General features: G+C 40.6%; 50 protein-coding genes, 2 tRNA genes, 1 other RNA gene and 4 pseudogenes (1 of these 57 running past the window's edge). 27 read left to right on the forward strand and 30 right to left on the reverse strand.

Annotation, left to right across the window (positions count from 1 at the left end; translation table 11 throughout):
• The coding region (locus J7R10_RS00920; RefSeq protein WP_208436367.1) for a hypothetical protein at positions 1–266 on the reverse strand (266 nt) is incomplete at its 3' end.
• Positions 267–270: 4 nt separating this feature from the next.
• Between J7R10_RS00920 and J7R10_RS00925 the strand changes: the two genes are divergently transcribed.
• From J7R10_RS00925 to J7R10_RS00950, 6 genes are all read left to right on the forward strand, one after another.
• Complete coding sequence (locus J7R10_RS00925) at positions 271–1,386, forward strand: 5-(carboxyamino)imidazole ribonucleotide synthase (RefSeq protein ID WP_010705652.1); 1,116 nt, start codon at positions 271–273, stop codon at positions 1,384–1,386.
• Positions 1,387–3,062: 1,676 nt separating this feature from the next.
• A complete protein-coding gene (ykgO, locus tag J7R10_RS00930; RefSeq protein ID WP_004863016.1) occupies positions 3,063–3,188 on the forward strand; it encodes a type B 50S ribosomal protein L36 in 126 nt (41 codons plus the stop codon).
• Between the two features lie 103 nt (positions 3,189–3,291).
• The gene (locus J7R10_RS00935; RefSeq protein WP_010705653.1) at positions 3,292–4,107 is read left to right on the forward strand and encodes a tetratricopeptide repeat protein; all 816 of its coding nucleotides are present in this window, start codon (positions 3,292–3,294) and stop codon (positions 4,105–4,107) included.
• Between the two features lie 366 nt (positions 4,108–4,473).
• A non-coding RNA gene (ssrS, locus tag J7R10_RS00940) (6S RNA) lies at positions 4,474–4,634 on the forward strand.
• A gap of 342 nt (positions 4,635–4,976) precedes the next feature.
• Entirely contained in the window at positions 4,977–5,573 is a 597-nt protein-coding gene (locus tag J7R10_RS00945; protein ID WP_010705654.1) for a 5-formyltetrahydrofolate cyclo-ligase, read from the forward strand.
• Positions 5,574–5,576: 3 nt separating this feature from the next.
• Positions 5,577–6,413 carry a TIGR00282 family metallophosphoesterase gene (locus J7R10_RS00950; RefSeq protein WP_015399361.1) on the forward strand — a complete coding sequence of 279 codons (837 nt, stop codon included), beginning with the start codon at positions 5,577–5,579 and terminating at the stop codon, positions 6,411–6,413.
• Between the two features lie 404 nt (positions 6,414–6,817).
• On the opposite strand, the gene J7R10_RS00955 is transcribed toward J7R10_RS00950, so the two are convergent.
• From J7R10_RS00955 to J7R10_RS00965, 3 genes are all read right to left on the reverse strand, one after another.
• Complete coding sequence (locus J7R10_RS00955) at positions 6,818–7,135, reverse strand: helix-turn-helix domain-containing protein (protein ID WP_015399362.1); 318 nt, start codon at positions 7,133–7,135, stop codon at positions 6,818–6,820.
• Between the two features lie 705 nt (positions 7,136–7,840).
• The gene (gene murA, locus J7R10_RS00960; RefSeq protein ID WP_010705738.1) at positions 7,841–9,136 is read right to left on the reverse strand and encodes a UDP-N-acetylglucosamine 1-carboxyvinyltransferase; all 1,296 of its coding nucleotides are present in this window, start codon (positions 9,134–9,136) and stop codon (positions 7,841–7,843) included.
• Between the two features lie 159 nt (positions 9,137–9,295).
• Positions 9,296–9,442: a hypothetical protein gene (locus J7R10_RS00965; RefSeq protein ID WP_169728257.1), complete on the reverse strand. Its 147-nt coding sequence runs from the start codon at positions 9,440–9,442 to the stop codon at positions 9,296–9,298.
• A 165-nt stretch (positions 9,443–9,607) separates the two neighbouring features.
• Here J7R10_RS00965 and J7R10_RS00970 point away from each other — a divergent pair.
• Positions 9,608–9,682, forward strand: a tRNA-Thr gene (locus tag J7R10_RS00970).
• A 285-nt stretch (positions 9,683–9,967) separates the two neighbouring features.
• On the opposite strand, the gene J7R10_RS00975 is transcribed toward J7R10_RS00970, so the two are convergent.
• The 4 genes and pseudogenes from J7R10_RS00975 to J7R10_RS00985 all read right to left on the reverse strand — a co-directional run bounded on the left by J7R10_RS00975 (position 9,968) and on the right by J7R10_RS00985 (position 12,558).
• Positions 9,968–10,693: a lambda exonuclease family protein gene (locus J7R10_RS00975; RefSeq protein WP_010705739.1), complete on the reverse strand. Its 726-nt coding sequence runs from the start codon at positions 10,691–10,693 to the stop codon at positions 9,968–9,970.
• A 654-nt stretch (positions 10,694–11,347) separates the two neighbouring features.
• Positions 11,348–11,530, reverse strand: a pseudogene (locus J7R10_RS09740) (hypothetical protein); the annotation flags it as partial.
• A gap of 5 nt (positions 11,531–11,535) precedes the next feature.
• Entirely contained in the window at positions 11,536–11,928 is a 393-nt protein-coding gene (locus J7R10_RS00980; RefSeq protein ID WP_010705741.1) for a hypothetical protein, read from the reverse strand.
• A 312-nt stretch (positions 11,929–12,240) separates the two neighbouring features.
• Positions 12,241–12,558, reverse strand: coding sequence for a helix-turn-helix domain-containing protein (locus J7R10_RS00985; RefSeq protein WP_010705742.1), 318 nt, complete (start codon positions 12,556–12,558; stop codon positions 12,241–12,243).
• Between the two features lie 479 nt (positions 12,559–13,037).
• Here J7R10_RS00985 and J7R10_RS00990 point away from each other — a divergent pair, with 479 nt between their 5' ends.
• Positions 13,038–14,195 carry a YdaU family protein gene (locus J7R10_RS00990; protein WP_026501466.1) on the forward strand — a complete coding sequence of 386 codons (1,158 nt, stop codon included), beginning with the start codon at positions 13,038–13,040 and terminating at the stop codon, positions 14,193–14,195.
• Positions 14,196–14,289: 94 nt separating this feature from the next.
• Positions 14,290–16,203: a toprim domain-containing protein gene (locus J7R10_RS00995; protein ID WP_010705744.1), complete on the forward strand. Its 1,914-nt coding sequence runs from the start codon at positions 14,290–14,292 to the stop codon at positions 16,201–16,203.
• Between the two features lie 538 nt (positions 16,204–16,741).
• On the opposite strand, the gene J7R10_RS09745 is transcribed toward J7R10_RS00995, so the two are convergent.
• Together J7R10_RS09745 and J7R10_RS01005 are read right to left on the reverse strand one after the other, a co-directional pair.
• On the reverse strand, positions 16,742–16,900 hold the full coding sequence (locus tag J7R10_RS09745) for a hypothetical protein (RefSeq protein ID WP_244427520.1): 159 nt from the start codon (positions 16,898–16,900) through the stop codon (positions 16,742–16,744).
• A gap of 90 nt (positions 16,901–16,990) precedes the next feature.
• Entirely contained in the window at positions 16,991–17,236 is a 246-nt protein-coding gene (locus tag J7R10_RS01005; RefSeq protein ID WP_144050572.1) for a hypothetical protein, read from the reverse strand.
• 368 nt (positions 17,237–17,604) lie between these two features.
• Between J7R10_RS01005 and J7R10_RS01010 the strand changes: the two genes are divergently transcribed.
• A complete protein-coding gene (locus J7R10_RS01010) occupies positions 17,605–18,282 on the forward strand; it encodes a hypothetical protein (RefSeq protein ID WP_010705746.1) in 678 nt (225 codons plus the stop codon).
• Between the two features lie 1,289 nt (positions 18,283–19,571).
• Complete coding sequence (locus tag J7R10_RS01015; protein ID WP_010705748.1) at positions 19,572–19,904, forward strand: hypothetical protein; 333 nt, start codon at positions 19,572–19,574, stop codon at positions 19,902–19,904.
• A 1,633-nt stretch (positions 19,905–21,537) separates the two neighbouring features.
• On the opposite strand, the gene J7R10_RS01020 is transcribed toward J7R10_RS01015, so the two are convergent.
• The 10 genes from J7R10_RS01020 to J7R10_RS01060 form a co-directional block, all read right to left on the reverse strand.
• Entirely contained in the window at positions 21,538–22,092 is a 555-nt protein-coding gene (locus J7R10_RS01020; RefSeq protein WP_010705749.1) for a hypothetical protein, read from the reverse strand.
• A gap of 1,017 nt (positions 22,093–23,109) precedes the next feature.
• On the reverse strand, positions 23,110–23,364 hold the full coding sequence (locus J7R10_RS01025) for a hypothetical protein (RefSeq protein WP_244427521.1): 255 nt from the start codon (positions 23,362–23,364) through the stop codon (positions 23,110–23,112).
• A gap of 508 nt (positions 23,365–23,872) precedes the next feature.
• Positions 23,873–24,127: a hypothetical protein gene (locus J7R10_RS01030; protein WP_026501462.1), complete on the reverse strand. Its 255-nt coding sequence runs from the start codon at positions 24,125–24,127 to the stop codon at positions 23,873–23,875.
• 154 nt (positions 24,128–24,281) lie between these two features.
• Positions 24,282–24,470, reverse strand: coding sequence for a hypothetical protein (locus J7R10_RS01035; RefSeq protein WP_244427522.1), 189 nt, complete (start codon positions 24,468–24,470; stop codon positions 24,282–24,284).
• Entirely contained in the window at positions 24,467–24,751 is a 285-nt protein-coding gene (locus J7R10_RS01040) for a hypothetical protein (protein WP_026501461.1), read from the reverse strand. The genes J7R10_RS01035 and J7R10_RS01040 overlap by 4 nt, the downstream gene beginning before the upstream one ends.
• 9 nt (positions 24,752–24,760) lie before the next feature.
• Positions 24,761–25,105 (reverse strand): hypothetical protein, encoded by a 345-nt coding sequence (locus J7R10_RS01045; RefSeq protein ID WP_010705752.1) that lies wholly within the window; start codon positions 25,103–25,105, stop codon positions 24,761–24,763.
• Between the two features lie 1,240 nt (positions 25,106–26,345).
• Positions 26,346–26,570: a hypothetical protein gene (locus J7R10_RS01050; RefSeq protein WP_208436368.1), complete on the reverse strand. Its 225-nt coding sequence runs from the start codon at positions 26,568–26,570 to the stop codon at positions 26,346–26,348.
• 894 nt (positions 26,571–27,464) lie between these two features.
• A complete protein-coding gene (locus J7R10_RS09750; protein WP_244427524.1) occupies positions 27,465–27,644 on the reverse strand; it encodes a hypothetical protein in 180 nt (59 codons plus the stop codon).
• Positions 27,645–27,695: 51 nt separating this feature from the next.
• Positions 27,696–27,935, reverse strand: a complete 240-nt coding sequence (locus J7R10_RS09755) for a hypothetical protein (RefSeq protein ID WP_244427525.1) — start codon at positions 27,933–27,935, stop codon at positions 27,696–27,698.
• 1,318 nt (positions 27,936–29,253) lie between these two features.
• On the reverse strand, positions 29,254–29,604 hold the full coding sequence (locus J7R10_RS01060) for a hypothetical protein (protein ID WP_015399369.1): 351 nt from the start codon (positions 29,602–29,604) through the stop codon (positions 29,254–29,256).
• A 1,267-nt stretch (positions 29,605–30,871) separates the two neighbouring features.
• On the opposite strand from J7R10_RS01060, the gene J7R10_RS01065 reads away from it, so the two are divergent.
• From J7R10_RS01065 to J7R10_RS01095, 8 genes and pseudogenes are all read left to right on the forward strand, one after another.
• Positions 30,872–31,417, forward strand: coding sequence for a hypothetical protein (locus J7R10_RS01065; RefSeq protein ID WP_010705754.1), 546 nt, complete (start codon positions 30,872–30,874; stop codon positions 31,415–31,417).
• 1,211 nt (positions 31,418–32,628) lie between these two features.
• Positions 32,629–33,114, forward strand: a pseudogene (locus J7R10_RS01070) (YopJ family acetyltransferase); the annotation flags it as partial.
• Positions 33,115–33,619: 505 nt separating this feature from the next.
• A pseudogene (locus J7R10_RS01075) lies at positions 33,620–34,317 on the forward strand (YopJ/AvrA family T3SS effector serine/threonine acetyltransferase).
• Between the two features lie 596 nt (positions 34,318–34,913).
• Positions 34,914–35,576, forward strand: coding sequence for a lysozyme (locus J7R10_RS01080; RefSeq protein ID WP_010705755.1), 663 nt, complete (start codon positions 34,914–34,916; stop codon positions 35,574–35,576).
• Between the two features lie 387 nt (positions 35,577–35,963).
• Entirely contained in the window at positions 35,964–36,191 is a 228-nt protein-coding gene (locus J7R10_RS01085) for a hypothetical protein (protein ID WP_010705756.1), read from the forward strand.
• Positions 36,124–36,330, forward strand: coding sequence for a hypothetical protein (locus J7R10_RS09765; RefSeq protein WP_026501459.1), 207 nt, complete (start codon positions 36,124–36,126; stop codon positions 36,328–36,330). Before J7R10_RS01085 ends, J7R10_RS09765 begins: the two co-directional genes overlap by 68 nt.
• A complete protein-coding gene (locus J7R10_RS01090) occupies positions 36,323–36,541 on the forward strand; it encodes a hypothetical protein (RefSeq protein ID WP_010705757.1) in 219 nt (72 codons plus the stop codon). The genes J7R10_RS09765 and J7R10_RS01090 overlap by 8 nt, the downstream gene beginning before the upstream one ends.
• 220 nt (positions 36,542–36,761) lie before the next feature.
• A complete protein-coding gene (locus J7R10_RS01095) occupies positions 36,762–37,634 on the forward strand; it encodes an outer membrane protein (RefSeq protein WP_010705758.1) in 873 nt (290 codons plus the stop codon).
• A gap of 77 nt (positions 37,635–37,711) precedes the next feature.
• On the opposite strand, the gene J7R10_RS01100 is transcribed toward J7R10_RS01095, so the two are convergent.
• Together J7R10_RS01100 and J7R10_RS01105 are read right to left on the reverse strand one after the other, a co-directional pair.
• Positions 37,712–37,897, reverse strand: a complete 186-nt coding sequence (locus J7R10_RS01100) for a hypothetical protein (protein WP_155806784.1) — start codon at positions 37,895–37,897, stop codon at positions 37,712–37,714.
• Positions 37,898–38,670: 773 nt separating this feature from the next.
• A tRNA-Leu gene (locus tag J7R10_RS01105) sits at positions 38,671–38,755 on the reverse strand.
• A gap of 208 nt (positions 38,756–38,963) precedes the next feature.
• Here J7R10_RS01105 and J7R10_RS01110 point away from each other — a divergent pair.
• The 6 genes and pseudogenes from J7R10_RS01110 to dut all read left to right on the forward strand — a co-directional run bounded on the left by J7R10_RS01110 (position 38,964) and on the right by dut (position 45,017).
• Positions 38,964–39,572, forward strand: coding sequence for a YqaA family protein (locus J7R10_RS01110; RefSeq protein ID WP_010705759.1), 609 nt, complete (start codon positions 38,964–38,966; stop codon positions 39,570–39,572).
• 12 nt (positions 39,573–39,584) lie between these two features.
• Complete coding sequence (locus tag J7R10_RS01115; RefSeq protein WP_010705760.1) at positions 39,585–40,157, forward strand: disulfide bond formation protein B; 573 nt, start codon at positions 39,585–39,587, stop codon at positions 40,155–40,157.
• A gap of 248 nt (positions 40,158–40,405) precedes the next feature.
• Positions 40,406–40,932: pseudogene (locus J7R10_RS01120) on the forward strand (type II toxin-antitoxin system PemK/MazF family toxin).
• A 1,239-nt stretch (positions 40,933–42,171) separates the two neighbouring features.
• The gene (locus tag J7R10_RS01125; RefSeq protein ID WP_010705761.1) at positions 42,172–42,462 is read left to right on the forward strand and encodes a hypothetical protein; all 291 of its coding nucleotides are present in this window, start codon (positions 42,172–42,174) and stop codon (positions 42,460–42,462) included.
• Positions 42,463–43,454: 992 nt separating this feature from the next.
• Positions 43,455–44,312 carry a VIT1/CCC1 transporter family protein gene (locus J7R10_RS01130; RefSeq protein WP_010705762.1) on the forward strand — a complete coding sequence of 286 codons (858 nt, stop codon included), beginning with the start codon at positions 43,455–43,457 and terminating at the stop codon, positions 44,310–44,312.
• A 144-nt stretch (positions 44,313–44,456) separates the two neighbouring features.
• On the forward strand, positions 44,457–45,017 hold the full coding sequence (gene dut, locus J7R10_RS01135) for a dUTP diphosphatase (RefSeq protein WP_010705763.1): 561 nt from the start codon (positions 44,457–44,459) through the stop codon (positions 45,015–45,017).
• Between the two features lie 460 nt (positions 45,018–45,477).
• Here the strand turns inward: dut and J7R10_RS01140 are convergent, their stop codons facing one another.
• Complete coding sequence (locus J7R10_RS01140) at positions 45,478–46,059, reverse strand: biopolymer transporter ExbD (RefSeq protein WP_010705764.1); 582 nt, start codon at positions 46,057–46,059, stop codon at positions 45,478–45,480.
• Positions 46,056–46,916 carry a MotA/TolQ/ExbB proton channel family protein gene (locus tag J7R10_RS01145; protein WP_010705765.1) on the reverse strand — a complete coding sequence of 287 codons (861 nt, stop codon included), beginning with the start codon at positions 46,914–46,916 and terminating at the stop codon, positions 46,056–46,058. The genes J7R10_RS01140 and J7R10_RS01145 overlap by 4 nt, the downstream gene beginning before the upstream one ends.
• 611 nt (positions 46,917–47,527) lie before the next feature.
• Here J7R10_RS01145 and J7R10_RS01150 point away from each other — a divergent pair.
• Together J7R10_RS01150 and J7R10_RS01155 are read left to right on the forward strand one after the other, a co-directional pair.
• Positions 47,528–47,854, forward strand: a complete 327-nt coding sequence (locus J7R10_RS01150; protein WP_010705766.1) for an ElaB/YgaM/YqjD family protein — start codon at positions 47,528–47,530, stop codon at positions 47,852–47,854.
• Positions 47,855–47,857: 3 nt separating this feature from the next.
• Entirely contained in the window at positions 47,858–48,301 is a 444-nt protein-coding gene (locus J7R10_RS01155; protein WP_010705767.1) for a phage holin family protein, read from the forward strand.
• Between the two features lie 702 nt (positions 48,302–49,003).
• Here the strand turns inward: J7R10_RS01155 and glmM are convergent.
• The 6 genes from glmM to J7R10_RS01185 all read right to left on the reverse strand — a co-directional run.
• Positions 49,004–50,383, reverse strand: coding sequence for a phosphoglucosamine mutase (gene glmM, locus J7R10_RS01160; protein ID WP_010705768.1), 1,380 nt, complete (start codon positions 50,381–50,383; stop codon positions 49,004–49,006).
• A gap of 434 nt (positions 50,384–50,817) precedes the next feature.
• Positions 50,818–52,992, reverse strand: coding sequence for an ATP-dependent zinc metalloprotease FtsH (gene ftsH / locus J7R10_RS01165; RefSeq protein WP_010705769.1), 2,175 nt, complete (start codon positions 52,990–52,992; stop codon positions 50,818–50,820).
• Between the two features lie 118 nt (positions 52,993–53,110).
• Entirely contained in the window at positions 53,111–54,622 is a 1,512-nt protein-coding gene (tilS, locus tag J7R10_RS01170) for a tRNA lysidine(34) synthetase TilS (protein WP_010705770.1), read from the reverse strand.
• Positions 54,612–56,210 carry a tetratricopeptide repeat protein gene (locus tag J7R10_RS01175; RefSeq protein WP_244428963.1) on the reverse strand — a complete coding sequence of 533 codons (1,599 nt, stop codon included), beginning with the start codon at positions 56,208–56,210 and terminating at the stop codon, positions 54,612–54,614. Before J7R10_RS01175 ends, tilS begins: the two co-directional genes overlap by 11 nt.
• Positions 56,211–56,302: 92 nt before the next feature.
• Positions 56,303–56,821, reverse strand: a complete 519-nt coding sequence (gene pal, locus J7R10_RS01180) for a peptidoglycan-associated lipoprotein Pal (RefSeq protein ID WP_010705772.1) — start codon at positions 56,819–56,821, stop codon at positions 56,303–56,305.
• A 201-nt stretch (positions 56,822–57,022) separates the two neighbouring features.
• Positions 57,023–57,671, reverse strand: partial view of a DUF1013 domain-containing protein gene (locus J7R10_RS01185; RefSeq protein ID WP_010705773.1) — the 3' portion only. Its footprint extends 65 nt past the window's final position; the window shows 649 of its 714 coding nt (coding positions 66–714); its start codon lies beyond the right edge, outside the window — the gene reads right to left on this strand; its stop codon occupies positions 57,023–57,025.

Consider the following 57,671-nt stretch of genomic DNA (forward strand, 5'->3'; position numbering starts at 1 on the left):
CCCAACACATCCGCCACCCCCAACACATCCGCCACACCCAACACATCCGCCACACCCAACGCATCCGCCACACCCAGCACATCCGCCACACCCAGCACATCCACCGCACCCAGCACATCCGCCACCCCCAACACATCCGCCACACCCAACGCATCCGCCACACCCAACGCATCCGCCACACCCAGCACATCCGCCACACCCAGCACATCCACCGCACCCAGCACATCCGCCACCCCCAACACATCCGACGCATCCTCTTCATCCACTCCATTGTCTCCGAAAAGCGTCATTGGCATCATAGGTGGAGGACAATTAGCCCGTATGTTAGCTATAGCAGCAGCAGAATTAGGATTTCGAACGGTTGTTTTTTGTCCTGAAGCGAATTGCCCAGCAGCACAAACAGCGAATGAGCATATTGTTGCACCCTATGATGATACTTCGGCATTAGATCATTTTATTTCTCTGTGTGATGTTGTGACCTATGAGTTTGAAAATCTTTCACTGCAAACGGTTCAGTACGTAGAGAACGCCAAAAATGTTTATCCCTCTTCCAAGGCGTTGGAGATTACGCAAGATCGGCTTTTTGAGAAGCAATTTTTGCATGAAAAAAACATCCGCACAGCATCGTGGTATGCTGTAGACGACTCTGCTTCTCTGCAATCAGGACTTTCCGCATTAAAGGGGCGTGGTCTTTTAAAGACGCGCCATTTTGGCTACGATGGAAAAAACCAGATAATGCTGGACCATCCAGATGAAAAAATCCTTGATAAGAGCTTAAAGGCTTTTAAAGAACACCCCTCGATTTTAGAAGAAATTGTCCCTTTTTTATCGGAAATTTCGGTTATTTCAGCACGCACGAAACAAGGAGAACATATTTTTTATGATTGTCCTGAAAATCAGCACAAAAACGGCATTCTTCATAAATCCTTTGTTCCATCGCGGATTCCGCTTAACGTACAAAATACTGCGCAAGAAATAAGCGTCACAGTAATGGATACGTTGGATTATGTAGGCGTTCTTTGTATTGAGTTTTTTGTCCTGATAGATGGGGAACTTTTAGTGAATGAATTGGCGCCTCGTGTTCATAACTCTGGTCATTGGACACAAAAGGCGTGTGTAACATCACAGTTTGAACAGCATATCCGTGCTATTTGTGGACTTCCGCTAGGCAGCACCTACCGCCATAGTGATTGTCAAATGACGAATCTTCTTGGCAACAATCTGCATGAGATCAAATATTTTCTTAAGCAAGAACGCACATCGCTCCATTTATATGGCAAAAGCTCTGTTCAACCGCTTCGGAAAATGGGGCATGTTATCCAACTCACGGGACCAGCCAGCAAAACTTGTGAAATCAATAGCCAAATCGTGATACATGATACATGATACATGATACATGATACATGATACATGATACATGATACATGATACATGATACATGATACATGATAGGAATATCGCACTAAAAGACTTCTGTATAGAAGTCTTTTCTCCTTAAAGGACCGGAGCTATATCGCTTTCTTAAGCTTAAGCAATGAAAATGCACAAATACCTTTTCTGCACAACGACTCTTTGTCTCGTACAGGAAAACCAGCTCTTCCCTCTTTTTTATTCCTTTAGGGTATCTCCCATGCCAATGGGTAAATGCCCCCTATATTGCCTCTAGCACCACTTTCTCATGATCTAGCCTTATTCCTAGAGCATAATCTGTTTATCATTTCATGCAAAGAGAGGCACTCCACTTCCCACACACTTTGTCTTCTTCCCCAAAAATAAGATTCATGCCACACTTTCCACAGTTTTAACAAAGCTTTTTCCAGAACCAAGACCGCCCCAAATCCTCTTAGATTTGAACATCATGTTGAACATTACAGGGCTTGAAACATCACGGGTTTCATGTCCTTCCCACATAGTTTCAAAAACATAACATGAGAACCAATATCATTGCCTTCACGACCATCATTTAATGAAAAAGCACCCAAGAAAGCAACAACACATCAAGTTTGACACTCTAATTCTCGTGTTTATCATGGACTTGAAATCTTCTACAAGGCGGTGAGGAAAAGGAACTCAAAGCAGCCATATTGAAAAGCGAAGAGGCATTCTTGAAAGCTTTGCAAAATCCGCATCAACAGATAATTGACATCCCCTCCCAATGATTTTCCAAATCACCCACAACCACTCCAAAAGATATTTTCAAAAACCATCCCCCCCCCCCCACGAAGGAAAACCAACATATCATTCCCGCAAAGCAACACAATGTCTGGTTTATCAATTCTCAAAAAAATACCAAACAATGCTGTGTCCCCTCTTTAGCAAAGGATTAGACAAAGCTGTAAGAGCAAAAATGAGGCTCTTGATCACTGAACAGCTACACAACTTGGTCTGTCGAGCATTTTCTAAAGCAAACGGAAAAACAGCCCCTGGTCTCAATTGCTCTGAGGAAAGCGGCATTCCATGCATTGAGCACGCCCAATAATGAACAGTGCCCCCAAAATGCATGGACAATTTTTCACCCACCTACCCACTTAAGTGTCATCTTAGTTCCAGCATCAATAAAACCTATAGTTAGTGTAAAACACATAGCCAGAGAATCTTTATCACATTTGTTCCTCTCATTTTCCCTTTCGTTTAACGTGCCAAAACAATACATAAGAGCAATACACACTTGACAAAGAGAAGCGTTTTTGTTATAAGCTCCGTAGATTTTTTGCAATTTTCACTTATTTGTTGTGCGCATAAAGTGTATGAAGACGTACTTTTAGAGGTGCGTTTTTCTTTTGGTTGCTGCAGTAGAAAAGTGAAGAATGTTATAGTGCAGTTACAAGAATACAATACAGCTGAGAAGCTGATGTCGTGTTGCCAAGAAGGTAATGTGTCATATTGCCAGAAGGCTAATGTCATATTGAATGACAATACGATGTTAAGATTCTTATGTTAGAGATTATTTGGGAGAGCTTGCTCATAAAGTGTTTCCAAATAAGGTAGTTGGAACAGTGATTTTTACATTATGACATTCATGTGTTTATGACATTTATATGTAGAGAGAGACGGTGAGTATAATGAAAATTAAGAATTCGCTTAAAGCATTGAAGGAGCGCCACCGTAACAATCGTTTGGTGCGTCGTAAAGGTCGTGTTTATATTCTCAATAAGACGAATCCTCGTTTTAGAGCACGTCAAGGTTAAAAATTTTAGGTCTAAGGCTTTTTTTTGCCTGCTTTTTGCAGGCATGAAGGTTGTTTGTCTCAGGAAGTGTTTTTTGAGCATTTATTTTTGGATTACATATCCAATGTTTGGTATTTTTAGAGAAACTTCCTTTATGGATTGTCTTTTTTTAAAAGCTCTACGATTGCGGAGCTTTTGTTTTTTCCAGCGTCGTTTTTTATTTTCTTTTGGGTTACTGTTCTCTTTTTTCAGCAATTTTTGTTTTCTTTCTGTTGGGGTTGGACAAAGCCCTCCTTCTCTTCCTGAAGATCATCCCTCTCCACAATTGCTTTTGCCGCTCGATGAATTAATCCCCAGCCAACCTCCATCAGCCCCAGCAAATTCTGATTCGTCTGCAACCATTCTTGAGGAATTTGACTTCAATACCACTCCCCAAAGCAACAGAGCGAAGCAACGTAAAGAGGCGGAAATTTTACGTTTATTGAAAGAATTGAAATTTTGTGCAAATGTTCATGAAGCAAAAAAGATAAGCCAACAACTTCAACATTTATGGACACAATCGGGCAGTGAGACGATTGATCTTTTGATGTCATGGGCTGAAAATGCGATCAATACGGACAATTATGGTCTTGCTCTTGATTACATTGATAATGCCCTTGTGCTTGAACCTCACTATGCTGAAGCTTGGATAAGACGTGCATGGATACACATTCAATTGAGTGATTTTAAACTTGCCATGCTCGACCTTCATCATGCTCTCACGCTTGAGCCCCGCAATTATCTTGCCTTTTTTGAACTTGGAGTGACTATGGAAGCAACACAACGTCCACAACTTGCTCTTAAAGCGTATAAACAAGCACTTGAATATTATCCACAAATGCAAAAGCTTCAAAAGCGTGTTGAAGATCTGTTAGAGAAACTATCGCCACAAGCCCTTTAAACGTACTATACGCGACCTTCACCATGCTCTCACGCTTGAGCCCCACAATGATCTTGCCTTTTTTGAACTTGGAGTGACCATGGAAGCAACTAAACCGCCATAACTTGCTCTTAAAATATTGATCATGCCCTTGCATTTCCCTCCACCCATGCAAAGTCTAAGGACAATGCACATAGCTTCACATAGCACAGCGTTAAACTTAGCAACCATGCTCTCGAACATGAGACTATACGCACCAGCAGCTCTTTAAAAATTGAGAAATACCCGTAGAGATTGCAGCAAAGATCATTCCTCAAAATAATATAAAAATGAGAGCTTCCATTTTATCTCTAGCTGAAAATCACAAACTGCTTTATAGTGAGGGCGGGTGTTCTGCGCTTCTCGACAGGAAATAACGTATTCCTGAGACCTTAGTGATCTCCAAGGGAGCTGTCCCTGATAAAGCCCGTGGGCTTTATCATATGGCGCCCACCTATTAATTTAGGTTCCCGGGATCAACTTTTTCCATCGGCTGTTGTGGATCACCCTTTTTGCGGTGTAATGAAGCAAATTGCACTAACATTTTTCAAGAAATGATATTTTTCAAAAAATTTGTGAGAAACTTTAAAAATTGAGGGGACTTTTATTTTGTTGCAACAACAACACACGACACGAGGGGGAAATGAGGGATTGACGCAACAGAAATGTACAAAAGACCGTCTCCTTCACCGGCTCGTGCACAACTGCGCAAAATTGGCTTATGGCAAGGTACTACTCTCTTGTCATAAGAGCGCACTGTCTTTTGGTACCATACCTGTTCACATTTGTAACAAGAGACACACTTGCAGCAACACATCCAATGATGAATGAAGAATGGGATTGAGAAGACAATGGGCACAAAAAGCCTTGCTTCACCGGATCGCACACAGCTTCGCAAAATTGGCTTATCGAATCGTGATGCCCTTGTTGCACAGACGCGCGCTGTTTTTTCACAGCGCGCCTGTTCCCATGTCATTCAATATTTTGAAGCAAAGGGGGAAGATTTTTCGCGCATGATTTTCGCGGGCTATTGGCCGATTAAATCGGAAATTGATCCCCGTCCTTTATTGGATGCCATAGCGTTCCACGGTGGACGTTTAGCCTTACCGGTCGTGCTTGATTCCACCACCATGGTTTTTCGTGTCTTTTCACAAAGCACAGTTTTAGAACCGATGCGCTTTGGCACCTTTGGTCCTAGTGCAGACAATGCCGTTGTTGTACCAAATGTTATTCTTGTTCCGCTTTCCGCGTTTGACAAACACTGTCACCGTCTTGGCTATGGAGGGGGATATTATGATCGCGCAGTTGAAGCTCTTGAAAAACAAGGACATCAGATCACCTTATTAGGTATGGGTTTTTCGTGTCAAGAAGTTGAATCCATTCCTCATGTACAGCATGATCTTGTTGTGCAAGGAATTTTTACAGAAAAGGGTTTCTTAAAGCGTTAAAGTATGATTAAAACGCCTATGCGTTTTTTATTTTTAGGTGACATTGTTGGAATGACAGGTTGTAACGCTGTTTTTGAACAGCTTCCGCAACTGATGAAGAAATGGCAACTTGATTTTGTCGTGGTAAACGGTGAAAATGCTTCTCACGGTTTTGGTATCACGCAAGAGACTTATCAAGATCTTTTAATGGTAGGTGTTGACGTTGTAACGACGGGCAATCACGCTTTTTCGTGCAAAGAGACATTGCATTATGCGCATGAGAGCGATCGTTTTTTACGTCCCGCCAATTTTGCGCAGAAGACTCCCGGCAAGGGTTCTGGCATTTTTACAGCCAAGAATGGTGCACGTGTACTCGTTGGGAATCTTTTGGGGAATGCTTTTATGCCGTGCAAGGCGACAGATCCCTTTGAAATGGCTGAAAAAATTGTATGTGCGTGCTCTTTGATGGAACAAGCGGATGCGATTATTTTTGACTTTCACGCAGAAACGACGAGCGAGAAACAATGTCTTGCACATTTTCTTGATGGTCGTGTGAGTGTTATTGTTGGAACGCATACGCATATTCCCACGGCTGATGCGCAAATTTTAGAAGGCGGCAGTGCGTATTTAACAGATGCAGGGATGTGTGGAGATTATAATTCGTCTCTTGGCATGGATAAGGAAGAACCTTTGCATCGTTTTCTTTATAAGAAGAAGCAAGGGCGTTATGAACCAGCCAAAGGACCAGCGACACTTTGCGGTTTAGCGGTTGAAATTTCAGACCGCACAGGATTAGCGGAAAAGGTTTCGGCTGTACGGATTGGTCCTCATTTAAAGCCTGAGAGTCCAGATTTTTGGTAACATCTTTTATGCACTTATGGGGTACTGCTTTTGAAAAGCGGCTTTTTCAAGCCGCGCCAAAAAACTTGCCTTACCCAAATATTTGCCTCACAGCAATGAAACGGATGCGCGCGCAGTGGTGCCAATCTTGGCACCAGCAATAAATCACCACCAACAGCAAACCACCCACCGGCAACAAATATCCGCCGACAGCAAACAACCCCGCCCACAAAACAGACAATATGTCATAGAAACTCTCATGAATGATGAAATTTTTATGATTTTTAAAATGAAGAGAAGGAGGCTATATTGGGATATTTCTTGCGGGGAAACATAACAACTCCCTCTCTAAAGAGTTTCAATACATAACAATTGACGATTGTGCAAGAGAATTTTTAAAATTTTTTAGTGTTCTGAGAAATGAATCACAAAATTGCCTTTTGTTTTTGAGGTTTAAGCTCTCTAAAATTTTCCAGGAGCAGATATTCCTTTTTGCTAGAGATTGTTTCATCACCATAGTATGAGGCATTTTCTTTTGTTGAGATATCGGTATAAAAAAAGAAAATGGGAACATCGAGGATATCGGCAACTTCTTGCAAGCGTCCAGCGCCTATACGATTCTGTCCTCTTTCGTATTTTTGGAGATGCCCTAATTGTTTTTGAGACATTCCCAACTTTTCTCTTCTGAAATGAATTTTTCTACCAATAGAAATGTCATGGCAATGCGGTTTATTGGATTTCACTGGTTAACTCCCCCCACCGGTTGCGAGCGCCTTCGCATTGGTATTCCGGGAGTTTGAAAGCACTGAGTTTGGATCAGCCTTTTGCTTTTAGTGTTCATCACACCTGGACATAGCAAAAACTCCCGGAATCCCGAGACACCTACAGAGTAGGCACATTTTCATGCTCGGACTTTCGGGCTTTTAATCCCCTATTGATCGTTGCGTAGACGACCAAAATCACAAGGCTTATTCATAAGGCAATTTCAGGAGATTGGCAATAAAAATGAAAATATTTGAGACATTCCCAACATTTCTCTTCTGAAACGAATTTTTCTACCAATAGAAATGTCATGGCAATGCGGTTTATTGGATTTCACTGGTTAACTCCCCCCACCGGTTGCGAGCGCCTTCGCATTGGTATTCCGGGAGTTTGAAAGCACTGAGTTTGGATCAGCCTTTTGCTTTTAGTGTTCATCACACTTGGACAGAGCAAAAGCTCCCAAAATCCAATGGGAACTTACCTTTCAAACCCTCTCACTCTCCAAAATCACCAGCCCCACCTTTCTTGAAAGGACCAACAAAGCGTGGTTCTTAAAGAGTCAAGCTCCCCCCCCCCAAAGAGGCGTCCCCCAAAGAGAGCCCAGAGGAGCCCCCAAAATCCCCCAAACCGCCTCATCAAACAGCAGAAAAATCCCCCGAAGAGAGTCCCCTCCCCCCGAAGGGGGGTTAAGTTGTAACGCGTTGAATGTCAGCCCCACAATGGGCTAATTTTTCTTCTAATCTTTCAAACCCACGATCAAGATGATACACGCGGTTGACGATTGTTACCCCCTGTGCAGCCAGAGCGGCGATGACAAGAGAGACAGAAGCACGTAAATCCGTTGCCATCACTGGAGCACCTTGCAATTGATCTGTTCCGTAGACGGTCGCGGTTTGTCCATCGAGCTTGATCTGAGCACCCAAACGGATAAGTTCCTGAACATGCATGAAACGATTTTCGAAAATTGTTTCGGTGATATGAGCAATTCCCTGCGCCCGTGTCATCAGAGCCATGAATTGTGCTTGGAGATCGGTTGGGAAAGCGGGATAAGGTCCTGTTGTGATATCGACAGGCATGATTTTTGTTTTGAGTGGATTTCGTTTAACGTAAATTCCTTGCGGGTTTATTTCGATATCGAGTCCGGTTTTCTGCAACACTTTGAGCACTTGAGTGAGATGGTTAGGGTTTGCATTTTTGAGCAACACCTCTCCCCCTGTCATAGCCACAGCCATAGCGTAGGTTCCAGCCTCGATTCGATCAGCAATGACAGGGATTCGCGCACCATAGAGCTTTCTCACGCCTTCGATGGTGAGTGTTGTTGTCCCTTCACCAACGATTTTTGCTCCCATGGCATTGAGGGTTCGGATAAGATTTGCCACTTCTGGTTCACAAGCAGCATTCTCGAGAACGGTTGTCCCCTTTGCCATTGTTGCTGCCATAAGCATGACATGTGTCCCACCAACAGTGACTTTAGGAAAACTATAATGCGCACCTTTTAACCCCCTTGGGGCTTTGGCGTGGACATAGCCATTTTCGAGTGCAATATGAACGCCTAAAGTTTTGAGTCCCTCAAGGATAAAATCAACGGGTCTGGTTCCGATAGCGCATCCACCAGGCAAGGAGACATAGGCTTCTCCACATCGAGCAAGCAGGGGGCCGATCACCCAAAAGCTTGCGCGCATTTTTTTTACCAATTCGTATGGAGCACGTGTCGTGGCTATTTTTTGAGCGGTAAAATGGATTGTTCTTGAATCCATATAGTCACCATTGACTTCTTGCCCATCGACAGCATATCCAACACCATGGTTATTAAGAATACGAATAAGCAATTCGACATCAGCAAGATGAGGAATATTTTCTAAAGTCAGTGTTTCTTCGGTGAGCAGTGACGCAATCATGAGAGGCAATGCGGCATTTTTTGCCCCTGAGATTGGGATAGTCCCATTAAGTTTTTTCCCACCGATAATTTGAATAGAGTCCATCGTGCTTTCTTTCCCTTTGATTTCCCCTCCAAAGGTTTTGCTCCCTTAAGAAGTTATTTGTTATAGTTTTCGAACAAACTCGTTGATTTTAAAACGAATTATTCCTATTGAAACGATCAGTGAGAGATTTAGTTGCAAAAATGCCTCATACGGCATTTTTTAAGTCTCTATTTCTGCTCTTTTTCGACTTTGTTCTTTTCGACGTTTCAGATTTTGTCGCAATTGTTGCGCCAGCCTTTCTTGTCGGCGTTTTGCTTTTTCGTCTTGGTGATGAACTTCTTTTTGTTTTTGATTCATTTCTGTCATTGTGCGACCTTTTAGGCAGTATTGAGCTTTTCTCAAACAACTCACGAGCTTTTTATAAAAAACGTTTTGTCATGACACAAAAGGTGCTTTCTTTCAAGAAGACACAAATGCTCTCTTGCCTATTTTATGACAATATGGCACAAGACAGCGCAAAGATTAAAAAGCGCTGCGGTAGCTCAGTGGTAGAGCACTCCCTTGGTAAGGGAGAGGTCGAGAGTTCAATCCTCTCTCGCAGCACCATTCGGCACAGCGTTTTTGCAAATTTCTGTTTTGTAAGTCTCTATACCCCCCGCGCCAAGACTTTCACCGCCCAACACCTGCAGGTTCAATTTCTTAAATGACATCAAGGAATGTCATAATGTTTTAGCGTTGGGCTTCACATTGGGGCTTCAACGCTAAACTTCAACGCCAAACGGATCCGCTTTTTTTCATAGTTTATTCTGATTCTCCTCCAAAATCTCCTTCTCGTACCTCTCTCCAACGCCCTCCAGAACACTCCTCCAACACAATGCCCCCTCTTAAGCCCTACTCTTTCCCAAAGCCCCTCGCCCCAAAGCCCTTCAGCTTGTGCATTCCTCTCTTGCATGTTTTTACCTTATTCCCCACTATCCTCCCCTCTACGATATTTTCCATTCTCACACCAACAGACTTCATTTGCTGGACCATTCTCTCCAAGGCATCATTAAAACGGTGCATTTCACTTTCAAGCTTGCGAATATAAACCTCATCACGATAAGCACGCTTAATGAGAACCGGCATGTCCGGCCAATAGAGCATTAAATCTATCCATTCACGTTGCGCAATCCATAACCCTCCTTGACATTGCGCTTTATGCTCTTCGGGAAAACCTTTTTGCATGAAATGCGGAATAAGAATTTCGGGTTTTTTGGTTTTAATTTCCAACACGCCATCTTTTCCAATAAAAGCATCGGGAGAAAAACCTTTCATACGATCATCTGCCAGAACGAACCCTATGCATTCAGGTTTTGTGTGCATGAGAGTCCCATAAAGCTGCCGCGCATGTGGTTCCAATTCTGTTCCGCGTCGCATAGCAAGCGTTGTCCCCTCATCGACGATTTTTCCAGTGATTCTTTCTCCAGCGAGTTTCATCATTACAGCATAATATTTTGAAGTTTTTTGCCCCTGTTTTTTTTGTGCCATCACCATTTCAAATAAAGAAGCAGTAATCAAACCTTTACGTGCCTGCTGCCATTCCTCTGTTCCCTGAATACAATCGATAATAATTGGCATAATCCTTTATCTCCCCAGTCTTTGTTGCATTTTTGCTTGCAACATTCTTTTTTGTAACATCGGCTGTTTTTGAGATGCACCTTTTGCGCTACACGCCTAAAACATCATGAAACATCAATCTCCCCCCAATCTCCCCGCATACCTCCTCCAACAAACCAACGCTTGCCCTCCCAAAACAGCTAAAACACAGCCGCTGAAGCATAAAAGCTTTACATATTTGGATTTGAAAACCGTTCATGGAAACTTTCCAGCCCCCATGAACATCCTAAAAACCTTGAATTCTTCTCATTCCCCACACCCCATGCATGACCTCCCCCAGCAATGCAAAACGCAAGACACACCTCCTCCCCCCCCCAATCTCCCCGCATACCTCCTCCAACAAACCAACGCTTGCCCTCCCAAAACAGCTAAAACACAACCGCTGAAGCACAAAAGCCTTAAGCATTTGGATTTGAAAACTGTTCATGGAAACTTTCCAGCCCCCATGAACATCTTAAAAAACCTTAAAACAGATTACATTCTCCTCACATGTATTGGTTCCCTCCACATTTATTGGTTCAAAGTCTCTTTGCAATCATGCTGTTGCACAATCTTCACGCATACTGAAACACAATGTTTCATCGTGCTATCACGCAATGTCTCATTGTGCGATAGCACAAGGGAAAAATCATTTCGGAGATAGTGTTCCGCCAAATTTTTCGCGACACACTCCGCAGCCTGCTGCGATATGAAAAAGACAGCATTGTGTTTTTGTGGATCGAGTCTGATTGTGTTTTTGGTGTTTCCAGCGTAGTAAAGTGGAATTCCTTGATAAAAAGTTCTGAGATATCCCCCCATGCTTTTCACCACCAATAATCATTCAAGACATCACATGGGCGCAAACGATGCTGTTTTTCGTAGGAACCATAGCGATTATCTTCATAATCCCGCGCGACTTTTTCTTCTAAACACACATGGTAAGCATCACTATTGAGAATAAATGGCTGAAGATGTGTATTTTCTTCATCGATTTCATCATGATTTGCGACATAGACATCGGCGAGTTGTTCGGTGACATCCTCCGCATGAAGCGTGGTGAGATCGAGACGTAAGAGTCTTTGAACCGTTTCATACTCTTCAATAATCTCGAGCACTTCTTCGATTTGCTCGAGAGGCCCCTCATAGGCATCACTTTTTTCATCTTCACAAAGGATGATGATAATTTCATCTTCTTTAACGAATGGAACATTTTTCATGATTTCCCCCCATTTCGATAGTTGATAAAGCACAGCTTTGTCTTGACAAGGCTGAATATAGCGTTACCCTTATATCCTCTATGAGAGATATGTCAATTATTTTATCCTTAATAAAAGATATATTTTTCGTCTTTGCGACATTCAAAGGACATATATGAACAGAAATTTGTTCTCTTTTTTTGCCCGCTGTCCTTGTATTGTTCTCTATTTGTTCTTACCCACCACAACCACAAACAGACAGGAGAGCTAAAATGAGTGATTTAAAATTGATAGAACACTGGAAAAGTCTTGATTTAAAAACACAGAAAGAACTTATTTTGCAGCTTCGGCAGTTGGTCTCCGCAAAAGAGTCAAGACAGCCTGTCTCTCTTCAGGAGAGAGCTTTGAAATAAGCTCAATAAATTCTTTATCTTCAGGACTAGCCCCTTGTCCATACAAGATATAATTCATAGTGATATTAATTTCGTGACAAATGCGCGCGAGGGATTCGATTGTAGGTTCTTTTCCTTCACTGAGGATAGAATGAAGGTACCCTGCCCCTTTACCGGCAGCGAGGGAAATAGATCTTTTTGAGCGTCCACTTTTTTCAAGCGCAGCATTTAATCTTTCACGCCAACCATCGATATTCATAGTTTCACCATATAGCGCGTCTTTTTTAAAAAACACGTCCTTTTTGTAAAACGAGCTTGCATTATCCTTTAAAAAGGATAAAATTAAGAAAACGAATTTTATTTTTAGGGGGGATAAAAGTTCATTTTCAGATTAAAAGAACAGTTTACCACCCTAAAGGATGCCAAAAGGCATCCTCCCCAAGCCCCCAAAAGCCGATGCGTTTAGAAGTCTTGTTTTATTTTTTTCCCATGTTTTATTTGTCATCTACGTAATCTCAAACTGTAAAGTTGCATGTATTTGCGCATAGGCAATGACTTTTTAGACTTCATAAAGAACCGTCCCCAAAGAGTCATCATGAACAGAACAAATCGCAACAAAACCGCAAAACTTTGTCTCAGAGCATAAGAGCTTTCATGGAATGCCAATCACTACACAAAAATGCTGTTCCTGATTTTATTGCCAATGGAAATGTCCAAAAGAAGAAAGTGAATTGAAGTATGAAACACGCCAATCACCAAAAAACTCCTCACTATGAATCGTCTAGGCTTCCTTATGTTTGTTGGTATCAGAATGACTTTCTAGGGGGAGTACGTGGAATGCGTGCACATGAAATTGGGATTTATACGATTCTCCTCAATGAAATGTATGCACGCGGTCGTCCTCTAGAGTTATCGGTAGAACGTTTAGCGCGTCTTTGTGGTTGTGACAAGCGAACTTTTGTTAATGTTTTAGAAATGCTGATAGAAGAGGGGAAAATTTTAAATTTAGCCAATGGCTTATGGAATAAGCGTTGTGAAACTATCTTTCAAGAGCGGGCAAAATTGCTTGAACAGAAATCCTTTGCGGGACATTCTTCGGCAAAAAAACGCAAAGAAATCAATGCGGAGATTCAACACCTGTTGAACGCACGTACACTGGATGATAAACAAAGCTCACAAGCTCAGAAGGGAGAAGAAAAAGAAACACCTTACGGTGTTTCAAAAAAAAATCCTTTTTTGACTGAGTTAGAAGAGAAAGCAAAAGAGGAGCAAGCGGCAACAAGTCTCTGTTCTTCCTCCACATCCAGTAAGCCTTCAAGAAAATCTTCAACAGATACATCTCACCAACACGCTCTCACCCCTCTGCCTTCAAACTCCCATAGATCAGGCTCTGATAGTAAAGCAAAGAACAGCGCCCACTTTGCGGAGGAAAAAGATCCCTTGCTCTCCCCTCACGGAGCGGCAGAAAGCACAACAGAAATCTTGCTCTGCTCAGATACAACCACAATAAACGCCCCTGATTCGAGCAGCCAAGCCAAGAGCCGCACGATCACATCCAAAGCAGCCCCATCATCCAAAAGAGCAAACCCTAGGGGACACCGTCTTCCCACCGATTGGCAAGCGGACATGAGCGCTGCAATCTCAGAAGGTTTGAGTGAAGAGCAAGCTCGTTGGCAAGAGAAGAAATTCCGTGACTATTGGCATGCCAAAAGCGGCAAAGATGCACTAAAAGTCGATTGGCAAGCCACATGGCGCAACTGGTTTCGCCGAGAAATTGAACGCATAAAAGAACAACAAGAGAGACTTGCAATTTTTAGTCGTCACACCACTCTCACAGCACAAAGCCGCAACAATGATGCCCTTTATGCAAGTCTTATCAACTACCACACGGAGTAATCAGAAGAAACTTTCCTGCTCCTCTCACCCTCCACACCAGCACACGCCAACAAAGAGGACGCCCAGAATCTTCTCAACGACAAAATGGATAAACATGAGCACAATTTTTGAAATCAAACAGCACCTTATCTCACAGTCGAGCGCAATCGCAAAAATGCTTTTGCCAAAAGGACAAAGACGCGGCAACAACTGGATTATAGGCAACACGCGCGGTGAAGCGGGTCAAAGTTTATCGGTCTGTTTAAGCGGCGAGAAAGCGGGCCTTTGGTATGATTTTGCCGAAGACAGAGGGGGTGACCTTTTAGACCTCTGGTGTGAAGTCAAAGGAATTAATCTTTCTGAAGCCCTCGAAGAAGCCCGCACTTTTCTCAATCTTACACGCCCCAAACCCTTTATGGCACCGCGTCGTTCCTATCATCGTCCAACAGTCCCCACAGGGGGCACACCACAAAATTTAGTGAAAACTTACCTCACCAAAGAGCGCTGCATTCCTCTTGAAATTTTAAAACGCTACCGGATAGAAGAAGAAGGCGAAAAAATCATTTTCCCTTTTTATAAGCCCGATGGCACGCTTGCTTTGGTGAAAGAACGGCTCGCACAAGCGGGAGCAAAACCAAAACCAACAGCGGCACACTGTGAACCGATTTTGTTTGGCTGGCAAGCTTTCTTTTCCACAGACCACATCCCCACAACCACAGACCACATCCCCTTGACCCAAGCTCTTTCTTCGACAAAGCGCACCATTGTCATCACTGAAGGAGAAATTGATGCGCTTTCTTTAGCAGCCTACGGATACCCGGCGGTTTCCGTACCGTTTGGAGGAGGGAGTGGAGGCAAACACAACTGGATTGAAAATGAATTTGATCATTTAGAATCTTTTGAAACCATTTTTTTAGCCACCGATATGGACAAGCCGGGAGAAGAAGCAGCACGTGAAATTGCCAACAGGCTTGGTCGCCATCGCTGTTACCGTGTACGCTTACCCCGTAAGGATGCGAATGATTGTTTAACCGCCGGTATTGATGCAGCCACCATAAAAGCAGCCTTTTCCTCAGCAAAAAACTTTGCACCAGAAGGATTACACCACGCTTCAGATTATAAAGACAAAATCATAGAGCTCTTTTGGCCAACGCCTGAACAGCATCTTGGCTACACGGTTCCCTATTCTAAACTCAACGGCAAGCTCTATTTTCGTCCAGCAGAATTAACACTATGGAGCGGGGCAAGTGGTGCGGGAAAAAGCCAATTATTATCGGACTGTATTCCCCATTGGATTTCTCAAAAGAGTCGTCTTTGCTTAGCCTCACTAGAAATGAAAGGAGAACAATCATTGCGCCGTTTAACAAAACAAACGGGAGGTATAGAACAACCAACAAGAGAGATGATTGAACGGATTTTGCATTTTTTAGATGATGGACTGATTCTTTACGAGCATGTTGGGAAATCGAGCGTCGACAGATTGCTGGATGTGTTTGACTATTGCCGTGCGCGCTATGGTTGTGATCAATTTATCATCGACAGTCTCATGCGGCTTGGCATTTGTTCAGACGACTATGCGGGACAAGAACAAGCGGTTTATAAAATGGTTGATTGGGCTGTTTTAAACGCTGTGCATATTCATCTTGTTGCCCATGCACGCAAAGGGGGTTTAGACAAAGACATCCCCGGCACCGAAGATATTAAAGGAGCCTCAGAAATTGGCGCGAATGCTTTTAACATCATCACCATTTGGCGTAATCGATCATTAGAAGACAAAATCTTTGCCGCCCCCAGACAAGAAGAAAAAGCAGAATTAGAAAAACGTCCTAGCGTTATTATGAACATTGCCAAACAACGTTCAGGTGATTTTGAAGGCAAAATTGGTCTCTGGTTTGACCAAAAAACTTACCGCTACCGCTGTTCACAGGAACAGGACCTCACTCCAAGGCGTTATCTTGAAGACCCCAGAAAAAATCCTTTTTCCAAGAACCAAGCAGATACAATACGAACACATCTTACGCCCTCATAAACAAAAGGGAAAGTAAATCCAAAAAGGACATAAAACACAAAATCATTCGAGCACCAAAGCCAACTCACTCCCATATGTTTGGCGCCCTCACGTATAAAAAACAAAACCCCTCCAACAATGGAGCAAAATACCACCCCCATCAAAAACAATCCCCACATCACAACCGTGCTCTTTACGCCCACACAACCAAAAATAAAAACAACTCCAACAAAGCAAGAAAATACGAAAACCCGCAAGAACAACTCTTGCGCATCAGCACCCCCCCACACACTCCCAAGAAAAAGACCAACAATGAAGTAAAACCCCACTGCTTTAAAAAACACACCCCGCATCACAACCATACACCCCACTCCTTTATGCGCAAAAACCCGCTCCTTTATAAAAACCAATCCCATAGCACACCAACACACCTTACGCTCTCATAAATAAAAGGAAAGGTAACTCCCCAAATGCCCCAAACACAACATCCCTCGAGAACCAACGCCCTCTCACCTGCTTACGGTTCGCTCCATTATAGGCAAATCCCGCAAAACCTCCTTTACACGCCAAACCAAGGACAATTCCCACCATGCAGGGAAACACCGCCTCCTTCAAGAGCAACAAAGCACGCAACATCAGCCCATCCTACTCTCTGATAAGCCAAACCAACGACAACTCCAACAATGCAAAAAGCCTCACCCCGATCAAGACCTCCCACCAAGTACCCCCATACGCTTCGCTCCCTTATGTGCAAAAATAGGACATTTCCAACAATGCAACAAAACACCACCGCCTTCAAGAAAACCCTTCATGTACATATGCCCCCTTTCAAGAACAAACCTCGCGTAATACCAAAACGCTTCGCTCCCACGTGAAGACTACCAAGGATAGTGCCAAAAACAATACCTATAACGATGCAAAACACCCATTTATTCGAGAACCAAAGCCAACTGACACCAAAGCGCTCCGCTTCCACATAAACAAACTCAGAGACAGCCTTTAAAATGAAGAAAAACCCCATCACCTCCAAGAATTGCCCCCCCGTTATACCCATATGCTTGGCGACCATATAAGTAAAAATGAAGATCCCACCGACAACACAACAAAACACCAACCACTGTAAAACCAGACCCCACGTAACAGCTATACCCCACTCCCTTATGTGCAAAAACGCATACCCAGCCTATGCCCACAATGCAACAAAACATCATCCTTAACAAGCGGAACACATCACACACCCTATTGCCAATCCTCCCCTCAAGCTTCACTCACACTCCACTCAAAGAGGAAAATGCCCCAGTAAAGTTTGCCCCTCCGCTCCCCAGCCCCCCAGATCACTAAGCACCCAGACCACCAAATACCCAGACCAATTGACATTTTATTTTTTAAAACAAAGGACCGATAATTTTTGAGGAGATGAGAATGAATCATCAAAAGAAAAAAGAACAGCAAAATGAACAAACGACACAAACGTCTGTTCTTGCCGCACACAATAAAGAGCAACAGCACATTGGCCATTTAAAAACGCAAGAAGTCTCTGTTGAAACGAGCAATCCCTATTTTCAACCAACCCATCCAGAAAGCTCCAGCAATCCGCGCACCATAAAAGCCATTGCCAATGCAAAAAGCCGTCCCATTGCGCTTTTATACGCAAAAGGGCATATCAGCAAAGCGCAATATAGAGCAGCAGAACGTTTTTATGTTTATTGGCGTCAAAGCCAAGCAGATCTCCACATGAGTCCCGACTACACGCGGGAAAAGGTTGAAGAAAGCCAAGGGTACACCCACCCTATTGAACGACAAATAGAGGCATCCAATCATTTAAAAGCAATCAAGATCACCCTTGGTATTCTTGGCTATTCTCTTGTAGAAAAAGTTGTTGGTTATGATCAAGCGATTAAAGAGTTAAGTGCCTCAAAACGCAAACAACACTCCCTTGCTGACCATTTACGAGATTGTTTAGACTTATTGGCATTTCATTGGGGATATGCAAGCCATAAGAACTCTGAATCCTATTTCCATCCAAACAACAAAAGAGCAGATGAGAACTTCACCCTCCCACAACATCAATGCCCTCATAAAACGAATAAAATCCAATAAAAGATTGAAAAAACCAAAAAGGGCAAAAGTACGACCGCCAAAAACGAATCAAAAGAATGGCAAAAACCAATGTTATTGGGAACCAATTTCATTGGGAATCCTCATAATAAGGATTCAATTTATATCCCTTCACCAAGCAACCGCCCCACCACAAACCACCGCCGCCCAAAGCACGCTCATAATTCTTTCACTCTTACAAAAATTTGCAATCTTTTCAGGCTGGTTAACATAATGCGTCTGTCAGGTTTTCACCCATCAAGTATTGAACATCATTCCCAGTATTTTACTTACACACAAGCAAGTTTACAGACTTATTCTTTCCGTAAAAATGATATTTTTTTAAAACTGTGCTTTTTGTATCAATAATATGTTACCTATAGTATTCTAAAATAATTTAAACAGAGTACATTTGAATAAAAATAATCTCTAATCTAGACATATTATTTACAGATTTTCAGGGCAGAATAATAACTATAATTCTTTTGTAGAGTGTTTCATTATGTTTATTTCTATAAGGCAAAAACTTTATAGGCGTAAGCCTTATGAAGCTTTTACAAACAAAACAAAAACAAAAAACAACAGAATAAAAATATTCAAATGACTATAGATTTTTCAATTTCTTCTGCTATGAAACAAACCTCACAAATTTTATCACACAATTATCTCAAATATTAAGGATATAAGCGCAATATTTATAAGATAAGAAATGCAAACTGATGATCTCTCCTTTTCTTACAAAGGGTATGTTTGCTTTCATGGGATGCACCCTAACCCTCAACAGAATGCATCCCACCCCTCATAGGATGTGTCCAACTCTCATAGAAACACATCCTCATCTCATGGGATGCACCCTAACCCTCAACAGGATGCATCCCACCCCTCATAGGATGTGTCCAACTCTCATAGAAACACACCCTCATCTCATGGGATGCACCCCAACCCTCACAGGATGCATCCCACCCCCTTACGGGGAAACCTCAGCTTTCATGCTCCGCTTTTATAAGCGCCTTCTTTCCTATGGCATAAAAAGAGGTTTGCCAGCAGCTCTTTATGTTACCCATTTTCATATGACCCTCTTTTTAAAAAAAACCTTCAAAACCACTTTTATGTATTCCATAAAACAATTTCTGAAAGAAATGATTAAGGCAATTAAGAGTAAATTTTGTCAATTTCTAGACAAAATTTACTCTTTTTTATGATTGTTGTATTTTTACTATAGTTATTTAAATTGAATTTATATATGATCCATTTTGATATTTATTTCTGTAAATAAATATAGGAGAAAAACTATGAATATCAGATATTTTTTCATAGCGGGGGCAATTACAGCTGGTTTAGCTCTTGCGATTCAAGAATCTGATCGTATAGTCAATCAAGAAAAAGCACCTATTGTTACTCCTTATACTGTTGATGAATTTGATCAAGATGATTTAAATCTTCTTGAGCCAGCAAGTGGTACATTTGAGAAATCGGATATACTATTAGTGGATAGTAACTATGGCGCAAGAAATAGGTATGAGGAAGATTTATACACAAAAGGAAAAAAATTACTGGACGCATTGGTTGGATTTTTGTGTTCTGTTATCACGTTTTTCATCAACAAGCTTTTCGCAACACACTGAAGAGAGAGAGGAGCTCATAAATTTCTGAAGTGCTTTCCACAATATGTGGAATAAGACAATAAGAGAAAATGAAAGCTAACAAGGCCCCAATAAAGATTGGGGCCTTGGTTTTATTTGGCTTTTCTTTTTATCAATGATCCGTTTGTTTTGTTTCCTATAACGTTTTTTATTCTCGCTTGATTTTCTTCTCACTCTAAAGGGAGAAGATTCCTAAACTCCACCAATCTGTCATAGAATTCATTTCTCACGGAATTTGTTGCTCTCGAGCAAGAAAAACCTGCTAACAACTTGCCCTCCTAACGACTTATATGACTAGCTTCAAAGACAAAGCCGCAAAACCTTGCACTAAAGGTTTTGCTCTCCTTTACTCTTACCCTTGATGCATAAGAAGCCAAAAGCAGGAAGAGACGTCCGCTCTCTTTTTAAGACACATGAATCTCTATCCCGTTCCCTTTACACCACGAAATCAATAATCCGATCTTAAGATGATGCAGCAGTCTTTTCTTTCAAGAACAGAGAAGTGCGCATGTAATATTGATGATTCTTCAACGCATAGCTTCAAGCGATCTTGTGTCTACTCCCATTTATTATGATTTTTCATTTTCTCTCAATTGCGGTGTTTCATCGCGTATAAAAGAGCTCTTTTCTTTTAAAATGAAACATTCAAAACACATCAAGTGTTGTTTCGATAAAGGTGCATTTCCCATCCTTAAGAGTAAGAATATTTCCCCCCATAGGCTTCCATTATGACGGGCTTATCACACGACACCACGAAAGCTCTGTTTCCTTCATTCTTATTGTTCCTCAACGCCTTTTCTATGCAAAGCTTTCTTTTGAGAGACAATTTTGGGTCATTGATTCGAATCAGGGAGAGCTTTCGTCTTTTATGGACAATTGCTCCGCAAGCTGTTCAAACAACACATCCCAGCATTTCTTAATCTCAGCAGCTTCTTTGGCCATTATCGCAGCACATCGAAAAGCATCGTATCGAAGATACCTCGTATTGAAAATACTTCATATCAAAGATACCTTCTTCACAGCCAAGCAGTTTTCCTGTTACCAAGCTTGTTCTGTAAGAAGCAGGTTTCCCATTGCCGTGCCATGTAAAAGCACCAAGATGCAACAAAATCACTGCCTTGGTTTTATCTTCTGTCCACCGAATCAAACTGTCCTTTTCCCCAAAGAAAATGCTCTCATGAAAGCGAAAAATTTCCTAAAGGCAAAATTTTCCCCATTCTAAAGCTTCATCAAGCGCTTGCAAAAAATCCTCAGTGATTCTCTCTTCAAAAATTTCCAGTCCACAAATCACTAACTTCAGATGCCCCAATGGCAAAATTTGAGAATGCTAAGAATGAAGCATTTAGCAAGCAACAATGCCAACCATGATGAAATAATCCGCAATCAAATGCGGATACTCTTTACGGATTCTCTTACTTTAAAAAAATTGACACTTCGCGCTTAAGATCAAAAGGTCCTCACCAAACAACCAACCTGCCCTTCAATAAAGAAGCAATCCCCCCAAGTTCTTTAAAAGCGCAACAGCGCTTTTCATGCTCAAAACTTCATGATCACAATTTTCATAAGCTCCTTTTTTCTCCCCTCTCCGCCATTCATTTTCCCCCCTCATGGCTTTTCAAGCACTGTATCCTTCTAGCACGCTTTTCAGTTGTTTTTTTAACTGGTAATACATTTTCGCCTGCTTAAAGACACCATAATAAAGTTCGAAAAGAAACAAGAAAGAAAAAGCCGTAAACACCGTCACGATTCCAAGCACGATAACAAAGAGTGTTATAAACTTATTTCCGCTCTCTCTCCTTTGAAACGGATTATTTTGCAAAGAGGTTATTTTTCCCCGTTGCTGATTTGCTTTTTTCAATTTCCGAAAATTTTTTCCCAACAAACACCACAATATGATGCAGGCTATCAACAAAACCGGTATCAAGGCAAGCACACACACGGTCATGACTTCCCAGATCACGAAAATAGAAAAAAGAGTAGTATCCTGCTTCACTGTTAATTCCCATTGTTCCAAGGATGGTATAGAGAGCATCCTGCAACACAGCTCAAGAATGAGAGAGAGGGAACAAATGACTATAAATTCTCGCGCGGAAAGAAGCTCGTACTCGAGCAAAAAAAAGCGCAGTTTTTTATGAAATGCTGAATTTTTCCACTTCATGATCCAGTTCATTTTCCCGTGCCCTTTTTTACACTTGCGCAATTTTTAATGACCACCCCCATTTTCATAACGCACCAAACCTCAAGCACATTTTTTGACCGCTTCAATTGTCCATTGATTGACAATCTTATGTCAAAGGCTTTGAGAACAATAAGATCGTGCAACAATCTCTCCTTAAAAAACATCAAGAATTATCCAGAGAAAAGAAATGCCCTCTGCACCTCTACGCAGTTTTAATCTCTTCTTCTCTGTAACATTGCTTTCCCCATGATAATTCAAAGCCTCACGCACGTTTTTTCATCGCTTTTCTCAATTGTTCCGACACCTTGTAAGACGTTATCCAACACTTGATAAAAGAATAATATAGCACAACAACTGCTATGGTTAAGAAAACATCAAATATGACACCCCAAAAAGCTAAGAGAAAGGTTAATTTCATCATAGCAAACGCAAACGCAGACATCTCATCCATTTGTCACCCTCTCACGTTCCCTAGATTGCTCTTGTTGCAATGTGAATTTTTCCAATCGCTGAATCTTTTTTTTAACTGAGAAGTTAAGACTGCGCGAAACACCAAAATAACAGGAACCGTTGCCCAAACACATACCGAAAGAAAAGCCAACACTGAAAAGGCAATGGCAGCATTGACAATTCTCATTTGATCTCCATGGTACCCCATCTGTTGAAAGAAAGTCTTATAAATATAGCCTTTGTAAGCCATAATGATGAGAGAGATGATGAATATAATGACATAATCTTTTCGAGAAAAAGTGAGCCGTTTTTTGAACACAAAGAAATTTGCCTTTGTATCTGCTCCTAAACTTTTTTGTTCTCTCTCTTTTTCCTTGTTTTGCAGATCAAAAAAGCGCTACGGATGCTCTTCCCTCATGCGTTTTTGTTCTTTGACCTTGTAATACAACCTCAAACGCTTGAAAAAAGAATAATAAGGCACCACGATGATCATAGTGATCAAAATGGCCAGGTCATAATCGTGAGGAGAAGAAAAGCAACCCCATCCATGGGAACACCTTATCCCCTGTCCGATTTATTCTGCTGCTCCGTTATTTCTTCCTCTTGCTGCATTGTTTTTTTCAATTTACGTTCTCGAAGACTATGGAGTCCCCAAAGGACAGGGAAAGGTATGAGAAAGCAAACCCAGATCAAAACTGGTAGAAGAAAAATCACATGCTCCACACCATACCAACCTTGCAACGGTTGGAGCGAGGGGTTGGCACAAACAGGTGTCTCCAAAGCCGTCATGATGGAAAATGCACAGAACATCATAAGAAAGCAGCGTAACACCCTTTTATAATTCTTTAAAGAAAAAGCTCGTATTTCTTTACACAGAAAGGAACTCCATCCTTTATCCCACACTGATTTTTCCCCTTCATTTTTTACTCTCTATTTCTCTCATTTCTAAGCTTTTCTTTATCTTGTATAAAGAAGCTATTTGCTTTTCTCAACAGCTGATTGATTCAAGTCCTTACTTTTATATCCATGAACTTCAATTCCCCATCACTTATAAAGAGAATATCGTAGCGATCGTTTTTTCCATCCACTTCACCCATTATGTTCTCATCATGCACAATAAAACCCTGTTCCCTTAATTGTTGTTTTTTTCCTCAACAATTTTCTTATGGAAAACCCTTTTCTGTTACGCAACTCTAAATCTCTTGTTCCAAAATACTGATAGCTTTCCACTTTCATAGACAATTTTTCACCCCCTTATTCAAGCCAATCATAACTGAGTTGTTTTGCCTTAGCGCCTTCTTGAGTCATTACCACAGCACATTCAAGATGGATTTCTTCGATGCCTAACACAGAAGATATTTGTCTCGAAGCGCCTTTCCCCACCGCCAAGTTCATCACCTTCTGCAAAGACTTTTCTGTAAAAGCGTAAAATCTTAAAATCGCCAAACAATGCAAAAGCTCCAAGATCACGCAGACAAGTAAGACACCAGCTTACTTCATCCTTTTCCCAAGGTGGAAGCGCATATTGGGAACGAAGCAATTCATAAAAACCAAAATCCCCTACCGCTTCTTCCAAAGCTTCATGAAGCGCTTGCTTTAAGCCCCTGCACAGCCCCTTTTTTCAAAAATTTCCAGTCCCTTCGCCTCAAAATTCAGTTGTATCACTAACAAAGGTTTAGAATAATAGGAATGTATAATCTGGCAAACAGCAGCAAAATACTCGTCGTCATTTAAAGTCCATAATCAAATTGCGGATAATTTTTCACTTTCTTATCATGATCCTTCACTTTCTCATCATGATAAAGAATCTGCACTTGGCGATCAGGCAAAGAGTAGGTCGCCAAATGATCCCCTTGTCCCTTAATTTCAACCAAACACCCCAAGCTCGTTAAAAGCACTGTTGCACTTTCCATGGTCAAAACTTCTCATCATCACCATCTTTATAAAATTCTTGTCGCGCTTCTTCCCATACCTGTTTTCCAGTTGTCTGATTCAAACTTGGCTGTCCCCCATATAGCGACACAAGCGGTGTATTGTGTTGTTTCCGCACCCTTTTGATTTCTTTTCTTATCTGGCAATAGATTTTCGCCCGCTTCAATACAGAATAATAAAGTGTAAAAATGAACATATCAATGAAAACAGCAAAAACCGCCGCAAACAGGATTCCTATGATAATGATGATTTTAAGATCACTGCTCATCTCTCTTCCCTATTGCTCCCAACTTATTGTTTCTCGTTGCCGCGTTTCTTCTTCCAACTTCTGAATATTTTTTTTCAAAAAATACCCCAAGAGAACACGAAGCACAAATATCACCGGTATAAAAACAAAAAGACATACCGCTACAATATCCCAACCCACTAAGACAATAGAAAGAGTGTTATTTTGCCATCCTGGCGACACCCACCCCAACAGCATTGCTGCCAAGATGCCTATTCTCATCGCTACAATGATGACAGAGAGACAAAAAAGAACCCTGTACTCTCTTCCTGAAAGCAAAGCTTCTTCAAACAAAAAAGAGCGTACTTCTTTATAAACTGTTGGATTTTCCCTCATTTTCCTCCGCTTTTTTACGCTTTTTAAAATTTCTAAGCTGTTTTTTACCTCGTATAAAGAAGCTGTTTGTTTTTCTCAACAATTGATTGCTTTTTAAACACACGTTTTTCTCTCCATAAAGCGTAACACCCCTCTTAGATGAAAAGAAGACCATAAGAACACTTCAGATCACAATTGCAAACAGTCTTTCCTCATCATCTTTATAAAAAGTGCTGATACGCTTTTTCATAAAGTGCTGATGCGCCTTGCATGGTCAAAGTTTCATGATCATCACAATCTTTACAAAGCTCTTGTTGCGCTTTTTCTTCCCATCCCTATACACATCTGTTTCAAACCCGCTTGTTTCGCTCTTCATGGATTTGCCCTTAACAGGTTTCCTTTCACGAATTTCCCTTGTTGGATTTCCCCATAGGAAACAAACGCCCTGCCGTGTTTGAGCACTCTTTTGTGTCTTTTTCTTTATTGGCAAGCTACTCTCCCCTCACCAAGAAGCTTTCCTACACTCAAAAAGAAGAAGAGGGCGCAACTTTAAAGCAAAAGACATTTTTAATACAGAAGATATATCCGCAAGATTCAAAGAGTTTTATGGAGCAGTCAGGGCTTCGACTCTCCCCTTAACATAAGAGCCAACAGCAACAATGATAGAACGAATAGAAAGGGGAACACGATAAAAAGCTTTACGTCTCTGTGCATGAGAGTGTGTAAACGCATTCGTTGCTCTTGGTTACTAAGTTTCTTCTTGCAATTGTTGAACTATTGTTTTCAACTTACGCGTCACTCTGATGCGAAGCAGCAAAATGGTTGGTAAGAAAAAAATGACAAAGGCAAGCATCCATGCAAACGGCTGTAAGATGGCAAAAGAAAGGAAATCACCCCACCATGCAAATTTTAAGATGAGGCAAATAACCGTCGAGATATAAAATATTCTTTTATAATCTTACCAAGAAAGGGCAAGCTGTTTTTTATCCAACTCTGCATCCTGCTTCATTGTGCTTTTCTTTTTTTGCTCTCTGCTCAAGCACGCTATCGCGTTCTTTAAGTACGTGTTTCAGTTCCTTTTTCACTTTACAATATAACCGCGCACGCTTGATAAACAGATAATAAAGCACCAAAACCGGCAGAGTTATTAAAATGCCTATTATTGTCCAAGACAAAAAACGGAGACCCATTAATGCTATAAAACTACTGGTCATCTTTTCCCCCTATCGCGTCCTGCACACACAGTGCTTTATCGCGTTGTTCAATGGCTTCTTCCAGTTGTTGAAGTGTTTTTCTCAGTTTGCCAGTTAATTTGATAAAGAACACCCCAATAACGGGAGACAATAGAAAAAGCACCCTCAATAGACTTCCAAACACCAGCGTGATAAAGACACCTACACCACTCTTCCACCATTGCCAATTTCCTACAGAGGGGAAGGCTTGTAAAACCGCAATGATGAGAGAAATAAAAAAGAGTATTTTTCATTCTTTTGGCCACAGAGATTCTTTAAAAGAAAGAGGGCGTATTTTTGTATCAAGCGCTACACTTTGCCTCTTCATTTCTTTCTTATCACCACGCAAATGTTGTATTGCATTTTTTTGCTGTGTCCTGCTCTCTCTCAATTCTCGTGTTACTTTACAGTAGCATTTCACATACTTGATAAAAAATAAGGAAGCCTAATCATGACCACAAAGAATAAAAAGAATAAAATGCCTATGATGGTGAGTCCTAAAAAACCTAAATATTTTATAAAAACAGCTATTTTTCTTCCCTCTCGGGTTGTATAAACTTATCGGTTTAGCCGCAACTTAAGCAAACGTTTCCAATTTTCTTATCATTTTTTTCACTCCATACTGGAATATCGTGTAGAGTATCAAAATCACCGGTAAGAAGAAAACGATACAGGCCCAGCCCCCAAAATACGTCTTAAAAACAACTTCACCAATGCGCAACAAAGCAGGGGCATTCATTTGCAAGAAAAACACAGATTTTGGGAGAAACGCCATAAAACTAAACTGGTGAATCCCACAAAAAGGACAAAAAGGAGAAAAGCTATACAAAAGATTATTCTATACTCTCTTCTTGAGAGCGCAAAAGATTCTTTAAAGGCAAAGCACTGAACTTCGTACCAAGAACTGCATTTTGCACCTTTTTCTCTCTCTCATAATGACCTAATTTCTACATTGCACTCTTTTTGAGTTTCCAAAACATGCTGAACAACAATCCCGCACATTTCACAAAAGAGTAATGAATTGCAATGATTATCATCATGGTGGAAACAGTAATCATGCTAAATGCGAGCAGCATGAACAATCCTGTAAATATTATGGTCAATACGAAAAAAACTGTCATTTTCTCCCCCTTTTGTGTTCTGCTAAGTCATTGGTCTTTTGCTGCTCGATCGATTGTTCCAATTGCTGTATCATTCCTTTTAGTTCCCGCTTCAATATGGCGCGGAGGAAAACAATGAATGGAAAGAATCCAATAAGACATCCCAAAAGCCCTTGTGGTAAGAGACATATAAAAGCCCACACGCCATTCCACCCAGCGGCACGCCATAATTCTAACATCTTCATTTGTTGAAGATAACTTTTTTGCACAAACTGTGCATTAAAACCTTCCTGCAATCCCCCCTTGAAACTGCTCCTTAGCCATAGCTTGAAGCTGCTCCTTTGATATCACATGAAAAAATTCCAAGGGTTGCATATAAGTTGTAGCGGCTACCGCTATCAATGCTATCATAGCGAGACAACAAACGATGACATAATCTTTTGTGGAAAGAACCATCTTGTTTTTGAAGAAAAAAAGCCGCGATTCTTTACCCAACACTCTTTGAGATACAAAAGCCATATCCTCTTCCTTTTAAAAAGATTCGTGCTGTGACTTATCAATGTCCACGCTGATACCCCCCCCCCCACTTCTTAAATATGATGCACCCCTCACGAGGGCACCAGCCTAAATTTTCACAAATTTCAATTTTTACAAATCTAAATTTCACAATTGTACAAACTTTTTCACGTGTATGAACTCTTTCATACCTTCTTCATCATATTTTCAACCACGCTTTTCAGTTTCTAAGCTTTTCAGCTCCTAAACCGATGAAGCACAGTTGATAAAAAATCATACAGTGTCAAAATTCGTACAGCAAATGGAAGCGTTTTTAACATCCAAAACAGGAAAAGTAAAACCCTTAAATATAAAACTGGCGCATTTTCCCCACCGCCTTCTCTATACTGATTGCCCCATATCGTCATCTCTTATCGGATTGCTTTTCCCAATGCTACCCTGTCTTTTAAGAGAGCCTTTTCAAGCAACAGAGCAATCGTTTAATATAAAATGACAGCAGCACAAAGTCAAAATCTCCTGAGAAAACACGATAGCACGATCATAATAACCACGCACACCTCCTTCACCCTTCTTTGCCAATTGACCAAATCAAACCCTGTTAAAATTGTGTCATAAAACGAAGTGGAATGATTTACTCTCTCTTCTTCCTGTCGAAAGCCATTTTGTGATGGAGACACGCAGACTTTTCTCTCAGAAAGAAACATTTTGCTCTTACAGATCAGTTTCATTATACCCATCAGAATGCGAAACACTTTCATTGATTTATAAATTCTACAAAAAATGAAATCATACATGAAAGAAATGATTCAATAGAAAACATATCAGAACCAAGGAAAACAGGAAGATTTTAGAGCGAGAGAGGGAAAAGCTTTGTAATGTAAGAATTGCAGTTATAAACCGCAATGTCGACTGTCAGAACAGTGTCGATTTTCAGAACGGACACTTAGAGCTCGAGATCGAGAGAACAGGAATAAAAATCCCTTAGGGCTTACAAAAAGAAGAAAAATTAAGCAAAGGAGCAACACCCTTTGCTTAATTTTTCTTCTTCTCTCTTTACCATAGGTTTTAGAAGAGCACCTATTGCTTTTTTTACTCTTCTAGTTCCTTTTGCATGTCGAAATACAATCTCGCACGTTTGAAAAAAGGTAATAAATTCCAACAAGGACCATACTGTTTAAAATAGCAATGATGATAAGACCAAAAAACGCAAGAATACCGAACAATATTGTAAAAATAATCATTTCTTTCCCCTATTTTGTTTGTGCAAAAACGGATTTGTCTTGTTGTTCAGGTGATTTTTCCAATTTCTGCAACATTGCTTTCAAACGACGATTGAGAAGACATGAAGCGTCAAAACGACCGGTAAGAATATGATAGACAATCCCCAGATAAAAACCGGCAAGAAAATGGTAAAATCAAAAAAGCCGCCGTCCCCACCATAAATTCTACCAGTAAACAACCCTAGGAGAAATACAGGCAGATACACTGCACGAAGGGCCCCTAAAATCAACAGAGCCAAAGCGATACAGAGGATTATTTTATAATCTCTCATTGAAAGGATCATAGAGCTTTTAAAAGCCAAGAGTTTAGATCCCTTATCAAAGGTTGAATATGATCTTGTCTTCGTACCCTGTGTTTGAGCAGAGTCGTGTTGTGATATATCTATGGTCATGCAAATATGCCCCCACTTCTTAAATATTTAGTACCTCTCATGAGGCACCGGCTTAAAGCTCTCCCACATTTTCCCCCGTCCACACAGAGACACGTATAAAAGCATACCTCAACATAGAGAGAAAAAAGCCCAACCACTATAAAACCGCCTGTTTGTTACAATCAAAGCAGCACCGACAATGCGGTATAAGCTCTTTGCGCCTTAATAAACAAACACCCAAAGCACATGGAGGTCTTAATAGCTCTCTGCGTAAAAAGCGCCTATAATAGCCCCCATAAAAATTTTCAATCCCCATTCACAAGATTTCATCAAAAAGATCCGCGGTGTGTCTAAAAATGTGTGTCTAAAAAACGGCAGAATACATATTACGCAACACACATACTCGATATATTGAAAAAAATATTCGCGGGAGAAAAAACAACAGCTCTTTTCAAAATTGCCTCCCATCTTTCAGAAAAATCCGATGGCAAGAAGTATTTTTTACAGAACGGGAAAAGGAGAGGAATTTATTTTATATTCTATAAAGGATATTCATAAAAAGAAAAAGGCAACAATAAAAAACAACAAAACCAGATAGTTTTGTCCCTTACTTTTATCATTACCTCCTCAGTCATTACCTTTGTTTTATTGAAAGAAGACGGATATTTCATTTGAAAAATGAAGCTAAACTGTGATATAATTATGGGGAATAAAATTTGTGTTCTATAAGGATATTCTGTTCAACAGACAACAAACTTTCCTCGAAAAAGGTAAGAGAGACTTTATAAAGAGATGCATCCGGTATCCTTCATGCTGCACTTAACAGCAAAATAACAGCCTCAGGAGCAGAAGTTGAGAACGCCCACAAAATCCTCCTCAAGCAGAAAGCAAATAAGACATCCCATCAGAAAACACATCTTGAAAAAATTACCAAATATCTCCCCAAGGATATCCTTGGGTATATCCCCGATATATTCCCCAAATATTCCATTATATTTTTTCATTCTCCTTTGGCAGAAAGCGCTCTTGAATTTCTCGACTCCCACCCTTTTCAAGATATGTTCAAAAATTTCTATGGGAAGCAAATAACCGGTTATCAAGAGCAAGAAATGGTGGTGAACAGACAAGAGTTGTTTTGCCCTCCAAGAAGCATTGCACGCAATATAAGAGAAAAAAACAACATTGTCCTGCTTTTATCGACAACAATTTTCTGCACAGCCAATGGGATCATGAAGTTTCCCTGTTCTTCTTAAACAAGCAATCTCTTTTAAATTCAAATGGTAGGTTCATGAAAATAGGTAAAAAACGCGGTAGACCTAGAATAGCAGGAAAGCCTAGAGAACCCAATGGCCGTATTTCGCGGGCACAAAAACCACGTACAGCGCCTCCTCTTCTTACGATTGAAATGCGTGCGAAACACTTTGGCCTCACCATAGAAGAAGCGAAAAATCCGCTTTCAAGTTCCTATATTGGGCGCCTTTGTTTACTTGGATATAAACAGGATCGATCAGGCATCAGTAAAGAGCAATATGATACTGCACAAAGGTATCTCCAAATTAGAAACGACTATTTATGTGCAAAAGGCTTGCCAAGCGGCTATTATGATGAATTTACGCATGCATCTGATGAAAAAGCACACAAAAAGTGGATTCAAAGAGCAAGTAATCACTATGAAGACATGAAAAAAGCGATTCAAGAAGCACAAAATCTACATCGCCAACACAATTTTCATGCCGCGTTACAATATCTTGTCGTAGAAGATCAACCGCTCCCTTCACTTGTCAATTCACTGCGCATGATTCTGAATGCGCTTCATAAACATTTTAACGGTTAAACAAAGAATGCACTTTTCAAGCCGGCATCCCTCATTCTCTTTTCCAGATTCTATGTGCCAGCCCCCAATGTTGCGAATACCCTTGCATTGCGACAATTCATAAAGAGGCTTTCTTCCTTTCTTTATAGATTTGCCCACATGCCAAGCTTGCTTGCTCGTCACAAACAAATGATTTTGATTAATTCAGCACACACAAATTTGAAATGAGAAAATCTTACAGTATTCTAGCGGTCGAGGTTCTCATTCAACACGCAAAACAATGAATTATCCTTAATAAATCAATGTCTTGTCTCATAAGCCCCCAATCGATCTTGAAGACTTTACGAAAGAGGTCACTTTGATAGGTTTGTCACTAAAATCTCTTTATTTTTCATACTATAAAGCGCCATTTAGGTGCCCTTACATATAAGCTCTCCACTTTAATCATGATTTCGGAGCCGCGTGAGAGGAACCAAACAAGCCCGTTATGGTTCTTTTGTCAAGGACGCCGTAGGCGCCCCGTAGGGGTTGCCTTGACCATAAAAACCAAAGGATTGTTAGTCCTCTCATGAAACGCGGGGTCTGGTGTTATGATTTTGGAGAGCGGTCATAAAAATTTGAGAGGTTATCCGCCTCTCAAAAAACTGTTTGAATTTTTGTTGCTCGTTTTTTGAAATGACTGTACCAGTAAGCAAGTGATTTTGGTCGTATACACAAATTTGAAATGAGAAAATCTACGGTATTCCGGCGGTATTCGGGGTTCTCATTCAAAAAGAACAATGATAAATGATCATGATAAAGCAATAAGATACCGCTACAACGGCATCAATTTCATTGCCTATGCATCAACACTGTCACATAATGCCCTCCTATACAGAGAGACAATGTTGTTTTTAAAAAATTGAAAGTTATTCTCTCACATCAAAAAACGCTCTCCAATGAGCCAGCAAACTTTATTGCCCAACCAACCATTGGCAAAATAAAAACATATGACCTTATTTTTCTGTTGACAGTGTATGAAAAATCGTATTTAATAACGTTCGCGGGGAAGGTTTTTGTTTGTCTAAATTTCATCCTTATTTTTCACAAGATTGTAAAACCTATAAAAGTGTAAAACATTGTTTTTGAGGACAGTGAAATGTATTCATCTATAGAATACACGCACTCTCATTTGATTTCACTTTGCATCCATAAACCTTAATCTCCTGATGGAAAGAGATCCCTGATATTATCAACCTACAAAATGTGAGAATATACCCGCAGCGATGTTGGCGTTGAAGATACAAACGGCTGTTAGCGATGCTCAATTGCCTGATTGTCATTTTGCCACGGTGGAAATGGATATCCAACGCAGCTCTTCTGAATGTGGAATATTCAGTTTAGCTCTTGCTAAAAAACTTCATACCGAATCTGGTAAAATAACAAGAGTTCACGAGGATAATGTGAAGGGTATTTTATGTGAACCCAATACGCCTTTACCTTCTCATAAGTTGGATGCATATCTTACAGCAAGTTTTTACAAACACACGCAAGGGTCAAGACGTCTTGAAGAATATGTAAAAGCAAATCCGGGAGCTGAACAAGAAAAAGTAAACAAAAAAGGTGAAACTCTTGGTGAGAGATTTAAGAAGAGTTTAGTGACAACAGAGAAAGGAAAAAATGTCTCTGTTTCGCCACATAGAAAAAGGGTCACTGAATATAAATCTCTGACAATGTAGTAATACTGTTGCGCATAGGTCGAAGAAAGTTAAGCACTATATCCCAGTTTAATGGATGAAGTGTTTTCACAGTAACCCATTCCATTGCTTTTCCTGTTTGTAAAACACAAAAAAGAGAGGAAAGCTTTCACATAAAGTTGCAATTCAACTGTCGTAATCAAAAAAGGTGAGACCATAAAGATAAGGAAAACCATACCAAACATGATTCAACCAGAATAGAAACAGAGCATTCCATGTTGATGATTAACATGGAGGTTAGAGTATGAAACCACAAGATTCAAAAAACACGGCGCAGAGTTCATCACAACCGCAAGAAGGTGCTATCGCCAATGAACCCTTAAACAGTCTCCCTACATCTTTAGCATAACTCAACATCGAAAAAGAAAAAAATATCCCCTTCCAGCATGAAAAATTGCAAGAGATTATTGCAGAGCTAGAAAGTGATATTGCTGACGGAAAATAGTTCAAAGGCGGGTACCATTATGCAGAGACAGATCTTAAACTGATGCCAGTTCTGATAGACCAAGCCAATCGTAAATATCAAGGATTAAATCTTAAACTTATTACGACATCTCACGACCTTTCCCAATCAATAAAAGAAGCAATTAAAAATGGAATTTCATCTTCCAGACTGATCGTAAATACGACAGAGAGAGAGGAATCCATTCTGTAGTGATTGATCATAGAACCATTGAGGGCAAGACATCCCTCATAGCTTTTGAACCGGCAACGCTCAACAGTGAGATACCACTCTTGTTGGCAGTAAGAATACACCTCACTGTGCAACATGCATTGCCTGAGTATCATTTTTCTAAGGTGGAGATGGATATTCAACGCAGCGCCTCTGAATGTGGAATCATCAGTTTGGCTCTTGCCAAAAAGCTTCATACCACAACTGAAAAATTGACCAGAATGCACAAAGATAATATTGACGGCGTGTTATGTAAAACAAATACTACTCTCTCTCCTGATAAAGTAGATCCATATCTTCCAGTGACCTTTTACAAACACACACAAAGCAAAAGGCATCTTGAAAAATATGTACAATCAAATCCAGAGGCTGAACAAGAAAAAGTAAACAAAAAAGGCGAAACACTTACTGAGAGATTTAAGAAGAGTTTAGTGACAACAGAGGAAGGAAAAAATGTCTCTGTTTCGCCACATAGAAAAAGAGTCACTGAATATAAATCTCTGATGATGTAGTAATGTTATTGCGCATAGGTGGAAAGAAGTAAAGGCACGACTTTCCGGTTTAGGAATTCAATGTATTTCTATGAGCAAATTTTCCTGCTTTTGCGATTTATAAAACACAAACACTGTAACTCTTAGCTATTAAAGCAACATACAGTTTTTATCTCAAAAATGGCACCTCTTAAAGCTCTCTCATAAATTCTAGAGTTATTTTTAAAGACAAGACATCTCTCCAGAAAGATGCAGAACTTCCCTATTTTAGCAAAAGCCTATGCTTTTAAAAACGCGTCTCATAGAATCTTGAGAGTGATACCTTTCCCTCTCAAACTGCTACGCATCAAGAATCATCAACAATCCCCACTTTATAGGGGCTGTTAGAATGCCATAAACTCCACTTCCTCCCTACTACCGCTCAAACAAGATACCACTAAAGCACCACCTTTAACCAATCGCTTAAAAACCAATCATAGGCCGTTTTACCAACAGCTAAATTGCTCGTTTTATGACTCTTTCACTGCTCTTCTGTTCCTTGAAAGACGAAGAAAAGTTCATTTTTAAGATGTCAGTCAGCCTCACATAAAGTGGGGCTTTTTTTTATGGAGAAGCATATGAGAAAAATATCATCAGAAGGACTAGCACTTATTAAACAATGGGAAGGTTTGCGTTTAAATGCCTATAAAGATGCCATTGGGGTGTGGACAATTGGTTATGGACATACAAACACCGCCGGAAAACCTTTTATTTACGAAGGCATGACAATCAGTGAAACACAAGCAGAAGAACTTCTTTGCCAAGATTTAAGACAATTTGAGAATGCTGTTGAACGCACTGTTAGCGTTTCCTTAACGGATGAACAATTCGCAGCGTTAGTGTCCTTTTGTTATAATGTAGGAACGGAAGCTTTCTGCAATTCCACACTGTTAAAAAAACTCAATAACGGTGAATATGAGTCGGTACCATCCGAATTACAGAAATGGACCAAAGCAGGCGGGAAGCGTCTTCAAGGTCTCGCACACCGGCGTGCAGCAGAGGCGGGTTTATGGGCGAAAGGGGCATATGTTTCCTCCAATTATCAAACCGTAGAAACCAATGCACCAACGGCGCTTCTCAAAGCAGAAGCCCTTGCACCAATTATTGGTTCCTTCTCCGGTCTTGGAGGCTTTTTAGCAGGCACTGGTCCCATCCAATGGGCACTCGCTGCCATTATGATTTTAGCAGCTTGTACTGGCATTGTCTTGGTTGCCAAACGCTTTCGGGAGCAACGCTTATAATCTTTATGGATGAAAACAAAAAGCCAACCAATCCTCTCAGAGCAGAAGCCTTTACTCCGATCATAGATTTATCTTCGGTTCTTGACGGCTTTTAGCAGGCAAGAGTCCCATCCAATGGACACTCGCTAGCATTGTGGTTTTAGCAGCCTGCTCTGGTATTTTTGTCGTTAAACGTTTTCGAGAGTAACGCTTATAATCTTTATGGATGAAAACAAAAAGCCAACCAATCCTCTCAGAGCAGAAGCCTTACTCCGATCATAGATTTATCTTCGGTTCTTGACGGCTTTTAGCAGGCAAGAGTCCCATCCAATGGACACTCGCTAGCATTGTGGTTTTAGCAGCCTATTCTGGTATTTTTGTTGTTAAACATTTTCAAAAGGAATAGTTATGATGTGGTGGATAAAAAAAAATTTGATGGTAACAAGTGCGGCTCTAGCCGCTTTTTTTATGGCTTTAGCAAGAGCTTTTACTCTTGGAAAAAAGGCTGAACAGCAAAAGCAAACAGAAAAAACTTTAAAGGCAGCAACAACACGGCTTGAGGTAGAAAATGAAATTAACAAAAAAAGTGATGATAATGTGCGTAATGCTCTCTCTCACTGGTTGCGCAACAAATAAAGTTGCATCTTCTTGCGTTGGTTGGACACCTATTTATTTAAGCCAGCAAGATTTAAACGTCATCAGCGCAACCTTAGCAAGAGATCTCTTAAAACATAATAAACAAGGTGAACGCTTGTGTGGGTGGAAACATGGCTAGAAAAACTACAGAAAAAAACACCGAACTTACAGAAGCAGAAAAAGAGATGCTTCAAGAAATGATACTCACCTATCAAAGTGTGAAAATGATGTCTCGCCTGATGAAGTGGATAGCCTTTTTTCTCTTTTTGCTTATTCTCGATTTTTCTCGTCTTATGGAGGCAATAGATAATATCTATGCCCATTTAAAACAGTGGTTTTCAAAACACTAAAAACTTACCCTCAACATCTTATCTCTGATACTGCATTATACCGCAAAACATATGCCGTAAAATATTTGCGATTTTTCAGTGAGATAAACATGCCTAAAGAGTTCAATGATCTTTTTTGTGATTAATAATGCTACAAATAATATTTCATTATGATATTAATTATAGATTTTTTAACTTCGTTATGCATAATACATTATGTGTTTGAAATAGAGGGATTTTTATGAAAACAAAAATTTTAACGACATTATCGCTTCTCACTTCAATGGCAACTTCAAGCGCGCAAGCGGCAGACATTATAACTCCCCAAGTACCAAAAACAAGTATTTCACCTGTTATTATTGTTGCTCCACCTTTTTCTTGGACTGGCCTTTATCTCGGAGGACACATTGGTGGTTTTTCAAGTAAAAACTCTTTAGATTACGCTCAAGATGCAACAACTGAAAAATGGGCTTGGGTTGATAAAAACTTATCTCCCAAACCATCAGGATTTATAGCGGGTCTTTATGCGGGTTCCAATATTGATCTTGGCGATAACTTTGTTTTCGGTGTTGATACGGATATCACTTGCTCTGGAAAGAAAGACACCAAAACAGGTGACGAAAAAGGAATTTCAGATGAGGATGCGTTAGACTCTATTAACGCTGTCCTTAAAGAAGCTGGACTTCCTATTAACAGACCTGAATCTTCTGATGAAACAATACCCAATATTGATGACTTGGTTCAAAGCAGTGTTACTTTAAAAGAACAATGGTCTGGTGCAATACGTATACGTATTGGTTTTGCTGCAAATCGTGTGATGCCCTATATTGCTGGTGGTATAGCCTATGCAAAGATGCAATATAGCATGTCAATTTTGTCAAAATCATACGAAGATCCATCTTTTATATTTGCTTCTGGCAAGGTGTTTGATGAAACACAAACTATGGTTGGTTATACAGTGGGTGGTGGACTTGATTTTGCAATGACAGATAATGTTATCATGCGTGCAGAATATCGTTATTCGGATTTTGCTAAACAGAAATTTGCAGACGATACGCTTAAAATAAGCTCCAAAATCAATAATTTCCGTGTTGGTTTAGCTTATAAATTCTAATTTATTGCAAGATTAAAAACAAAATAAAACGGCTAAGAAACCCCGCCTCAGGCGGGGTTTCTATTTTGCTGTAAAAGTTATGCTGTAAAACTGCCCTCATGGTGGTGATCATAGCGGGGAAGAAAAAGCTCCCGAATAAAATCCGCAAATAAATTTGTGCGATTGTGCGATTGTGCGATTGTGCGATTGTGCGATTGTGCGATTGTGCGATTGTGCGATTGTGCGATTGTGCGATTGTGCGATTGTGCGATTGAAGCAAACAATATGGCATTTAAAACTTGTCAAGATATATCTGGTATAGATGCGATATACTGATCAAAAGAGCATATTGTTGTTTAAAATCCAGTATTGTAGACGTTTTTGTGTCAAAACCGCCCCTCAATAAGCAAGAAGAGCTTTGGTAATTTTCAAAAATGGTGTTGATATTGTTTTGCTCTTCCATCTCCTCACCTTTTGCAAAAGTCTTTATAAACGGAAAACAAAAATCCTCATACACTTGGAAAAGCTATAAGAATGATATATCAAACTCTCACGTTTCCTCTCTTTTGCCTTCCTCGTTTGAACCGCATCATTTGAAAAAGAAACCGAGTATAATTTTGCATCAATCACAGCTTCACCCGCCAAGAAGAGCGCCCTTTACATAAAGCGGTCGATTTTTTTAATTTGGTGATTTTTTTACCCCTCTTTTTCTTAAAAGATAAGGTTTCTTAAACCATCAACAATCCCTTAAATCATTAACACTTCAATGACAGATTGATTTTTTCAAGGGGGGAACAGCTGCTAACCATGAAATGCGATTCTCTTGACAGACTTGGGAAAGATTTTCCTGAATATACCTCTTGGAATATTCCTATAAACGCACATTTCTCTCTTTCGTTGATGCAAAAGGAAACTAACATCAAACAAAAAAGACATTGTTTTTTTTAAATACGCATGAAGAGTTTTTTATGCGTGAAGAGGATCTTATGCACCACTCTGAACGACGATATCTTACAGAACGAGGAAGAAACACCCGAAAATAAAGTATAACACAAAGTGGTGCGGGTGGTCGGACTCGAACCGACACTCCTTTCGGAACCAGATTTTGAGTCTGGCGCGTCTACCAGTTCCACCACACCCGCACACTGCTATACTGGACTGTCATAAAGAATAGACTTGTCCATTGTCTCTTTGCTCTATATGAAGAGAAACAGATTCGTCAACACTAGACTTCTGTTTTTTTAAGAATTCGCATTATTTTTGTCCATTCATTCTGGGAAGTCTTTGCCCCACTTCATTTTTGGAGTATCATTTGTAAAGTCTTTACCTCTAAGAGGTATAAAAGCCCTCATGATATTGAATAGACTAAAGCTTTGGACGATTTCTTTAGCAAATCGGCGTACAGCACCCCATTGGCTTGGGTTCATTGCCTTTATTGAAAGTTCTGTTTTCCCAATTCCGATAGATGTTTTGTATATTCCGATGCTTCTTATCCATCCCAAGCAGGCTTATCGCTATGCCTTTCTTGCAACTGTATGTTCTGTTTTGGGGGGGATTGCCGGTTGGTTTATTGGGCACTTTGCCTATGACACACTTGCCAAACCGATTTTGGAATTTTATGGTCAAGTTGAAAATTTTCACACACTAAAAAGCAGTGCAACACTGCAGTTTCTTATCATTTTATTGATCACTTCAGGTTTTTTACACCTTCCTCCTATCAAGATTGTCACGATTTTGGCAGGTGTTATAGGTGTGCATCTTGAAATTTTCATTCTTACCTGTATTTTTGCTCGTGGCGCTCGTTTTTATCTTATTGCATGGCTCATTCAGTGTTTTGGACAACAAGCAATGAATTTTCTGGTCAAGCATTTTAAATGGATTGTCTTCATTGGTTGTGTTACCCTTCTCTTGGTCTATGGAGTTTTTATAGCTTTTGTGAACAGGCACCTTTTATTTTAAGGAACACGCTCAATGACACACATTTTCTCTTCTCATCTCACTCTTTTGAACAAGCATCTTTATCTTGAACCAAGCAGGAAAGAGCTAGGTTTATGGGCTTTTTTTCTCGCTTTTTGCCTTTCTGCTACAGTTATCCTAGCGCTTTGTTTTGAACATATTGGAGGCTATCTTCCTTGTGATTTATGCCTCATTGAACGTTTGCCCTATTATAGCGCACTACCCTTTTTGATTTTAGCAGGTTGTGGAGCACAATTTTCCCGCATTTTTTCTTGGGTACGACTTTTATTTTGGTGTGTTTTTGTCCTTATGAGCATCAGTCTTGTTTTAGCGGTATATCATGCGGGTGTTGAATATGGTTTTTGGCCAGCTCCTCCCAGTTGCGGTGTAGGAGCAATAAGAAGAACAATAGACGTTAACCAATTATTCAACCGATTGAACAATATCCATCCTCCCTCTTGTTCTGAAGCACCCATGCGTTTTATTTTTCTCTCATTTGCCGGTTGGAATGTTGTTACAAGTCTGTTTTATATGCTTGTCAGTTTTTATGTCGCTTCAAAAGGGCTTCTCAGTTATAAAAAACGATAAGGGCAAAACAAGAGTGAAACCATAAGCCCCCGTGCTCCCCAGCACCAACACTCTCGTTCAACAGCAGCACCCCCTCACCCAACACAAGCCTGTTTTCCCCAAAAGCGTCCTCATAAAAATAAAAAATGTCGACGCATGCGTTTTATGATTTTGCCTCTCTATATTTATAAAAACATTTTGATACAAACCAGCAACGGAAAAACTATAAGACAATAAGTGAGGGGACCGATAAAGATGAATAGTCTACTATGGCTGAAGATAAGAATACAACGCCTTCTCCCCTCTCACCACCTCCCTTCGATATAAGCCAACTTGAAGAACCCTGCGTTATGATGGAGCATGATCATAACGCATGGCGGGAAAACACACAAAAAGGAGATTTGAATGCCCCTTACAAAAAACTACCGCATATAAAACCACGCCTTAATCGGCACCACGCATTAGGCAAGTTTTTTGGTGTGATTTTCCTCATGATGCGATCTTACCTGAATTTTGGAAAAAGCGACCTGTTTTAGTGCTCTCTAAGAATGCAAAATTATATGGAAATGTCACAGTCTTGCCTTTTTCCACGAAATCACAGCCCGATAATTCGGCTGCATATCCGCTCCAATCTCCTATAGAGAATAAAAAAGCGTGGATCATTTGCGATTATGTCACAACAGTTTCCGTAAGTCGTTTAAGCTGCTCACGGACTGTTCCAAGAATATCCAGTGAAGAATTTCATAAAATTGTCGCTCTGATGCTCAAACATTTACCAAGGCCCTTAACTTTTTAAAAGAATAAGCATATATATACCCGCATACACGGCATCAAAAATGGTGGCCGCTTTCCCGCAAGGGAAGATAGGAACGAAGGAGTAGGCAACTGCTCCTTTCGTCATTTTTACTGTTCTTTTAAGAAGTTTTTTAGCTACGCCTTACAAGCTCTTCAAAGATGTCTTTGGTCTTTATTCTCTATTCTCTTTTGAAATCTCTATAAATTGGCTGAAAAAAATACGATATCGATACTCTCAATCCGATGAAATTTTTTGAATGAAAATGACCGTAATGTACATTCCCATCATTATTGCACAAAAAGTTACGATACCGTCACATAAGAGATTTTCTACAATAGAAATATCTTTTCAGGTTAAAATACCATTTTCACAATCTCGACAAGAGGGAACTTCTTGATCACGACAACTCTTGCAATGTTCAATTGCTAAAATCTACCAAAAGAGATTCGATCTCACAATCTCCTCATTGACTTCCCTCAATACGAATGAAAAAATCTCTCTTTTTGAAAAGAACAAGAGAGCAATAAGCATTAATATTTGAGACAAAAACGACACAAAACCTTCCTCCATCCTTGAATACCTCAATTTTGGGAAAGAGAGCCAACGATTCTTAGAGCATTTCAATAATATCGGTTTGCATAGCAGATTACAGCTGATGAGCCAATAGAACACGTAACACAAACCCTCTATCACCGCTCTAAAGAACGGTCTTTTTACGATAGGAACATAAAGCTATGACTCCACACAGCAATATATCTTAAAAATTGCATCAATGATGCAAAGCATTTTGTAGAGAACTATAGAATAGGAAAAATTCACACACAATATACGCTCTTTATAGTGCATTAAAATTATATTATGTATTTTTATAAAAATCATTTTATATATTTAAAATAATTCGATAAAAATATATAGTTGCGATGATGTTTTGTTAGAAACAAATCTAAAGAAATACAATAAAAACAATAAGATAATTTAAAGTACTTTCTCATTTAAAAACAGAATTTATAGCTTAATCATTGAAATTAACAATAAAAATTAACCAGTTGACAGAATCAATAAACTATGGAAATGAGTTAAAATAATACAAAATGTGTATTTGAGTCTTTTGTATTAAAAACACCTTAGACAGAGAGTAAAAAGATGCGTCATAGGATACCACAATATTCTTTTTTTTCTGTTGAGAGGGTAAAATTAAAAAACTTACTTTAATTAAAGTTTTTAAATTAGGTGACTATCATGAAAATATTTAAAAATTTTGTGTTATATAGCGTTATCATAGCCTTTTTCTTTTCCCAGAGTTTAGGAGTTCATGCGCATTCCTTGAAGAGTCATTCTCAAGAGTCTCATTTTACTTCTATAATATCAGAAAAAAATAAGGGTATTAAAAAAGGTGTTATAAAAGTATCAGATTTAACGGGAATAGAGGCAGAAATTTTGGGCCTTATTGTGTATCTTGCCTACCTATTTACGAGAAAACTCAACTCTACTCACCTAGGGTATGAAAGAATGTTTGATGCTTCTAAGTAGTAAGGTTGCTTAATATAATACCATAAACTGTAATTCACATTACAGTTTATGTCTTTTTTATATTCAATGTATATTGTTGACTGTCCCCCACCTCACCGTAATAAATAAAGTTTCCTCAGTGATATTCCCACAAAGGAAATGCTATAAATGAAGCACTCTTTGACTGTATTTTGAGTGATAGCAAATAAAAAATGATCTCTTTTTTTCAGATTAAGGATACGCATTTGGCAATGGCTTCATAAATATCATAATAACGAGAAACATGTCTCCCAGCGTTTTGCAATTTTAACGTGCCGTAATCTTATAAATTCAGACGCAAAACAGCACAATACAGTCCCCTTTCACAATGATTTTCTGCTCAGAAAGATTCATACACTTTTTTACAAATTATCCTGCTTATAAGTTTTGTGGAATGCGTAATGACTCTTTAAGATCAATATCAAGGAAAGCAATGAATCCGAAAGCTTGAGAGAATTTATTAATATTCCGTGACTTAGCTCTTTCGTTCTGCGATGGTTATTATAAATGTTCATACAGCGCCTATCACAAAAACTTCTTACTATTATTAATATCATCGCAGAAATGATCTCTCACACAAATCTATGATTCATCATACTTCTCGCAAAGAACAAACGCGTTTTTTAAAAATCAGAGAAGTGTTGCCTATAGAGCAATATGAACTCAATAGAATTGAGTGATCGCAACTGTTTCATTTTTTCTCATGAATCTCTTTTGAGAAAGGAAAAGCGATCTCCTCCACATCATTCCTCGACAGGATTCCGAAGCATAATCAGCGCAATACGGGCAACCAACACGATCAAGAGCATTTTTGAGAACCACAATTTTACCACTTCTCCTACCTCATTTTATTTTACCATACCAAGATTCTGCTTTTTTCAACACTGTCTTTTACCAATTTTTAAATTTTGGATTGACTTTCATTTTTATTATCTTATATCTTAGAACTATTCTAAAGTGCAAAGGAACAGAAAATGTTGAGATCGTTTTTTTCATTTGTACAACGTAAAGCTCTGTCCTTTCGTTCAGCACAAAAAATGATAATTCGTACGCTCAAAGCAAAAGAGAGACATGCCTCTCTTTATTTAAAATACGCAAAAGCTCTCCAATCTTATTCTCCCAAACAAGCCGCGATTTTTGCAGCCATGGGCATGCACGAGCTTGAGAACTATAAGGAGCTTTTTTGCCTTTCTTGTAATAATCGTGCACATAATCATTATGCCAGCAATAATCATGCGCGAGCGGTAGGTTCATTCTGCAACCATCCAGCTCTTGTAGCAAGCAAGCCTGCCAGCACCTCCTCTCGCACAGCAGTAAAAACACCAGTAGCAAACACAAATAAAGACACGCAAAAGCCATCGAAAAAACACAAGCAATTGCTTTTGACGTGGATTCAACCTGGTCTTGCAGGTTTAATGGATGGTTCTGTTTCTACTCTTGCCCCCATTTTTGCTGCTGCTTTTGCAACGGGTGATACGCATCAAACCTTTTTGATAGGGCTATCAGCTTCAATTGGCGCGGGTCTTTCGATGGGATTTACAGAAGCAGCCCATGATGATGGAAAGTTATCCGGTCGTGGTTCTCCCTTTAAAAGAGGCCTTGCCAGTGGTATTATGACAACGCTAGGGGGATTAGGCCATGCCCTTCCTTATTTGATCAACTCTTTTTACGTTGCAACAATCATTGCATTCATCATTGTTTTTTTCGAACTATGGGCTATCGTCTGGATTCAAAACAGATTTATGTCGACCCCTTTTTGGCGTGCATCTTTACAGGTTATCATTGGCGGAGCGCTCGTTTTTGCCACGGGTATCTTTATTGGTAGTATTTAAAAAGCATTATGGAAAATAAGCATTTACCATATAAAACAAGCAGTGAAGACCATCACCCCATCGATAGGTCTTTCACTGCTTGTTTTAAAAAGATTCTTTTGTTAGAGCTCTGTTTGTTTTTTATATTTTGGAGATGCTTTGACCATGCCTTCTACGCACCTGAACAACCACCAAGAGAGTCCTTTTTCACCCAACCCATCTCCTCACCTTTCGCAAAAAGTGACTTTATCGGTCCAGCGCCTTGAACATGGACAAGGTTTAGAGCTTCCTCACTATGCTACAACCGGTTCTGCTGGTCTTGATCTCCGCGCAGCCTTTGGTGAAGGAGAAACCGTAGTCCTCGCACCGGGACAACGTGCCCTTATTCCAACGGGTCTGATCTTTCATCTTCAGCCAGGTTTTGAAGCACAAATACGACCACGCTCTGGTTTAGCCTTAAAGCATGGCATCACATGTTTAAACACACCAGGAACAATTGACAGCGATTACCGTGGTGAGGTGAAAGTTCTTCTTATTAATTTGGGGCAAGAAGATTTTTCTATCGAGCGTGGTATGCGCATTGCGCAAACCATTATCGCACCGGTGATTCAAGTCAATGTTTGTGAAATTGAACCGGATGAAAACGAGAGCTCCCAAAACAATGCAGAAAACCAAGCTGCCAAAAGCAGAGGTGCTGGTGGTTTTGGTTCAACAGGGCAAATTTAAACAGCACTCAAGCAAAAAAAGAGAAATGCGCACCCTCACAGCAGCAGTGCGCCCTTAAGATCTGATTTTTCATCTTCAGTTCAAGGTTGAAAAACAAAGCAGAAATACACCCACGCTCTACAATCTTAAAGCACACCATCACCATGCTCCATACTCAAAACAATGGAGTGTAGTAAGCTGATTATGAAGAAAAAGTCCTTCTCATCCATTTGAAGCAAGAAGATTTTTTTATTGAGCATGGCATGTGCATTGCATAAACAGTCATCGTATCGGTGATTCAGATCAATGCCAGAAATTCAAGTCAATGTTTTTGTCATTGAACCGAATGGAAAAGAGAGCAGCCAAAGCAATGTAGAAAACCAAGGTTCCAACAGATCGAGAAGCCAAAAACGAGAAAAAGGTGGTTTTTGTACACAAAAAAGACTGAAAGAGAAAGAAGCGGCAAAGCTCTATGGACATCTCATTCTTCTACAGGAGAAAAAGATTCCATCACAGAATGATTGGTGTTTACCACATCGCTCGTTACCACCGCACGCGCACCTTCTGTAACCTTCACTCCACCCGCATTGATAGCCCCCATACCTCCCTCACTTGTTGCTCCCTTTGCAGCAACATTGGAAGATTTTTGCAACCCCATAAGACCCACTTTAGTATATCCAGCCATCCGTATTTGATTAAGCAAATCCACGACAGCGCCATAATCGATTTCGTTATCGGCTTTGATCAAAATTTTTGTCTCTCGATTTTGCTCTGTTGCCTTTAGCAAAGCTTCGACAAATGCTGTTTGACCAATAAGATTCTCACCAACATAAAGCGAACGATCTTTTTGCAAAGTCACATAAAGAGGCTCATCAGGTTGAACCGCAGAGGGTGCTTGGGTGATAGAAGGAAGTTGAACCGGAATAACAGATGTTGCCAAAGGTGCTGCAACCATAAAAACAATAAGCAACACCAGAACAACATCAATAAAAGGGGTTACATTGATCTCATTGTGCAACCCACTGTCATCACTTTCCCAATTATCCTGAAAGTCTGCTTTCATTTTTTATGACTTTTCTGTTGACGGTGTCTATCAAGTTCACGGCTTAAGAGCCTTTCAATCGCCGCAGCAATATCGCCCAAATCATTGCGATAACCACTCAGAGCACGCATAAGGCTATTATACATCACAACAGCGGGAATAGCCACAAACAACCCGATGGCTGTTGCAAGCAAAGCTTCAGCAATTCCAGGAGCAACCACATCAAGCCGCGTGGTTTGAGATTGGGCTATACCAATAAAAGAATTCATAATTCCCCAAACGGTAGCAAAGAGACCAACAAAAGGAGCAATAGCACCAATGGTTGCCAGAACAGCACTCCCACATGCCACACGGCGCGTAGCAGCCAGCAAGCAGCGTGACAAAAGCGAATGCACCCTCTCCTTTACGCCCTCATTCATATCAATATCGCCCCCCCCCTCATCATACCGATCAATCTCCTCAAAGAAGAGGAGTCCTTCATGGGCAACGGCGGGTGTTTCCTGTCTTGCACCAGTTCTTTCACCCTCCCCTTCAGAGCCCATAAAACGCACCTGCTGTGTAGAAAGATAGACTTCTTGTAAAACCTGCTTAAGGAAGAACACACCAGCTCCTTTGCTTTCTTTTAAGCTAGCAGCCAAACGCGTGAGAGTCTGCGCATGAAGAGCCAAATGAAGTTCTTGCCGCACTCTTCGTTTTGCCAAAGTAATCTCAATGATTTTGACAAAAGCAATTGTCCAAGAAGCAAGAGAAGCCAACAACAAAAGAACGATAACGGATTTTACAACAAAATCAGCCGCCATAAACATAGAAAAAGGAGAAAGATCATGCGCTGTAAATACAGCAGACGTGCTTTCTAAGGGTACTGTCTTAGATTCCATTTCTGTCTCACACCGTTATAGACTTCACTCGTGTCTTAAAGCTGTGTCATCAAACTCAGCAGCATTACCCTTCCACAATGCCACGTGCCTCTATAACATCACTTCGTGTTTAGTCTAAAAAATAAAACTTGATAAATCAAGTATAGTTTTATTTCAAAAAACCTCTCTTTCAAGAGGAATATTTCAAGAAATTTTTCTCCACACGAATAAGAATAAATTTATGGGAAAAATACGTTTATTGTCCACAATGACTTAACGAACAAACCACCCTCATCAAAGCGTAAACAACAAGAGAGAGGTGAAAACGCATCGGGGGATCTCTCCTCCATAACCGTAAAGCAGTACTGAAGAAACTTTTCTAGACTTTTTCCCAAGGGGTTTCACAACCCCTCACATCACAACCCTTCATATCATCCCCCCCCCTCACAGGCAAAACAGGCCTTAAAGGCAAATAAAGACTTATGGCTTCAAAATATTTTTAAATTGAAAAAGAGAGGGAACTAAAAAAACCGTTTGGCGTTACAAAAGCAGTGAAAATTTTACTCCAATGCAAAGAGTCCCCATGAACAGACATACGGAACAAGGATGAATCAAGAAAGGGAAATAACATCATGGCAAACAATAAAACAACGGAGAATCGTAAAATGACAGCAAAAAAAGATCCACAAAGACAATTTGATAAGTTACACAATGACGTTTCAGAAGTCACTTCAACACTAGCAGATCTTGGTGCAAGCAAATTAAACAAAGCCAAAAATAAAGCCGAAGAACTGTATAAGACAGCAAAGGATAGCAGTGGAGATATTCTCTCTCAAGCAAAAGACAAAATCGGCGATCTTGAACAAAACATGAATCAATATGTTCGTAAAAATCCGAATAAAAGCGTTTTGTTTGCAGCGGGTATTGGTTTTATTCTTTCTCAATTATTGCGTCGTTAAGCAATGCATAAGTTTATCGCTCCCCTTTTAAACCATCTTGTCGGTGGAGGGCTCAAAAACACCGTCAAGCAAGTACGCCTTCAAGCAATTTGCTGTGGTATTATCGGCATTTCCTTGTTCATGTCGTTACTTTTTTTATGTATGATGGGTTTTATTGCATTATGTTGGATTATGAATCCCTTTGCAGCAGCCACCACAATGTTTTTTATTTGGCTTGTTCTTGCCGGCTTAGGATTTGTTATTGTCCGCATTCTTAAGACTTCTCAACGCTACAATGAACAAAAGAAGTCAGAAGAACAACGTCATGAACTTATGACAGAAGCAACTCTTTCCAGCATTGCGCTTTTAAGCCGGAATCTTCCCTTTGCCAAATTGAGCGTTCCAGTTCTTGGGCTTGCAACCTATTTTCTGTGGAAAAAAGACAAAAAAGACCGCCTTTCAGATTAAGATATGCAATTGTGCACTCCTACCCTCCCCCGGTGTTTTCCCTCAATTGAGAGAAAACACCATTTTTGTTTCCCATTCACTTCTCTCTCTTCACAAAGTAAAAGCAGCATTCGTTCTTAAGGGGGAACATTCTCACAGCCGAAGAATAAACAACCAAACCACATCATTTTACACTTTTATTATAATAAACATGATAAAATAATCAGAATATTCGATAAGAGGAGCAGCAAGGGGTCTAAGAGCAAATCTCAAAGATTATTGCGTAAACGATCAAAGAGCATCTGCAGCTTTCAACAAAGATGACACGCATCAACAACCAAGCTTCTCGTACATCCTTTTGAAAGCACATCTGATCAATATCATGAGGATTAAAAATCCACCCTCTCCATCACGAGAATCTCAAAAACTGTCTGCCCCTCCCCTTCAGACATTGTATTCCTCAAGTATCGTATCCTTCAGGCATAGTGCAAGAAGCTCTGTTTCAAGAGCCTCTCTTCAACAAGGTATCAGCAAATGTGCAAAATCCTCTTTTTTAAGAGTATGCTTTCTTCTCAAACACACGCCATCTCTTTTTCTTGCTTTCTTTTCTATTGATTGCCTTCAGACACAACAAATCCCCAGCCCGCTTTTAAAAAAAAAGCATCAGCCATGCTCTTTTACCAAAAATATTTCTTCATGACTCAACAGATTTTATAAAAGGATTCAGACTTCCTCAGCGGCAGAATCGCCCTTTGAAAAGCTATCATGATGTGTAATCACATCCATCAATTCTGTCACAACAGTGTTGAGAGTTTCTCGTTCATCACCTTCAGCCATAATGCGGATAACCGGCTCGGTTCCAGAAGCACGAATAACCAATCGTGCCTCTTTTCCCAAACGTTGTGTTGCTTGATCAATTGCCGTTTTAACCGGATTTTTTTTCAAAAGATTTTTATTTTTAACCCTGACATTTTTCAAAATTTGCGGTACTGGCTCAAATCGCTTACAGAGGAGACTCATAGGGGTTTGACTTTCTCGCATACAGGCTAAGATCTGCAAAGCAGCCACCAGCCCATCACCCGTTGTACCAAAATCACTAAGCACAATATGCCCAGAAGCTTCACCACCGACATTATATCCCTTTTGGCGCATTGCTTCGACCACATAGCGATCTCCCACATTTGTCCGAACAAGCTCCAAGCCTTTATTGTTTAAGAAACGCTCGAGTCCAAGATTTGACATAATGGTTGTAACAACACCGTTATGCTGTAACCGTCCCGTTTTATGCCAATGTTCAGCAATCACAGCAATCAACTGATCTCCATCAATGGTTTGTGCTTTTTCATCAACAAAGAGCACACGATCACCATCCCCATCGAGAGCAATCCCCACATCCGCACGCACTTCATGAACTTTTTGTTTTAAAGAAGCCAAATCGGTTGAACCACATTTTTGGTTAATATTGGTTCCATTTGGAGTATCATGAATAGCAAAAACCTCTGCTCCCAATTCCCACAAAGCCCGTGGAGCAGCTTTATAAGCAGCCCCATTGGCGCAATCGACCACGATACGCACAGCATCCAGCCGAACATCGCGTGGCAAAGTTCGTTTTGCATATTCGATATAACGATAAATATCACCCTCGACGCGTTTTGCATAGCCAATTTCGGCAGAGCTTGCTAAGGATTTTGAGAGATCAGTATCGATCAATTGCTCAATTTTTGCTTCCATATCATCAGAAAGCTTAAAACCATCAGGACCAAAAAGTTTAATTCCATTATCATAGAAGGGATTATGAGAAGCAGAAATCATCACGCCAAGATCAGCGCGCAACGAGCGACAAAGCATAGAAACAGCAGGTGTTGGCACAGGTCCCAACAAGAAAGCCTCCATACCAGCAGCGGTAAATCCTGAAACCAAAGCATTTTCCAACATATAACCAGATAATCTTGTATCCTTTCCAATCACCACACGACGCGACTGGCGTTGTGAGCGAAATAATACGCCCACAGCCATCCCCACTTTCATAGCAAAATCTGGTGTCATGGGAAAAGAATTGGCTTTCCCTCGAATGCCATCAGTACCAAAATATTTTTGTGCCATCCCTCTTTCCTTTACACTCTTGTTTTCTTGCAGTTAGAACAGAGTAGAAACTCTTAATACAGCGCAATCACTCCTGTCGATCACTTACAGACTTTCAGAAAATCAAAACACACGACTATATCCACTCCCCAGAAAAAATTTTTGATTCCACCAACAACCACGCAATTATGCTTTCACATCCCATACATGAAGCGATATTATCCTCTTACAGGCCTTATCTAAACGAACCCTTTAAACAAAATGAAAAAGTGCTTTTTCAAAAGACCATCCTAAAAACAATCCCTCTCCCAAACACCCCTATCCTCACACACCGCAAGCTCACCAACCATCAACGCCTCCATTTCCGTATCCTCCCCAATATTGTTGTGAAGGCGCAAGCATTGCTTACGCCTTTTCAAAGAATTTTTTCAGATTTTTTCCCAAAACATGACCACTCAAGCGTCGTTAGAAGGCACTCCTTTATCACGTCTCATAGCACTTGATTTTTTATCAGTGCTTTCTTTACCTTTAGAGTGATTGACTGCTTTTGTGGAATTTTTTGCGCTTTGTGTTTTTTTCACAACGCCCTGAGATTGGGCTTTTTTCAACGCAGCATCCTGAGATTGCTCTTCACTGGATTTTGTTGTTGCCTTTCCAACTTTTTCCTCTGCTTTTCCCATCTCTCCCTTATCGGCATTCATTTTACGAACATCATCAGCGTCTGTTTTATCCGCCATTGTTTTAGGAGATTTCGTCTTCATTGCTCCAGTTTTCGGAACAGAAGATGTGCGAGGAGCAGTAGTCTCATCTTTCTGTGTCCGTGAAGGAGGCTTTCCTGCGATAACTTCGCTAATTTCAGCGCCCGTTAAAGTCTCATATTCCAACAAGCCTTGAGCAAGGGCAAACCATTGTTTCTTTTTTTCTTTCAGAATTCTTGTAGCACTTTTATAAGCATCATCAATAAGCTTACGCACTTCCATATCGATCATGCGTGCTGTTTCTTCAGAGACATTTTGTGTCCGTGCAACAGAATGTCCTAAAAAGACTTCATCCTGATTATCACCATAGGCAACATTTCCAAGGAGATCAGAAAAGCCCCACCGTGTAATCATCGCGCGTGCTAACTTTGTCGCTTGTTCAATATCAGAAGAAGCACCAGAAGTGATATTGTCCTTTCCGAATTTCAATTCCTCTGCCACACGCCCACCCATCATAATAGCCAGACGAGAAATCATCCACCGATAACTCATGGAATAGCGATCCCCTTCAGGCAATTGCATCACCATTCCCAGCGCTCGTCCCCTTGGCACGATTGTTGCCTTATGGACAGGATCAGCAACAGGCACATTGAGTGCTACGATAGCATGTCCTGCTTCGTGATAAGCGGTAAGTTCTTTTTCTTCTTGTGTCATAGCGGTTGAACGACGTTCAGCGCCCATCATCACCTTATCTTTGGCATCTTCAAACTCTTGCATTGTTACGACTCTTTTATTGCGGCTAGCAGCCATAAGAGCAGCTTCATTAACAAGATTCATCAAATCAGCCCCAGAAAATCCTGGTGTCCCCCTTGCAAGCACTTTCAGATCAACATTAGGAGCTAAAGGAACATTGCGCACATGGACTTTTAAGATTTGCTCACGCCCAGAAACATCAGGGTTTGGCACGACAACTTGTCGATCAAACCGCCCAGGTCTTAACAAAGCAGGGTCGAGCACATCAGGACGGTTTGTTGCAGCAATGAGAATAATACTTTCATTGGGTTCAAAACCATCCATTTCAACCAGCAACTGGTTTAAAGTTTGCTCACGTTCATCATTTCCCCCGCCAAGTCCAGCACCACGATGACGTCCAACAGCGTCGATTTCGTCGATAAAGATAATGCAAGGTGCATTTTTTTTCGCCTGTTCAAACATATCGCGCACACGGCTAGCGCCCACACCAACAAACATTTCGACAAAGTCCGATCCTGAAATGGTAAAGAACGGCACATTGGCTTCCCCCGCCACCGAGCGTGCAAGCAAGGTTTTTCCCGTTCCTGGAGGACCAACAAGCAAAACACCTCTCGGGATACGCCCTCCTAGGCGTTGAAATTTTTGGGGTTCACGTAAAAATTCGACAATTTCCTGTAAATCTTGCTTTGCTTCTTCAACACCAGCCACATCTTGAAAAGTCACACGCCCTTGTGCTTCACTAAGCAATTTTGCTTTTGATTTGCCAAATCCCATAGCGCCGCGTGATCCATTTTGCATTTGTCGCATAAAAAAGACCCACGCTCCAACGATAATAAATACAGGCAACAAGGAAAAGAGAAGATTGAGGAAAATACTATTGCCAGAGCTTTCGGGAATAGCTTTGACATTGACATTTCTGTTTTCCAATTTTTCTATCAAACCTGGATCTCGAGGAGCATAGGTTGAAACAACCCTGTGTTCAATGGTTTGCCCTGTTAACTTTTGCCCTTGAATAGTCACAGATTTCAGCTCATTATTCTCAACTTTTCGCAAAAATTCAGAATAGGAGACCTCTCCTCCTCCAGAGCGTTGGCTATCTCCATTAAAGAGAGAAAACGACACAATCAAAATTAAGGCAATAACTCCCCAAATGAGGAGAGAGCGGTAATTGGAATTCATATTCGGCCCACACTTTTAATCAAATCTAGATTTTTAATAGTTCCCCTTAACATATAACCTTGTCTGTCCCTTGCCAAGGGATGAGAGAATGTTTATTGTCTTTTAGGGCAATTTTTCTTTATCTTTTCACATCAATCTTAAAAAAAGATTCCACAACACGCACAAGAGTGACATCTTCGCACGACAACAGCCAATCAAAAGGAGCCATAATCCGCCTTACAGTAACATTTTGATGTAAAACAGCTTGAAAAGGCAACTCTGGAATATCACATCCTTTATCATTTGAGAGCATCAGCAACGACTGTAAAGAGGGAAAATGGGGATTTTCAAGATCGAAATTGCTGTTTTGCAGTAAAGCTTTCAGCTGTTCCAAACCCGCTGCTCCAACTTTTATGGCATCGGTTCCATGATTGGTAATCCGATAGCGTCCATCCCATAAAAAAGTTTTACTGGGTGCAACAAGCACCTCTTTCATGTTACGAGATTCGCGCCAAAGAGCAATTCCGTTTTTATTATATTCGATAACCGATCCAGCCAGAGTAAAGCGCTGCTTTTGGGAAGAATTGAGACAAAGCTTTTGAACAAGAGTGATCAATTTTTGAGCAGGAAGCAAATAAGAGCTCCCTCCCATTAACACCGCAAAGAGCCCAACAACAAAAGGAAAACTTGGATGTTTTTGTAAGAATGGCGCAGGCTTTGCAATAAAACACCGTCCATATTCAACAGCGATATCGAGAGCCAAAATCAAATCGGCAACAATTTGTGCTTGTTGACAACGTTTCAGTGTAGCTTCATGCACCCTTTGGGCGATACCGTTAAGCTTTTGGGGATGAAGAGAGTGACGCACCCGCACACGCTCAAAATTAAAATCTTCATTTGTTGGATCATCAATCCACGTTTTTCCCTGTAGACGCAAATAAGTCCGTAATGTTTTGCGCTTTACACCAAGGAGCGGACGAATCAAGCGTATTTTTCGAAGCAACAACGCCTCACGCGGAATACAGGATAAACCACGCGCATAGATTAACCCATCATTTTCACCAAGAAGACAATTTTTTTGCGCAATATTTTCTCCACTGTCTCTAGCCTCTCCCCCATCCTGCATGCCCTCAAAAGCCCCACGCTGTAAAACACCCCCAGTGTTACGAGCATCACCCCCATCCCACATACCCTCAAAGGCTTCACATGGCAAAACATTGAGACTTTTTGAAAGACGCTGGTACCGCATCTGATAGGTTTCAGCCTGATCATTAAGCGTATGCCCTGTCATAATAAGTGTTGCACCTTGTTTTTGCGCTTCTTTAAACAAGAGATTATAGCGGGCAATACGAGCACTTGAAGCGATATGCGTCTTTGGCTTTTTGCCTTCCCATCGCACAATGATGTGTTTAATGTGATGGGCACGACAAATTTCTGCAACAATAGAAGCTTCACGGGCTGATTCTTTACGCAATTGATGATCAACAGTAACAGCAATGATTTCGGGAGGAACAGAAAGCGTTTTTAAATGGTCTTTGACCAAAAACAGCAAAGCCAGAGAATCACTTCCTCCTGAAACTGCAAGAATCACCTTTTGACATTGGATAAAATCCGATATCTTAAAGAGATTTCCTGCTAGCCTAATGCCCACCGTGACTGACTCCGCTCCTTTTAACAGGTTTACAAAAGACGGACTCTAACGTTTCTTTTGATTGTTTCGCAGCAAGCGTACAAACCTCTTTGTTCTGTTCAAGAGCAACCATACTGATTGCTAATTTCAGCAAAATCTCAGAGAAGTAGAGCTCTTTTTTATCTGTATACCATGCGTTAAGATAAACTTGTGCTGCTTCATGATAGCGTTTTTGTCCTAACAAAGCTTCTGCCAACCAAAACAAAGCATCATCATGCAAAGGATCTTTTTTATAATGCTGTTGAAAAGTGCAAAAAGCTTTTTCAGCATCAACATAATTGGCAGAAAGAAGTAAATTATAGCCTTTTTTATACAATTCTTTGGCAGAAAGAAGCGAAGAATCTTCGCCCTGATGGGAATCGAAGTACTCTGCTTGTTCATGAATCTTCTCTAAACGGCTTTCCTCCAAACGCTCTCCTGTTTCCTTTGCATCTTTATGCTCTTCCTTCAGATTTTCGTCTGTTTTTTGCACGTGACCATAGATTTCCTGTAAACGGCTTTCATAACTCTCCACATGTGTCATCCTGTCTTGAGCAACACTGTCTTGAACCTCCTTTGTGTTCTGCTCCTGAACCATCCCTTCCTTTGCAATCTGCACGTTTTCATCCAAAACAGCGCTCTCAAAAGCACAAGAATAAACAGAAGAATCTTTTTTATCAAAAAGCTGGTGAAATTGCTTTTTGACATTTTTCAAATCATGATGCTCCAGCACCGTTCGTATTCTTTGCAAGAGTTTATCCAAATCATAATCTTTAAAAAAATCCTTCTGATTTTGTAAAATAAACTCTCGACTTTGAATCATCCCCTGAAAAGAGGGACCTTCATCCACCTCAACAGCCTTGTCCGCAGCAGGCGCAACCTCCTTCACCTCCTCAACAGCCTTGTCCGCAGCAGGCGCAACCTCCTTCACCTCCTCAACAGCCTTGTCCGCAGCAGGCGCAACCTCTTTCACCTCCTCAACAGCCTTGTCCGCAGCAGGCGCAACCTCCTTCACCGCTTCAACAGCCTTGTCCGCAGCAGGGGCAGCCTCTTTCACCGCCTCAACAGCCTTATCCGCAGCAGGCGCAACCTCCTTCACCGCCTCAACAGCCTTATCCGCAGCAGGCGCAACCTCCTTCACCGCTTCAACAGCCTTGTCCGCAGCAGGCGCAACCTCCTTCACCGCTTCAACAGCCTTGTCCGCAGCAGGCGCAACCTCCTTCACCGCTTCAACAGCCTTGTCCGCAGCAGGGGCAGCCTCTTTCACCTCCTCAACAGCCTTCTCCGCAGCAGGCGCAACCTCTTTCACCGCTTCAACAGCCTTGTCCGCAGCAGGCGCAACCTCTTTCACCGCTTCAACAGCCTTGTCCGCAGCAGGCGCAACCTCCTTCACCGCTTCAACAGCCTTGTCCGCAGCAGGGGCAACCTCTTTCACCGCCTCAACAGCCTTATCCGCAGCAGGAGCAGTTTCATTCGCCACAGTAGAAGCCTTATCGGATGGAGAGTATTGGGAAGCTTTTCGCGCTGCACTTTGAGCAGAGGAAGCAAAACAAACTATGAGAACTACCATACAAAAAAGAGGTTTCCAATTTTTCTTACAACACAATCTCATATTTTTCTCCCCTCAAAAGCTAATCCAATCGTTTAGAGAAACCATTTCTTCTAATTACCGTTCATGTTATGAAGCGTTGTAACAGCACGCCGATTTTGGTTCCAACAAGAAATATCATCACACACTGCAACAGGTCTTTCTTTTCCATAAGAAATCGTTTGAATCCGTTGCGCAGACACACCAAGAGAAACCAAATAATCACGCACAGCAACAGCACGACGCTGTCCAAGTGCCAAATTATATTCACGCGTTCCTCGCTCATCGGCATGACCTTCAATCATAATAGAATGATAAGGATAGCGAAGCAACCATTCTGCTTGGCGCATTAAAACACGTTCAGCATCAGGCTCAATTGAAGAAGAATCAAGACTAAAGAAAACGCGATCTCCAACGTTAACAGCAAATTCCCGTCCCGAACCTGGAGAGGACTGATGAAAACCATCCTTCCAATAAGAACTGTTCATACCGTTTGGTCCCCCCACATGACTTTTGCCACAACCAACCAAAGACAATGAGAAAACCAAGACAACAGCTAAGGGATGAAAGGATACATTTTTAATAGAGCGCATAGAGTGATTCTCCTTAATGAATAAATATTGAAAGAATAGCTTCTTTCAAGAGTGCTTTAAGAATAATCATTAATTCCTAATGAAACAGAAATTTTCTTTCATTCTTTCCCATTCATCATTTTTAAATTTCGCTGTTTTTCTTCATTTACAGCCTTTCAGAACCAACGACAACAGCGCTTACACTATCTCTCTATCACCCTGTCATATGTCATCCTGCTGGCTTTTCTGCAAAGCATTCAGTTTCGCAAAAACCTTACCGGCATCAAAATTCTTGTGAGGATCATGTTCTCTCTGCTCGTCTCCCTGATTTTCCCCAAAATCTTTATTAAAAGCAGCATTTTCTGTCACTGATGCTGGAAGCAAAGACACATCTCCCTCTACAGAAGCAGGGCGATTTTTTGCAACCCGCTGGAGTTCAAAATCCAAATCAATTTGTGAACAAAGCCCCAATCCCACAGGATCGAGAGAAACCAAATTAGCGCTATTCCAATGGGTTCTATGACGAATTTGTTCGATAGTTGCTTTTGTTGTTCCAATTAACCGTGCAATCTGTGCATCTTTCAACTCAGGATGGTTTGTCACCAACCACAAGATACCATTTGGACGATCCTGACGTCGGGAAAGAGGAATATAACGTGCACCCTTTCGTCTTTTTTCCGGAATGTGGACTCTGGATTCGGAAATTTTTAAGCGTGCATTTTTATCCGCCTCGACGCGTGCAATTTCACTGCGCGTCAATTGTCCAGAATTAATGGGATTGAGACCTTTAATACCATGGGCTGCTTCGCCATCGGCAATAGCTTTTACTTCCAACACGTGCAATTTACAAAATTCTGCAATCTGGTCAAAA

The sequence above is a fragment of the Bartonella vinsonii subsp. berkhoffii ATCC 51672 genome (genome assembly GCF_902825225.1).
Lineage (GTDB): Bacteria > Pseudomonadota > Alphaproteobacteria > Rhizobiales > Rhizobiaceae > Bartonella > Bartonella berkhoffii.

Excerpts from the sequence above, each read along its gene's own strand:
- J7R10_RS09750 (WP_244427524.1), bottom strand. The coding sequence starts at position 27,644 with ATGGCGTGCCGCTGGGTGGAATGGCGTGTGGGCTTTTATATGTCTCTT.
- dut (WP_010705763.1), top strand. The coding sequence starts at position 44,457 with ATGCCTTCTACGCACCTGAACAACCACCAAGAGAGTCCTTTTTCACCC.
- J7R10_RS01130 (WP_010705762.1), top strand. The coding sequence starts at position 43,455 with ATGTTGAGATCGTTTTTTTCATTTGTACAACGTAAAGCTCTGTCCTTT.
- glmM (WP_010705768.1), bottom strand. The coding sequence starts at position 50,383 with ATGGCACAAAAATATTTTGGTACTGATGGCATTCGAGGGAAAGCCAAT.
- J7R10_RS00985 (WP_010705742.1), bottom strand. The coding sequence starts at position 12,558 with ATGAATATCGATGGTTGGCGTGAAAGATTAAATGCTGCGCTTGAAAAA.
- J7R10_RS01005 (WP_144050572.1), bottom strand. The coding sequence starts at position 17,236 with ATGGGTATAACGGGGGGGCAATTCTTGGAGGTGATGGGGTTTTTCTTC.
- J7R10_RS01080 (WP_010705755.1), top strand. The coding sequence starts at position 34,914 with ATGAGAAAAATATCATCAGAAGGACTAGCACTTATTAAACAATGGGAA.
- J7R10_RS01115 (WP_010705760.1), top strand. The coding sequence starts at position 39,585 with ATGACACACATTTTCTCTTCTCATCTCACTCTTTTGAACAAGCATCTT.
- J7R10_RS01020 (WP_010705749.1), bottom strand. The coding sequence starts at position 22,092 with ATGAACTGGATCATGAAGTGGAAAAATTCAGCATTTCATAAAAAACTG.
- J7R10_RS01125 (WP_010705761.1), top strand. The coding sequence starts at position 42,172 with ATGAAAATATTTAAAAATTTTGTGTTATATAGCGTTATCATAGCCTTT.
- J7R10_RS00935 (WP_010705653.1), top strand. The coding sequence starts at position 3,292 with ATGTTTGGTATTTTTAGAGAAACTTCCTTTATGGATTGTCTTTTTTTA.
- J7R10_RS09765 (WP_026501459.1), top strand. The coding sequence starts at position 36,124 with ATGAAATTAACAAAAAAAGTGATGATAATGTGCGTAATGCTCTCTCTC.
- J7R10_RS01015 (WP_010705748.1), top strand. The coding sequence starts at position 19,572 with ATGAATATCAGATATTTTTTCATAGCGGGGGCAATTACAGCTGGTTTA.
- J7R10_RS01010 (WP_010705746.1), top strand. The coding sequence starts at position 17,605 with ATGAATCATCAAAAGAAAAAAGAACAGCAAAATGAACAAACGACACAA.
- J7R10_RS01090 (WP_010705757.1), top strand. The coding sequence starts at position 36,323 with ATGGCTAGAAAAACTACAGAAAAAAACACCGAACTTACAGAAGCAGAA.
- J7R10_RS00990 (WP_026501466.1), top strand. The coding sequence starts at position 13,038 with ATGAAACACGCCAATCACCAAAAAACTCCTCACTATGAATCGTCTAGG.
- J7R10_RS00965 (WP_169728257.1), bottom strand. The coding sequence starts at position 9,442 with ATGACAGAAATGAATCAAAAACAAAAAGAAGTTCATCACCAAGACGAA.
- J7R10_RS00975 (WP_010705739.1), bottom strand. The coding sequence starts at position 10,693 with ATGCCAATTATTATCGATTGTATTCAGGGAACAGAGGAATGGCAGCAG.
- pal (WP_010705772.1), bottom strand. The coding sequence starts at position 56,821 with ATGCGCTCTATTAAAAATGTATCCTTTCATCCCTTAGCTGTTGTCTTG.
- J7R10_RS01025 (WP_244427521.1), bottom strand. The coding sequence starts at position 23,364 with ATGATGTTCTGTGCATTTTCCATCATGACGGCTTTGGAGACACCTGTT.
- J7R10_RS01095 (WP_010705758.1), top strand. The coding sequence starts at position 36,762 with ATGAAAACAAAAATTTTAACGACATTATCGCTTCTCACTTCAATGGCA.
- J7R10_RS01155 (WP_010705767.1), top strand. The coding sequence starts at position 47,858 with ATGCATAAGTTTATCGCTCCCCTTTTAAACCATCTTGTCGGTGGAGGG.
- J7R10_RS01065 (WP_010705754.1), top strand. The coding sequence starts at position 30,872 with ATGAAAATAGGTAAAAAACGCGGTAGACCTAGAATAGCAGGAAAGCCT.
- J7R10_RS00995 (WP_010705744.1), top strand. The coding sequence starts at position 14,290 with ATGAGCACAATTTTTGAAATCAAACAGCACCTTATCTCACAGTCGAGC.
- J7R10_RS01060 (WP_015399369.1), bottom strand. The coding sequence starts at position 29,604 with ATGACCATAGATATATCACAACACGACTCTGCTCAAACACAGGGTACG.
- J7R10_RS01040 (WP_026501461.1), bottom strand. The coding sequence starts at position 24,751 with ATGAGCAGTGATCTTAAAATCATCATTATCATAGGAATCCTGTTTGCG.
- J7R10_RS00950 (WP_015399361.1), top strand. The coding sequence starts at position 5,577 with ATGATTAAAACGCCTATGCGTTTTTTATTTTTAGGTGACATTGTTGGA.
- J7R10_RS01045 (WP_010705752.1), bottom strand. The coding sequence starts at position 25,105 with ATGAGGGAAAATCCAACAGTTTATAAAGAAGTACGCTCTTTTTTGTTT.
- J7R10_RS01150 (WP_010705766.1), top strand. The coding sequence starts at position 47,528 with ATGGCAAACAATAAAACAACGGAGAATCGTAAAATGACAGCAAAAAAA.
- J7R10_RS01050 (WP_208436368.1), bottom strand. The coding sequence starts at position 26,570 with ATGAAAAATACTCTTTTTTATTTCTCTCATCATTGCGGTTTTACAAGC.
- ftsH (WP_010705769.1), bottom strand. The coding sequence starts at position 52,992 with ATGAATTCCAATTACCGCTCTCTCCTCATTTGGGGAGTTATTGCCTTA.
- J7R10_RS01085 (WP_010705756.1), top strand. The coding sequence starts at position 35,964 with ATGATGTGGTGGATAAAAAAAAATTTGATGGTAACAAGTGCGGCTCTA.
- J7R10_RS00980 (WP_010705741.1), bottom strand. The coding sequence starts at position 11,928 with ATGAAAAATGTTCCATTCGTTAAAGAAGATGAAATTATCATCATCCTT.
- ykgO (WP_004863016.1), top strand. The coding sequence starts at position 3,063 with ATGAAAATTAAGAATTCGCTTAAAGCATTGAAGGAGCGCCACCGTAAC.
- J7R10_RS09755 (WP_244427525.1), bottom strand. The coding sequence starts at position 27,935 with ATGGCTTTTGTATCTCAAAGAGTGTTGGGTAAAGAATCGCGGCTTTTT.
- J7R10_RS01145 (WP_010705765.1), bottom strand. The coding sequence starts at position 46,916 with ATGGAATCTAAGACAGTACCCTTAGAAAGCACGTCTGCTGTATTTACA.
- J7R10_RS01110 (WP_010705759.1), top strand. The coding sequence starts at position 38,964 with ATGATATTGAATAGACTAAAGCTTTGGACGATTTCTTTAGCAAATCGG.
- J7R10_RS01175 (WP_244428963.1), bottom strand. The coding sequence starts at position 56,210 with ATGGTAGTTCTCATAGTTTGTTTTGCTTCCTCTGCTCAAAGTGCAGCG.
- murA (WP_010705738.1), bottom strand. The coding sequence starts at position 9,136 with ATGGACTCTATTCAAATTATCGGTGGGAAAAAACTTAATGGGACTATC.
- J7R10_RS00945 (WP_010705654.1), top strand. The coding sequence starts at position 4,977 with ATGGGCACAAAAAGCCTTGCTTCACCGGATCGCACACAGCTTCGCAAA.
- J7R10_RS01140 (WP_010705764.1), bottom strand. The coding sequence starts at position 46,059 with ATGAAAGCAGACTTTCAGGATAATTGGGAAAGTGATGACAGTGGGTTG.